The organism is Ruegeria sp. BF12 (assembly GCF_056538705.1).
In genome coordinates this window covers 1-57,671 of the sequence record NZ_JBQFTP010000018.1, presented here as the reverse complement: position 1 = coordinate 57,671, position 57,671 = coordinate 1, and the positions used below count along the sequence as shown (strand labels likewise).

Annotated in this window: 50 protein-coding genes and 3 pseudogenes (1 of these 53 running past the window's edge); 25 read left to right on the top strand and 28 right to left on the bottom strand. The window is 56.9% G+C overall.

The window, feature by feature from the left end; translation table 11 throughout:
* The 5 genes from ACR0J0_RS20935 to ACR0J0_RS20915 all read right to left on the bottom strand — a co-directional run.
* A protein-coding gene (locus tag ACR0J0_RS20935) for a GNAT family N-acetyltransferase (RefSeq protein ID WP_480665944.1) crosses the window boundary here: on the bottom strand, nt 1-312 show its 5' end (the start). 330 nt of this gene lie to the left of the window's left edge; only the first 312 of its 642 coding nucleotides appear in the window; its start codon is at nt 310-312; its stop codon lies off the left edge, out of view.
* A gap of 200 nt (nt 313-512) precedes the next feature.
* A complete protein-coding gene (locus tag ACR0J0_RS20930; protein ID WP_480665943.1) occupies nt 513-1,457 on the bottom strand; it encodes a substrate-binding domain-containing protein in 945 nt (314 codons plus the stop codon).
* Between the two features lie 45 nt (nt 1,458-1,502).
* Nucleotides 1,503-2,510 carry an ABC transporter permease gene (locus ACR0J0_RS20925; protein ID WP_480665942.1) on the bottom strand — a complete coding sequence of 336 codons (1,008 nt, stop codon included), beginning with the start codon at nt 2,508-2,510 and terminating at the stop codon, nt 1,503-1,505.
* Complete coding sequence (locus ACR0J0_RS20920) at nt 2,507-4,033, bottom strand: sugar ABC transporter ATP-binding protein (protein WP_480665940.1); 1,527 nt, start codon at nt 4,031-4,033, stop codon at nt 2,507-2,509. The genes ACR0J0_RS20925 and ACR0J0_RS20920 overlap by 4 nt, the downstream gene beginning before the upstream one ends.
* 42 nt (nt 4,034-4,075) lie before the next feature.
* Nucleotides 4,076-5,629 (bottom strand): UxaA family hydrolase, encoded by a 1,554-nt coding sequence (locus ACR0J0_RS20915; RefSeq protein WP_480665938.1) that lies wholly within the window; start codon nt 5,627-5,629, stop codon nt 4,076-4,078.
* Between the two features lie 84 nt (nt 5,630-5,713).
* Here ACR0J0_RS20915 and ACR0J0_RS20910 point away from each other — a divergent pair, with 84 nt between their 5' ends.
* Genes ACR0J0_RS20910 through ACR0J0_RS20875 form a run of 8 tightly spaced genes read left to right on the top strand, consistent with a single transcriptional unit; the run spans nt 5,714 to nt 12,998 of the window.
* Nucleotides 5,714-6,451 (top strand): GntR family transcriptional regulator, encoded by a 738-nt coding sequence (locus ACR0J0_RS20910; protein WP_480665936.1) that lies wholly within the window; start codon nt 5,714-5,716, stop codon nt 6,449-6,451.
* A complete protein-coding gene (locus ACR0J0_RS20905) occupies nt 6,448-7,500 on the top strand; it encodes an aldo/keto reductase (RefSeq protein ID WP_480665934.1) in 1,053 nt (350 codons plus the stop codon). The genes ACR0J0_RS20910 and ACR0J0_RS20905 overlap by 4 nt, the downstream gene beginning before the upstream one ends.
* On the top strand, nt 7,490-7,918 hold the full coding sequence (locus ACR0J0_RS20900; RefSeq protein ID WP_480665933.1) for an RbsD/FucU family protein: 429 nt from the start codon (nt 7,490-7,492) through the stop codon (nt 7,916-7,918). Before ACR0J0_RS20905 ends, ACR0J0_RS20900 begins: the two co-directional genes overlap by 11 nt.
* Nucleotides 7,915-8,745, top strand: a complete 831-nt coding sequence (locus ACR0J0_RS20895; protein WP_480665931.1) for an amidohydrolase family protein — start codon at nt 7,915-7,917, stop codon at nt 8,743-8,745. The genes ACR0J0_RS20900 and ACR0J0_RS20895 overlap by 4 nt, the downstream gene beginning before the upstream one ends.
* 1 nt (nt 8,746) lies before the next feature.
* Nucleotides 8,747-9,859: a fumarylacetoacetate hydrolase family protein gene (locus ACR0J0_RS20890; RefSeq protein ID WP_480665929.1), complete on the top strand. Its 1,113-nt coding sequence runs from the start codon at nt 8,747-8,749 to the stop codon at nt 9,857-9,859.
* A 12-nt stretch (nt 9,860-9,871) separates the two neighbouring features.
* Nucleotides 9,872-11,374 carry an aldehyde dehydrogenase (NADP(+)) gene (locus ACR0J0_RS20885; protein ID WP_480665927.1) on the top strand — a complete coding sequence of 501 codons (1,503 nt, stop codon included), beginning with the start codon at nt 9,872-9,874 and terminating at the stop codon, nt 11,372-11,374.
* Between the two features lie 8 nt (nt 11,375-11,382).
* On the top strand, nt 11,383-12,138 hold the full coding sequence (locus tag ACR0J0_RS20880; RefSeq protein ID WP_480665926.1) for an SDR family oxidoreductase: 756 nt from the start codon (nt 11,383-11,385) through the stop codon (nt 12,136-12,138).
* 17 nt (nt 12,139-12,155) lie between these two features.
* The gene (locus ACR0J0_RS20875; RefSeq protein WP_480665924.1) at nt 12,156-12,998 is read left to right on the top strand and encodes a fumarylacetoacetate hydrolase family protein; all 843 of its coding nucleotides are present in this window, start codon (nt 12,156-12,158) and stop codon (nt 12,996-12,998) included.
* Between the two features lie 24 nt (nt 12,999-13,022).
* Here ACR0J0_RS20875 and phnY read toward each other — a convergent pair whose 3' ends face one another.
* The 3 genes and pseudogenes from phnY to ACR0J0_RS20860 form a co-directional block, all read right to left on the bottom strand.
* A complete protein-coding gene (gene phnY, locus ACR0J0_RS20870) occupies nt 13,023-14,471 on the bottom strand; it encodes a phosphonoacetaldehyde dehydrogenase (RefSeq protein WP_480665922.1) in 1,449 nt (482 codons plus the stop codon).
* Between the two features lie 14 nt (nt 14,472-14,485).
* Complete coding sequence (phnA, locus tag ACR0J0_RS20865) at nt 14,486-15,730, bottom strand: phosphonoacetate hydrolase (RefSeq protein WP_480665920.1); 1,245 nt, start codon at nt 15,728-15,730, stop codon at nt 14,486-14,488.
* A gap of 129 nt (nt 15,731-15,859) precedes the next feature.
* Nucleotides 15,860-16,114: pseudogene (locus ACR0J0_RS20860) on the bottom strand (IS5/IS1182 family transposase); the annotation flags it as partial.
* A 748-nt stretch (nt 16,115-16,862) separates the two neighbouring features.
* On the opposite strand from ACR0J0_RS20860, the gene ACR0J0_RS20855 reads away from it, so the two are divergent.
* The 6 genes from ACR0J0_RS20855 to ACR0J0_RS20830 are packed head-to-tail and all read left to right on the top strand — an operon-like array spanning nt 16,863 to nt 22,617.
* A complete protein-coding gene (locus tag ACR0J0_RS20855; RefSeq protein WP_480665919.1) occupies nt 16,863-17,747 on the top strand; it encodes a trypsin-like serine peptidase in 885 nt (294 codons plus the stop codon).
* The gene (locus ACR0J0_RS20850) at nt 17,732-19,009 is read left to right on the top strand and encodes a hypothetical protein (protein WP_480665917.1); all 1,278 of its coding nucleotides are present in this window, start codon (nt 17,732-17,734) and stop codon (nt 19,007-19,009) included. Before ACR0J0_RS20855 ends, ACR0J0_RS20850 begins: the two co-directional genes overlap by 16 nt.
* Nucleotides 19,010-19,012: 3 nt before the next feature.
* A complete protein-coding gene (locus ACR0J0_RS20845; protein WP_480665915.1) occupies nt 19,013-20,119 on the top strand; it encodes a hypothetical protein in 1,107 nt (368 codons plus the stop codon).
* Between the two features lie 34 nt (nt 20,120-20,153).
* Nucleotides 20,154-21,257 (top strand): hypothetical protein, encoded by a 1,104-nt coding sequence (locus ACR0J0_RS20840; protein WP_480665913.1) that lies wholly within the window; start codon nt 20,154-20,156, stop codon nt 21,255-21,257.
* Nucleotides 21,257-21,595 (top strand): helix-turn-helix domain-containing protein, encoded by a 339-nt coding sequence (locus tag ACR0J0_RS20835; protein WP_480665912.1) that lies wholly within the window; start codon nt 21,257-21,259, stop codon nt 21,593-21,595. The genes ACR0J0_RS20840 and ACR0J0_RS20835 overlap by 1 nt, the downstream gene beginning before the upstream one ends.
* Before the next feature lie 23 nt (nt 21,596-21,618).
* On the top strand, nt 21,619-22,617 hold the full coding sequence (locus ACR0J0_RS20830) for a hypothetical protein (RefSeq protein WP_480665911.1): 999 nt from the start codon (nt 21,619-21,621) through the stop codon (nt 22,615-22,617).
* A 73-nt stretch (nt 22,618-22,690) separates the two neighbouring features.
* On the opposite strand, the gene ACR0J0_RS20825 is transcribed toward ACR0J0_RS20830, so the two are convergent.
* On the bottom strand, nt 22,691-23,440 hold the full coding sequence (locus tag ACR0J0_RS20825; RefSeq protein WP_480665910.1) for a M35 family metalloendopeptidase: 750 nt from the start codon (nt 23,438-23,440) through the stop codon (nt 22,691-22,693).
* Between the two features lie 27 nt (nt 23,441-23,467).
* Nucleotides 23,468-24,313, bottom strand: a complete 846-nt coding sequence (locus ACR0J0_RS20820) for a trypsin-like serine peptidase (RefSeq protein ID WP_480665909.1) — start codon at nt 24,311-24,313, stop codon at nt 23,468-23,470.
* 563 nt (nt 24,314-24,876) lie between these two features.
* Here ACR0J0_RS20820 and ACR0J0_RS20815 point away from each other — a divergent pair.
* Together ACR0J0_RS20815 and ACR0J0_RS20810 are read left to right on the top strand one after the other, a co-directional pair.
* The gene (locus ACR0J0_RS20815; protein ID WP_480665908.1) at nt 24,877-28,212 is read left to right on the top strand and encodes an adenylate/guanylate cyclase domain-containing protein; all 3,336 of its coding nucleotides are present in this window, start codon (nt 24,877-24,879) and stop codon (nt 28,210-28,212) included.
* A gap of 301 nt (nt 28,213-28,513) precedes the next feature.
* The gene (locus ACR0J0_RS20810) at nt 28,514-29,329 is read left to right on the top strand and encodes a hypothetical protein (protein WP_480665907.1); all 816 of its coding nucleotides are present in this window, start codon (nt 28,514-28,516) and stop codon (nt 29,327-29,329) included.
* A gap of 29 nt (nt 29,330-29,358) precedes the next feature.
* On the opposite strand, the gene ACR0J0_RS20805 is transcribed toward ACR0J0_RS20810, so the two are convergent.
* On the bottom strand, nt 29,359-29,568 hold the full coding sequence (locus tag ACR0J0_RS20805) for a hypothetical protein (protein WP_480665906.1): 210 nt from the start codon (nt 29,566-29,568) through the stop codon (nt 29,359-29,361).
* Between the two features lie 172 nt (nt 29,569-29,740).
* Here ACR0J0_RS20805 and ACR0J0_RS20800 point away from each other — a divergent pair, with 172 nt between their 5' ends.
* Both ACR0J0_RS20800 and ACR0J0_RS20795 read left to right on the top strand, forming a co-directional pair.
* The gene (locus ACR0J0_RS20800; protein WP_480665905.1) at nt 29,741-30,118 is read left to right on the top strand and encodes a YkgJ family cysteine cluster protein; all 378 of its coding nucleotides are present in this window, start codon (nt 29,741-29,743) and stop codon (nt 30,116-30,118) included.
* 63 nt (nt 30,119-30,181) lie between these two features.
* Nucleotides 30,182-31,008, top strand: a pseudogene (locus ACR0J0_RS20795) (IS5 family transposase).
* Between the two features lie 31 nt (nt 31,009-31,039).
* Here the strand turns inward: ACR0J0_RS20795 and ACR0J0_RS20790 are convergent.
* From ACR0J0_RS20790 to ACR0J0_RS20730, 13 genes are all read right to left on the bottom strand, one after another.
* Nucleotides 31,040-31,789 carry a response regulator gene (locus ACR0J0_RS20790; RefSeq protein ID WP_480665904.1) on the bottom strand — a complete coding sequence of 250 codons (750 nt, stop codon included), beginning with the start codon at nt 31,787-31,789 and terminating at the stop codon, nt 31,040-31,042.
* Nucleotides 31,790-31,895: 106 nt separating this feature from the next.
* Nucleotides 31,896-33,140 carry a molybdopterin molybdotransferase MoeA gene (locus tag ACR0J0_RS20785; protein ID WP_480665903.1) on the bottom strand — a complete coding sequence of 415 codons (1,245 nt, stop codon included), beginning with the start codon at nt 33,138-33,140 and terminating at the stop codon, nt 31,896-31,898.
* A complete protein-coding gene (locus tag ACR0J0_RS20780; RefSeq protein WP_480665902.1) occupies nt 33,133-33,621 on the bottom strand; it encodes a plastocyanin/azurin family copper-binding protein in 489 nt (162 codons plus the stop codon). The genes ACR0J0_RS20785 and ACR0J0_RS20780 overlap by 8 nt, the downstream gene beginning before the upstream one ends.
* A gap of 14 nt (nt 33,622-33,635) precedes the next feature.
* Complete coding sequence (locus ACR0J0_RS20775) at nt 33,636-35,843, bottom strand: HEAT repeat domain-containing protein (protein ID WP_480665901.1); 2,208 nt, start codon at nt 35,841-35,843, stop codon at nt 33,636-33,638.
* A 166-nt stretch (nt 35,844-36,009) separates the two neighbouring features.
* The gene (locus tag ACR0J0_RS20770; RefSeq protein WP_480665900.1) at nt 36,010-38,691 is read right to left on the bottom strand and encodes an arsenate reductase (azurin) large subunit; all 2,682 of its coding nucleotides are present in this window, start codon (nt 38,689-38,691) and stop codon (nt 36,010-36,012) included.
* Between the two features lie 18 nt (nt 38,692-38,709).
* Nucleotides 38,710-39,279: an arsenate reductase (azurin) small subunit gene (locus tag ACR0J0_RS20765; RefSeq protein ID WP_480665898.1), complete on the bottom strand. Its 570-nt coding sequence runs from the start codon at nt 39,277-39,279 to the stop codon at nt 38,710-38,712.
* 5 nt (nt 39,280-39,284) lie between these two features.
* The gene (locus tag ACR0J0_RS20760; protein ID WP_480665897.1) at nt 39,285-40,472 is read right to left on the bottom strand and encodes a cytochrome-c peroxidase; all 1,188 of its coding nucleotides are present in this window, start codon (nt 40,470-40,472) and stop codon (nt 39,285-39,287) included.
* 11 nt (nt 40,473-40,483) lie between these two features.
* Complete coding sequence (locus tag ACR0J0_RS20755) at nt 40,484-41,590, bottom strand: cytochrome-c peroxidase (RefSeq protein WP_480665896.1); 1,107 nt, start codon at nt 41,588-41,590, stop codon at nt 40,484-40,486.
* 138 nt (nt 41,591-41,728) lie between these two features.
* Nucleotides 41,729-43,942, bottom strand: coding sequence for a hybrid sensor histidine kinase/response regulator (locus ACR0J0_RS20750; RefSeq protein ID WP_480665895.1), 2,214 nt, complete (start codon nt 43,940-43,942; stop codon nt 41,729-41,731).
* Nucleotides 43,943-44,240: 298 nt separating this feature from the next.
* The gene (gene speB / locus ACR0J0_RS20745) at nt 44,241-45,206 is read right to left on the bottom strand and encodes an agmatinase (RefSeq protein ID WP_480665894.1); all 966 of its coding nucleotides are present in this window, start codon (nt 45,204-45,206) and stop codon (nt 44,241-44,243) included.
* A 22-nt stretch (nt 45,207-45,228) separates the two neighbouring features.
* Complete coding sequence (locus ACR0J0_RS20740) at nt 45,229-46,509, bottom strand: TRAP transporter large permease (protein ID WP_480665893.1); 1,281 nt, start codon at nt 46,507-46,509, stop codon at nt 45,229-45,231.
* Entirely contained in the window at nt 46,506-47,111 is a 606-nt protein-coding gene (locus tag ACR0J0_RS20735; protein WP_480665892.1) for a TRAP transporter small permease, read from the bottom strand. Before ACR0J0_RS20735 ends, ACR0J0_RS20740 begins: the two co-directional genes overlap by 4 nt.
* Nucleotides 47,112-47,183: 72 nt before the next feature.
* Entirely contained in the window at nt 47,184-48,200 is a 1,017-nt protein-coding gene (locus tag ACR0J0_RS20730; protein ID WP_480665891.1) for a TRAP transporter substrate-binding protein, read from the bottom strand.
* A 148-nt stretch (nt 48,201-48,348) separates the two neighbouring features.
* Between ACR0J0_RS20730 and ACR0J0_RS20725 the strand changes: the two genes are divergently transcribed.
* Nucleotides 48,349-49,242: a LysR family transcriptional regulator gene (locus ACR0J0_RS20725; protein ID WP_480665890.1), complete on the top strand. Its 894-nt coding sequence runs from the start codon at nt 48,349-48,351 to the stop codon at nt 49,240-49,242.
* 19 nt (nt 49,243-49,261) lie between these two features.
* Here ACR0J0_RS20725 and ACR0J0_RS20720 read toward each other — a convergent pair whose 3' ends face one another.
* Entirely contained in the window at nt 49,262-50,149 is an 888-nt protein-coding gene (locus tag ACR0J0_RS20720) for a LysR family transcriptional regulator (protein WP_480665889.1), read from the bottom strand.
* Nucleotides 50,150-50,465: 316 nt separating this feature from the next.
* Between ACR0J0_RS20720 and ACR0J0_RS20715 the strand changes: the two genes are divergently transcribed.
* From ACR0J0_RS20715 to ACR0J0_RS20695, 5 genes are all read left to right on the top strand, one after another.
* The gene (locus tag ACR0J0_RS20715) at nt 50,466-51,494 is read left to right on the top strand and encodes a fatty acid desaturase (RefSeq protein ID WP_480665888.1); all 1,029 of its coding nucleotides are present in this window, start codon (nt 50,466-50,468) and stop codon (nt 51,492-51,494) included.
* 1 nt (nt 51,495) lies between these two features.
* A complete protein-coding gene (locus tag ACR0J0_RS20710) occupies nt 51,496-52,344 on the top strand; it encodes a 3-methyl-2-oxobutanoate hydroxymethyltransferase (RefSeq protein ID WP_480665887.1) in 849 nt (282 codons plus the stop codon).
* Nucleotides 52,341-53,642: a M24 family metallopeptidase gene (locus tag ACR0J0_RS20705; RefSeq protein ID WP_480665886.1), complete on the top strand. Its 1,302-nt coding sequence runs from the start codon at nt 52,341-52,343 to the stop codon at nt 53,640-53,642. Before ACR0J0_RS20710 ends, ACR0J0_RS20705 begins: the two co-directional genes overlap by 4 nt.
* Before the next feature lie 4 nt (nt 53,643-53,646).
* On the top strand, nt 53,647-53,958 hold the full coding sequence (locus tag ACR0J0_RS20700; protein WP_480665885.1) for a non-heme iron oxygenase ferredoxin subunit: 312 nt from the start codon (nt 53,647-53,649) through the stop codon (nt 53,956-53,958).
* A 173-nt stretch (nt 53,959-54,131) separates the two neighbouring features.
* Complete coding sequence (locus ACR0J0_RS20695; protein ID WP_480665884.1) at nt 54,132-54,641, top strand: N-acetyltransferase family protein; 510 nt, start codon at nt 54,132-54,134, stop codon at nt 54,639-54,641.
* Between the two features lie 116 nt (nt 54,642-54,757).
* On the opposite strand, the gene ACR0J0_RS20690 is transcribed toward ACR0J0_RS20695, so the two are convergent.
* The 3 genes from ACR0J0_RS20690 to ACR0J0_RS20680 form a co-directional block, all read right to left on the bottom strand.
* Entirely contained in the window at nt 54,758-55,201 is a 444-nt protein-coding gene (locus tag ACR0J0_RS20690) for a YqfO family protein (protein WP_480665883.1), read from the bottom strand.
* Nucleotides 55,202-55,283: 82 nt separating this feature from the next.
* Nucleotides 55,284-55,988 (bottom strand): ArsR/SmtB family transcription factor, encoded by a 705-nt coding sequence (locus tag ACR0J0_RS20685; protein ID WP_480665882.1) that lies wholly within the window; start codon nt 55,986-55,988, stop codon nt 55,284-55,286.
* A gap of 180 nt (nt 55,989-56,168) precedes the next feature.
* Nucleotides 56,169-56,987, bottom strand: coding sequence for a DUF2189 domain-containing protein (locus ACR0J0_RS20680; protein WP_480665880.1), 819 nt, complete (start codon nt 56,985-56,987; stop codon nt 56,169-56,171).
* 518 nt (nt 56,988-57,505) lie between these two features.
* On the opposite strand from ACR0J0_RS20680, the pseudogene ACR0J0_RS20675 reads away from it, so the two are divergent.
* Nucleotides 57,506-57,671: pseudogene (locus ACR0J0_RS20675) on the top strand (transposase); the annotation flags it as partial.

Genomic DNA, 57,671 nt, shown 5'->3' with positions numbered 1-57,671 from the left:
CCTGCGGGCTGATTTGTTGATAAAGATAGCAATTACCGCATCGCGATTGATGCTGGATATTGCCTCCAACCCTGCCAGTCCAACGGCCTCACCGCTGCTGGATTCAATCACAAACCAACATTTTCGACCGGCATCGCACGACGTGAATGTGTCCTTCCACATATCTTCGGCATGGGAAAGATTCAGAGGAACACGTGTGGTTCGGTCAAAGCGTGCAAGGTCTTCGACATCTTGAAACCAGGATATGACTGCCTCCAAATCCGCCCGCTCCATCGGGCGCAATCTGAACGTACTCTTTGCGTTATCAGGCACGAGAAAACTTACCTTTGAACGAAATCAGTAAAATCTAATCAGACAGTAGCACAAAAATTTTATGTTTACGAAATGAGAAAAACCCGCCCCGAGCAAAACCTGTAAATAATTGTAATACCTATATTTTTACTGCTCGCCGATCCCCAACGAAAGCCCGGCCCACCTAACAGGCGGGCCGGGCAGTTACAGATAAACAAGTGTCAGTCGTACAGAACTGCGGCGATCTTGGGATCGTCAATGTTGGACGCATCGTAGTAGTAGAAACCCGTGTCGATCAGAGCCGGGACGTCCTCGCCCTTCATTGCGGCAACGGCTGCTTTGACGGTTTCATATCCAATCCCGACGGGGTTTTGGGTGATGGCACCTGCCATCAAACCGCTTTTGATCGCGTCCTTCTGGGCCTTGCCACTATCGTACCCAATGATGACCAGACCTTGGGTGCCCAGTTCCTGCACACCGTTGACCACGCCGATTGCCGACCCTTCGTTTGTGCCGAAGATACCGTCTAGGTCGGGATTGGCCGTCAGGATAGCTTTCGTCACCTCGGTCGATTTGAGGTGATCGCCCTGCCCGTACTGAACAGTGACAACTTCTATGTCCGGGTACTTCTCGGCCATCCGGTTTACAAACCCGTCACGGCGGTCGATTCCAGTGCGGCTGGTCTGGTCATGGGCAACCACGGCAACCTTACCTTTTCCGCCGATCTTCTCGGCCATTTTGTCGGCAGCCAACCCCGCAGCGGCCAGATTGTTCGTCGTGGCCGTCGAAACCGGGATGTCACTGTCGACACCGCTGTCGAAAGCGATAATCGGAATGCCTTTGTCATTGGCCTGCTTCAACAGGGGAATGGCCGCCTGGCTGTCCAGCGCGGCAAAGCCAATGGCCTTGGGGTTGTTGGCCAGCGCCGCCGCCAACATGTCAATCTGCCGGTCGACCATTGTTTCGTTGTCCGGCCCTTCGAATGTGATGGTCACTCCGTATTCATCCGCTGCCTGTTCGGCTCCGGACTTCACCGCCTGCCAGAACTGGTGCTGGAACCCTTTCGACACTAGCGGGATGTAGACATCCTCGGCCGTGGCCATAGAAGCGGGCATTGCCAGAGAGGCTGCGGTCAGTGCCCCCAGAATGAAACGACGTGTAAACATGATTTTCTCCTCCAGTTGGTCGTTTTTATTCGTTTCCAGAAATGGTCAGCCGCTTTTCTTGCGCCGGACCATGTCGGCGTAGACGGCCAGAATGATGATCGCGCCGGTCACAACGGTCTGCCATTCCTGTGCTACGGACAAAACGCGCAGGCCATTCGTCAGCACCGCCATAATCAACGCGCCGATCAGTGTGCCCAGAATGGTGCCACGCCCGCCGGACAGGGATGTACCCCCGATCACCACAGCGGCGATGGCTTCCAGCTCATAACCCAGTCCCAGCGCAGGTTGCGCCGAGTTGAGGCGGGATGCGATCAGAATGCCTGCAATTCCGCAGATCGCTCCGGCCAACGCATAGATCCGCATTTTCCACATGTCGGTGTTCACACCGGACAGGCGCACGGCCTCTTCATTCGATCCCAACGCAAAGGTGTACCGGCCCAGCACCGTGCGCCCCAGAATGTACGAAGCCGCAATCGCGACAAGGAACAGGATCAAAACGCCATTGGGGATCGGTAATGCCGGGAAGATTTCTCCGATCAGCGACCCGCGCGATATCTGATCAAAGCCGGGTGTATCGTTGAAATAGATTGGCCGGGTGCCAGAGATCACAAGCGAAAGACCCTTGAGGATCAGCATCATGCCAAGGGTGGCGATGAATGGGGGGATCTTCATTTTGGCCACAAACGTTCCGGAACAGAGGCCACAGAATGCCCCCGCTGCTATGGCCGCAGCCACACCCAAAAGCAGCGGCATTCCCAGATAGGTTAGAACGACCCCCGCGATCACGGCGCAAAATGTCATCAGCGTGCCCAACGAAAGGTCAATACCGCCCGTGATGATGATCAAGGTCGCCGCAACTGCGAGGACCCCATTGACCGAAGTCGCCTGCAAAATAGCGATCATGTTCGAGGTCTGCATGAAGTTTGGCGACGCGATCGAGAACCCGATCAGCAAGGCAATCAAACTGGCGAAGGCCAGCAGTTTTTGATACGCGCCGCTTTCCGACAGACCCGCGAGGGGTTTCTTTTTGTCGATATCCGTTGCTGTGGTCATTGCACTGTCCCTGTTACCAGCATCGCCGCCGAGCGTTGGGTGGCCAGATGCATGATGTCTTCCTGAGTGGTGTCCTTGCCCCCGGGCAGAATTCCGGTCAGCCGGCCTTCGCACATCACGGCGATGCGGTGGCTCAGGCGCATGATTTCGGGCAGTTCCGATGAGATCACGATGATCGTTTTGCCCTGTTCAGCCAGCTCTTCGAGCAGTTTGTAGATTTCAGACTTCGCTCCCACATCGATGCCGCGTGTGGGTTCATCAAAAATCAGGATGTCACAATCGCGCAAAAGCCACTTGGCGATGACGACCTTTTGCTGGTTTCCGCCAGATAGCAGACGAACTTCCTGAGCGTCTGACGGCGTGCGGATACCTAGCTGCTTGATATAGCTTTTGGCGGTGGTACTGATTTCGCCATCATTCAGAACACCTCCACTTCCGGTAAACATGTCCATCGAAGCCAGCGCGATGTTGTCCCGCACGTTCATCCCTGTCGCGAGGCCAAAATGCTTGCGATCTTCGGACAGATATCCGATTCCGGCACGCACCGCATCCTTCGGCGAATTGATCGAGACTGATTTGCCGTGTACCCGAATATCGCCACTGTCTTTCGGATCAGCGCCGAATATGGCCCGAGCAACTTCGGTGCGGCCCGCCCCCATCAAACCGGCGAAACCCAAGATCTCACCGCGCTGAACCGAAAAACTGACGTCGCTGATTTCCTTCCCCCGGTTCAGCCCCGTGATTTGAAGCGACACCTCAGCATCGCCCAGATCAGGCACGTCCAACGGTTCCTCGTTGACTTCGCGCCCGACCATCATCGCAATGATCGCGCTGATTGGAGTCTCTGCGGCGTCGACCGTTCCGACATATTCGCCGTCCCGCATCACGGTCACGCGGTCCGCAATCTGCTTTAGCTCATCCATTTTGTGGCTGATGTAGACAATGCCTACACCCTCGGCCTTGAGGCGGCGAATAATCACGAAAAGCTCCGCAATTTCAGCGTCGTTCAAAGCCGCGGTTGGTTCATCCATGATCAAAACTGAGGATTGGTAGGATAGAGCCTTGGCAATCTCGACCATTTGCTGTTTCGCAATCGTCAGGCTGCCGACCAGAGTTTTGGGATCAAGGTTCAGATTCATCGAGGCGAAAATCTCGGCCGTTCTGGCATTCAGCGCGGCCTCATCTAGTCGCCCAAAACTCTTGCGGGGTTCGCGCCCGATGAAGATGTTCTGAGCAACCGTCAGATCGTTCATCAGGCTTAATTCCTGATGGATGATGCCAATACCCAGATCCTGCGCCTCGCGTGGGGTGGTTGGACTCGCCGGTTTGCCTTCGATCTCAAGATCACCACCATCGCGCTGATAAATCCCGGACAGGATTTTCATCAACGTGCTCTTTCCGGCGCCGTTTTCGCCCATCAATGCGTGGACTTCACCGGCATACAGATCGAATTGCACGGATTTCAGCGCGTGCACGCCGGGGAAGTGTTTATCAATCCCCGTCATGTCGACCAGCTTTTTCATTTCTCCTCCCATGTGCCCCTCTCCCCTTGGGCAGCGCGCGGATTACATCACCGCACCGATTTGCCAGGGCACGAATTCCACGCCCCCAAATCCAAGTTCCTCACTTTTTGTTTGCTCGCCCGAGGCGACGCGCATCAGGATTTCGAACAACTCCTCGCCTTTGGCCTCGATGCTGACACCATCGGTGACGATGTCGCCGCAGTTCAGATCCATGTCGTCGGCCATACGGGCATACATTTCGGAATTCGTGGCGAGTTTGACGCAGGGTGTCGGCTGATAGCCCGAGACCGACCCGCGACCGGTGGTAAAGACGATCAGGTTCGCGCCCGAGGCCACCTGCCCCGTGACCGAACACGGGTCAAAACCCGGGCTATCCATGAATACGAACCCGTTTTTGTCGATCGGTTCGGCAAATTTGTACACATCCCGCAAGGGCGCGGTGCCGCCCTTGGCGACAGCGCCCAGTGATTTCTCAAGGATGGTCGTCAACCCGCCGCGTTTGTTCCCCGGGCTTGGGTTGTTGTCCATTTCGCCGCCGTTGCGCGCGGTGTAATCCTCCCACCATTGCACGCGCTCGATCAGCTTCTCTCCGACTTCTGGCGTTTCGGCGCGACGTGTCAGCAGGTGTTCAGCCCCATAAATCTCCGACGTCTCAGAAAGGATTGTTGTGCCGCCATGGCGCACCAGCAAATCCGATGCGTAACCTAGGGCTGGGTTGGCGGTGATCCCGGAATACCCATCCGAGCCGCCACACTGCATACCAACCGTAAGCGCGCTAACGGGCGCGGGTACACGCGCAGCTTGGTTTGCCAGCTCAGCAATGCCGCGAAGCTCCTCCAAACCGCGCTGAATTGTGCGGCGCGTCCCGCCCTCGTTTTGGATGGTCATGTATCGCAGCGTGCCATCCGGGCGGATCGGGCGGCCACCCACCAGATCAGCGACCTGCATGACTTCACATCCCAATCCAATCAACAAGATCCCCGCAAAATTTGGATGCTGCGCATATCCCGCAAGGGTTCGAAACAACGTCGCGTACCCTTCATCCTTTGCGGACATGCCACATCCGGTTCCATGGACGATCGGAACGATACCGTCGACATTTGGAAAGGAGGAAAGAAGACCCGATTTTTCCGCAGCCTCAGCGATAAAGCGCGCGACGGAGCCCGAGCAATTGACCGTCGTAAGGATGCCAATGTAGTTGCGGGTTCCGATCCTGCCGTCTGAACGGTGATAACCTTGGAAACTGCGGGCTTTGTGAATTTCCGGCAGCGGTGCGTTGGCAGAGGCATGGGCATAGTCCTGCTGATGCTCCCCCATGCCCAGATTATGCACGTGGACATGTTCACCTGGAAAAATATCTGACTTGGCCTGCCCGATGATCTGACCATATCGAATGACGTTTTCACCTTTGGCGATCAGCTTCGTTGCAATCTTGTGGCCACGCGACACTGCCCCAAGAAGCGGAACCGAAAGGCAATTCGGATGTTCACCAGACGCCAAGTCGCGCAAAGCGATGACGACATTGTCATCCGGATTCAGCCTGACCGTATCGCGTTGCGCGCCCTGACGGGCCTTGATTTGATCACGTGCTTGCATTGCTATCCCGCTTGCTTGCCCCGACAGCTACGTCGAAAACTACCCTCTTGTCAACTAACATGTTAGAATGATAGACCCGCAGTTATGAACCGACCTCAAGATATTGACGCAACCCGCCTGCCGGACATTTCCACCATCGAAGGGTCGCTGGCTCAACGGGTTTACCAGTCAATCAAGCACGCCATTCTGGCCCTTGATTTCCCGCCCGGCGCCAACCTCAGAAAAGCGCCCATCTGTGAACGTCTGGGCGTGTCGCGTGCGCCCGTTTCCGAAGCTATTGCGCGACTGGCAGCCGATGGTCTGGTTGACGTCGTCCCGCAATCCGGCACGCGTGTTTCCTACTTTTCGATGGCTGAAATCCGCGAGGGCGCGTTCCTTCGCGAAGCATTGGAGCTGGCGACGGTCGCGAAGGTGGCCCGGGACCTTACTGAGGATCAGCGCAAAAAACTCAGCCGCAATATGCGCATGCAGGAATTGTTGATCGAGGATGAAGACATCCCCGGGTTTTATCAGGCCGATGAAGATTTCCACGCCCTGCTTATGGATTTCACTGGATTTCTACGATTGCCAGAGGTCGCTCAGACCGTCTCCCTGCAGGTCAGCCGCGCCCGGATGCTGCTGCTGCCAACCCCAGGGCGAGTTTCTGAAACTCTGGCCGAACACCGGGCCATCTTTGAGGCGGTCAGCCGTCACGACGAACAGGGCGCACAGGAAGCGATGCGCCATCATCTTGGCCAACTGATGCCTCGTATCGAAGTCCTACGGCAGGAAAAGCCGCAACTGTTCAATATCACTCCTAAGGACACGCGAGAGGCAGGATGACCGTTTCACAAACCGAGCTTTTGAACAGCCGCACACACCGACCTGTTCCCTTGACCCGGATGGGTTTTGGCGGTGCACCTTTGGGGAACCTTTATCGCAAGGTGACCGATGAGGATGCGCAGGCCGCTTTGCATGCGGCGTACGATGCCGGCATTCGCTTTTTTGACACGGCACCTCAGTATGGGTTGGGTCGGTCCGAACACCGGCTTGGCCAAGCTATCGCCCGCTTTGGGCGCGACAATATTCAGCTGTCGACCAAAATTGGCCGACTGTTGTTGGACTGCGAGCCGCATGAAGTCACGCCCGAGGCATTCGTGGACGTTCCGCAGAAACGCATTGTATTTGACTACACCTATGACGGTGTCATGCGATCCTACGAAGCCAGCCAGAACCGGCTGGGTGTAACCAACACGGACATTCTTCTTGTGCACGACGTCTGCGTGTTCAGTCAGGGCAGCCAGGAAATGTCGGACGCCAAAGTACGCGAGTTGTTTGACGGCGGCGGCTACAAGGCGCTGGTTGAACTGCGTGACGCGGGTGAGATTGCCGCCATCGGGGCGGGCGTGAACGAATGGCAGGTTTGCGAGCGATTGCTGGGGCTGGGGGATTTCGACGGATTCTTACTGGCTGGACGCTACACGTTGCTGGAACAGGAGGCATTGGACAGCTTTCTACCGCTTTGTGAAAAGCGGGATGTGGGGATCATCCTTGGTGGCCCCTACAACTCGGGCATTCTGGCGACAGGCGCCATTCCGGGTGCCAAGTACAATTATTCCGATGCTCCGGAAGAGATTTTGAACCGCGTCCGCAAGATTGAAGCGGTCTGCAAATCGCACAATACGCCCTTGATTGCTGCGGCACTGCAATTTGTTCTTGGACATCCCTGTGTCAAGACCGTGGTGCCCGGTGCAGTCAACGCGGCTGAGGTAACGGCCAACGTTGCACTTCTGGAACACGATATCCCGGCAGTCCTTTGGTCCGATCTGAGGAGCGAAAGCCTGATCCGTCCGGACGCGCCATTGCCTCAGGAGGCTGCAAATGCTGCATAACATCGACCCGATCCTTTCACCCGAACTGCTATACGCGTTGCGGGCCATGGGGCACGGGGACGAAATAGTGATTGCAGACGCGAACTTTCCGGGCTCCAGCTGCGGACCGGACTGCATCCGGGCCGATGGTTCCACTGCCAGCGAAATCCTGCGGGCGGTAGTATCTGTCATGCCTCTGGACACGTTCGTTTCGGATCCGGCGCTGACTATGCAGATGGTCGAGGACCCGGATGCCATTCCGGAGCCGGTTACTGATTTTCAGAACATCATCAACCAAGTGGCTGACAACCCGGCACAGATACAGGCGGTGGAACGCTTTGCCTTCTACCAGCGCGCAGCCAATGCCTTTGTCATAGTGCAAACCGGTGAGCGCAGGCTCTACGGTAACATTATCCTCAAAAAAGGCGTCATTGGATGAGGATCGACGCCCATCAGCATTTCTGGACCTTGTCCCGTGGCGACTATGGCTGGCTGACGCCAGAGCTGACACCGATTTACCGCGACTTTGCGCCAAATGATCTCGCGCCCCTGCTGGAAGCAGCCGGGATTGAAGGTTCAATTCTGGTTCAGGCCGCTCCGACAGTCGCCGAGACAGAATTCATGTTGTCGCTGGCGGATCACACCCCACTCATAAAAGGTGTCGTTGGATGGGCTGACTTCGAAGCCCCCGATGCCCCTGCGCAGATAACGGCGTTGGCTGCCCATCCGGCGCTAGTTGGGCTGCGGCCCATGATTCAAGACATAGCTGATCCCGAATGGATGATCGGTGATGCCTTGACCCCAGCATTTGACGCATTGCAACAGCGCGATTTGACCTTTGACGCGCTTACATTGCCTCAACATCTTGGCCCCCTCAGACAGCTTCTCGCGCGTCATCCTCGGATGCGCGTTGTCATCGACCACGGGTCCAAACCCCTGATCCGCGATGGTTTGATCGATGGCTGGGCGGAGGACATGGCAGCGCTTGCCCGAGAGACGGACACCTGGTGCAAACTGTCCGGGTTGGTGACCGAAGCTGCCCAGAACTGGGCCGTTGATGATCTGCGCCCCTATGTCGACCACCTGCTGGACACGTTCGGTCCGTCCCGCCTGATTTGGGGCAGTGACTGGCCGGTTTGCACGCTGGCCTGCACATACGAACGCTGGCTTGAAGCCACTGATGCTTTGCTGCACGACTTGACCAAGCCTGAACGACAAGCGGTTCTGGGGGGCAACGCTACCCGAGCCTATAAACTCAGGGATTGAAATGGCTTATCCGAAACTGGACTCTGACGGGCTATGGCTGGGTCGCGTGGAACGCGCGGGGATAGGTCCTTGCGTTGTGACGCTGCGCGCCGGGCAGATTGTTGATATCACATCTACATCGGCTCCGACCGTACGCGATGTTCTCGAGCGAGAAGATGCCGCAGAATATGTCCGCAAGACCGAGGGAACCAGGATCGGACCGCTTGATGCAGCGCACGATTGGCTGGCCCCGTGTGATCTGCAGGCGATCAAAGCGTGCGGAGTCACTTTCGCCGGGTCCATGGTCGAGCGGGTCATCGAAGAAAAGGCCGCCGGAGATCCCGCAAGGGCACAAGCAATCCGTGTCCGTATCGGAGACAAGATTGGTAGCAGCCTCTCAAACATTGTTCCGGGTTCCGACGCCGCCGCACAGGTCAAACAGGCGCTGATCGCGGAAGACCTGTGGAGCCAGTACCTTGAGGTCGGTATCGGGCCGGATGCCGAAGTCTTCACAAAGGCACAAGTCCTGTCTTCGGTCGGCTTCGGCGCGGATGTCGGCCTGCACCCGATCTCAACCTGGAACAACCCCGAGCCCGAGGTTGTTTTGGCCGTGAATTCGACCGGTGCGATCAAGGGCGCAGCGTTGGGTAATGACGTCAACCTGCGCGACGTTGAGGGGCGCTCGGCGCTTTTGCTCGGTAAGGCCAAGGACAACAACGCATCCTGTGCCATCGGGCCTATGATCCGCTTGTTCGATGAGTCCTATACGCTTGAAAATGTCCGAACGGCCGAGTTGTCTCTGACTGTGACCGGATTGGATGGCTTTGTCCTGAACGGCCACTCTTCAATGTCGCAGATCAGCCGCGACCCCGCCGATCTGGTCACGCAAACAATTGGACGACATCACCAATACCCGGACGGGCTCATGCTGTTTCTGGGAACCCTCTTCGCACCGACACAAGACCGGGATACCGCGGGTGGAGGGTTTACTCACAAACTGGGCGACATCGTCACGATAGCAAACGACAAACTGGGCACACTCACAAACTCAGTGCACCTCTCGACAGAGTGCCCCGAATGGCGGTTCGGGGCGTCTCATCTCATGCGAAACCTGGCCCAACGCGGCCTGCTTTAAGAAAGAACGAAGATGTTGATCGGAAAACACCTGATCGCCGGTGAATGGGTCGAAGGTGACACCACTTTTGCCTCGGCACCTGCCCATGGGCCAAGCCACGACTTCGCGACCGGAACTGCAGCGCATGTCGACGCCGCTGTGCGGGCCGCTGAAGAGGCCTTTATCACATTCGGTTGGTCCTCGCGTGACGACAGAGCCGCCTTGCTGCGCAAAATCGCAGAGGAAATTGACGCCCGCGGCGACGCGATCACTGAGATCGGCAGTCAGGAAACCGGCCTGCCCGAGGCTCGCCTGCAAGGCGAACGCGGACGCACGGTCGGCCAATTGCGCCTGTTCGCCGATTACATCGAAAAAGGCGACTACCTCGATCAACGCCATGATCCCGCGATGCCGGACCGTGCGCCCCTACCACGCTCGGATTTGCGGATGATCCAGCGCCCGCTCGGGCCTGTCGCCGTGTTCGGAGCCTCAAACTTCCCGCTGGCCTTTTCGGTTGCGGGTGGGGACACAGCTGCGGCCCTGGCTGCGGGCTGCCCGGTTGTGGTCAAAGGCCATCCGGCCCACCCCGGAACCGGAGAAGTCGTCGCGCAAGCCATTGACGCGGCACTAAAGGCGACTGGCACGCCTGCGGGCGTGTTCTCATTAATTCAAAGTGATGGCATCGAAGTCGGGACCGCCTTGGCCCGCCACCCCTTGATCCGCGCAGTGGGTTTCACTGGGTCTCAGCGGGCCGGCCGCGCTTTGTTTGATCTATGCGCCACCCGTCCCGAGCCAATCCCGTTCTTCGGAGAGCTGGGTTCGATCAACCCCATTTTCCTGCTACCGGCGGCAGTATCCGAACGCGCAACCGAAATCGGGACGGGATGGGCAGGATCCCTCACGATGGGCGCAGGGCAGTTCTGCACCAACCCCGGAATTGCGGTCGTCATAGACGGGCCAAGCGCGGATGCATTTCAGTCCGCTGCGCAAGGCGCATTGGAACAGGTGGACGCGCAAACCATGCTGACCGATGGAATCTCGGATGCCTACCGACGAGGCGTCGCTCAAATCGCGGCGCAGCCCGATGTCGCGCAGATTGTGGCCAAGGAAAGCGCCCCGCGCGGTGCAGCACCAAATCTGTTTGTGGTGTCGGGTGACGACTGGCTGGCCAATGCGGCCTTGCATGAAGAGGTCTTTGGACCGATGGGCATCATCGTCAGGGTCCGCGATGCCGACCAAATGCTGCAGCTTGCCCGCTCTATCGAAGGGCAACTGACCTGCACTATACATCTAACTGACGATGACGCAGAATTCGCCCGTCAACTGGTTCCAGTGCTGGAGCGCAAAGCAGGCAGGTTGCTGGCCAATGGCTTCCCGACCGGGGTGGAGGTCTGCGACAGCATGGTGCATGGCGGCCCCTATCCGGCCTCGACCAATTTTGGAGCAACCTCGGTTGGAACCCTTTCGATCCGGCGGTTTTTGCGCCCCGTTTGTTATCAGGATATCCCAGCAGGCTTGCTGCCGGAACAGGAGTGAGGCTGCCTATGAAACCCCAGGAAGCCACGGGTCGCCTGACCGGCAAAACGGCATTGATCACAGCGGCGGGGCAAGGAATCGGCCGCGCCACGGCCGAGTTGTTTGCAGCCGAGGGCGCCAAGGTCATCGCCAGCGACATAAACTCAGACGCTTTGGCTGAATTTGAGCAAATCGACCGGATAACAACACTCAAGCTGGACGTAACAGACGCGGAAGCGGTCCAGGCCGCGGCGGCGGACCTGCCGCCACTGGATGTGCTGTTCAACTGTGCCGGCTATGTCGCAAACGGTTCCGTTCTGGAATGCGAGGAGCGTGATTGGGATTTCAGTTTCGATCTGAACGTGAAAGCCATGTACCGCCTGATCCGACTGACTCTGCCTGCGATGCTGGCCAATGGTGGCGGGTCGATCATCAACATGTCGTCGGTAGCGTCATCGATAAAGGGTGTGCCGAACCGGTTTGCCTATTGCGCCTCAAAGGCGGCGGTCATCGGACTGACCAAATCGATCGCCTCGGATTTCGTAACTCAGGGTATTCGTTGCAATGCGATTTGCCCAGGCACCGTCGACAGCCCCAGTTTGCATGACCGTCTGCGTGCCACAGGCGACTACGAACAGGCCATGACAGATTTCATCGCGCGCCAACCGATGGGACGGATCGGAACGGCTGAAGAAATCGCAGAATTGGCGCTCTATCTGGCCAGCGATGCCAGCAAATACACATCGGGACAGCCCTTTGCCATTGATGGCGGCTGGACAATCTGAGCAGGAAGGGACACGGAATGAAACTGCTACGTTATGGCCCCAAGGGCGCTGAAAAACCCGGCGTACTGGATGCGGATGACGCAATTCGTGATTTGTCAGGTGTGGTCGATGACATTTCGGGCGATACGCTGAGTAACGAAACGCTTGCACGCTTGAATGCACTGGACGTTGCTGGCCTTCCTTTAGTGGATGGCGATCCGCGTATTGGCCCTTGCGTGGGCAATGTCGGCAAGTTCATCTGCATCGGACTGAACTACGCCGATCACGCGGCCGAAAGCGGGATGGAACTGCCAGCGGAGCCGGTGATCTTTTTCAAAGCGACATCCGCCATTGTTGGTCCGAATGACACGGTCGAAATTCCGCGCGGTTCGGTCAAGACGGATTGGGAAGTTGAGTTGGGCGTGGTTATCGGAAATGAGGCCAAATATGTCTCCGAAGCCGACGCCATGGATCATGTCGCTGGATATTGCGTCATAAACGACGTGTCAGAACGCGATTTCCAACTGCATCGTTCGGGCCAGTGGGTCAAAGGCAAATCTGCAGACACGTTCGGCCCGATCGGTCCGTGGCTGGTCACTCGGGACGAGGTGCCCGATCCGCAAAACCTGCCGATGTACCTTGAAGTGAACGGCCACCGCTATCAGGACGGTTCGACCAAAACGATGCATTTCGACGTGGCGACAGTGATCTCTCACCTGTCGCAATTCATGTCGCTTCAGCCGGGTGACGTGATTTCGACCGGGACGCCGCCAGGGGTTGGCATGGGGCAAGATCCGCAAACCTACCTGAAACCCGGTGATCGGATGGAACTGGGCATCGAAGGTTTGGGCGTTCAGCGGCAGGATGTTGTGCAGGGGTGACCTGCACTCTGCCGCCAAAAGGTTTTAACCCGGCCAGGGCAACGAGTAAGTTTTGACGTTGGTGAAGAACTTCATCGCTTCGATGACACCTTCCTTGACGCCATTGCCGCTGTCCTTGATGCCGCCAAAGGGGGACATTTCGATCCGATAGCCCGGTTGTTCCCAGATATTGCAGGTGCCAACGTTCAGGCCGTTGATGTAAGCAATCGCACGGTTGAGGTCGTTGGTGCACACGCCCGCAGACAAACCAAACGCAGTTCCGTTCGAGATTTCAATGACCTGTGCGTCGTCATCCGGCACGCGGACGATGGGCACGATAGGGCCAAAAGTCTCTTCCATGACCAATTCGCTGTCATGGGGCACTTTATCGATCACAATCGGAGGCAATAAAGCGCTTTGCCGGCCAGGATGGTAGAGGATCTCTGCACCCATTTCAGCGGCCCTGAACACGCGCTTTTCGAAAAGTTCTGCGGCCTGCTCGTGGATAACGCACCCCAGTTGCGTTTCTGGGTCCTGAGGGTCTCCGAACCGGATCGCTTTCGCTTTTTCCAGAACTAGCGGCACAAATTTCTCTGCAACGCTTTCCTGCACCAGAATGCGCTTGATTGCGGTGCAGCGTTGCCCGGAGTTTCCGGTGGCACCAGCCACGGCGATGGTGGCGGCCTTCTCAAGATCAGCATCGCTCAGGTCGTTGAGGACGATCAGAGGATCATTCCCGCCCAATTCCAAAGCCTGCCGTTTGTAGCCTGCTTTGGACGCGATCATCTTGCCCACCGGAACCCCGCCTGTGAAAGTGATGATGTCGATATTGTCATTGGTGATCATCTCGTCACCAATGTACTGCGGCCAACCGGTGACGACCTGAAACATCTCGGGCGGCAGCCCTGCCTCGTAAAGGATGTCGGCGAGCGTCAGCGCCGTCAAAGGGGTCAGTTCCGTAGGCTTGCACACCATGCAATTGTTGGTCGCAATCGACGGCGCAATCTTGTGACTGACCATGTTTAAGGGATGGTTGAACGGTGTGATCGCACTGATGGCTTTGACCGGCTCGCGTTTGGTGAAGATCTTACGCTCTTTCCCGTTATGAGTCAGGTCGCACGAGAATATCTCACCATCATCCTTCAACGCTTCGGCGGCGGCAAACTGGAACACGTCCTGCGCGCGCTTGGTTTCGTAAATCGAATGCTGGTGGCAAATACCCAGTTCCAGCGTCAGCCACTTTGCAAGATATTCTCGTTTTTCGCCGATCAATTCGCCGGTGCGCTGCAGGATTTGACTGCGCTCAAAGCGGGTCAGTTTCGAGGTATAACTGGCCGCGACCTCAAAAGCCTTACGCGCGTGTTCGGCGGTGCCCGCAGGAACGGTCCCTACGACTTCGTTTGTATAGGGGTAATGCACAGGAATCGTGGCTTCGGTGAAGACGATCTCTCCACCAATGCGCATGCCTTCATTGCGGATATCGATTGTGCTCATAGTACCGTCCATTTTCAAAGGGCCGCCGCTGTGGTCGCGTAGTAGAACGCATCGAAATTGCGCAGCTTTGGCTGTGATGGCAAATCGATCACGCGATTGATGATAAAGGGAACTTCCTGCTCGGTCACGCCACCATGACTGCGCAGAGGTTCGTCCAGTGCCGCCAGATCGTGCCGATCTTCGGAAGTGCCGATACAGGTGTTTTTGCCTGAGACCATCACGATATCCCCGATGCGATCGCCGGGCAGTTCAAATTGCTCAATCGCCGCTTCTCTGGTCAGGACATGTGTTATGTCATCTATCCCTCGGAGTTTCGCGACAATATCCGCCCGATCCGCACCGTCAGGCAGGTAAGCCGTGGCGAAGCTGCCCAATGCGCCGTGGTGAACAACATACGGATCAGTGATCGGCAAGATCACACGGGCAGCATCTCGACCCAGCCATTCGTCCAACAGATCCTGTGCATAAACCACGTTGGGCGAGCCGTCGGCGTGATGCTTTGGATTCATTCCGTGATCGGCAGTCACAACAATGGCGGCTCCGGTTGCATTCAGCTCAGTCAGGTATCTGTCGAACATCGCGTAGAATGCCTTCGCTTCGGCCTGATCAGGGCTGTATTTGTGCTGCACGTAGTCCGTGGTCGTCAGATACATCAGGTCCGGCTTCCACTCCTTCAGCAGCTTGACACCAGCGGCGAACACAAATTCTGACAGCTCCGCTGAGTAAACCTCGGGCTGAGGCAGACCGAGCCACGCGCTGGCGCAGTCCTGACCGTGTTCAGCAGCGGTCGAGTTGCTGGCCTTCTCGGCCGAAAAACACTTCGCTCGATCATCGCCGAAAGAAAGTCCTGCCCCCAAAAGGGCACGCAGCTTGTCTTTGGCCGTCACAATGGCGGTTTTGGCGCCAGCATCGTGGAATTTTCTAAGAACAGTCGGCGCGCGCAGGAAACGCACGTCATTCATCATGACTTCTTCGCCGGTCTCGGGATCGATCAGGTAGTTGCCGCAAATTCCGTGCACGATCGGAGGCCGCCCAGTCGCGATCGACAGGTTGTTGGGGTTGGTAAAGGACGGGATCACCGAATGCGCAATTCGACCTGTTCCGGTTTCCCGCATACGCTGAAGCGTAGGCATAAGGCCGTCCGCGATTGCCTTGTCCAGGTATTCCGGCTCGCAGCCATCAAGGCAGATCACAACCGCTGGAACCTTGGGTATCGGGTAGATCCGCTCGTTCGCAGAGATCGGAGTTTGGGACATCATTATTATGGACCTTAGTTCAAGCGCCAACATATTGCCTAACGCAGAATGCACTCTGGCAAATCTGCCGAGCGTGGTCGAAAGCCAGAGTGAATCCGTCTATCAGTCCAATGGAGGAATCTAGGACACCTGTCGCAACGAGTAGCGCCGGTTGTCATACTGCACAAATGCTCCTGATGTTTTGCCGGGGATGCAAGTGCGTATCCCATTATCTTTCGAAGTCACTTTGAACCCATCAACATCTAGCAAGCTGCTGAGCAAGGCGCCTGCAGCTTGGTGTTAATGCCGCCCTTAGTGGGTATGATCAGCCTTCCGCGTCCCTTTTTTGGCACCCAAGCCGGACGCTGTTCGGAGTGGCGTCAGGTTGGTTGCGTCAATCGTCACGGTCTATACACCTACGAATATGCCGCCGGACCTGTCACCACTTGGGCGAGCATCCCGTGTCACGCCGCTGCTTCAAATGGTTGCCTAGCGCCTTATGCAGGCCATATTACTAAGGCGCATCTTGCCACCGCACCCACGGTGTTCGAAGTATTCGAAAAAGTTGTTACCACTTAAGACCCGACATCTGGGCGTCAGATTTCCAGAAACGACCAGACAGGCTTACAGGTCGTTCTGGGAGCCGTGATCCACGAAAACATTCGGAAATCAAAGGGCCCCGAGCCGTATGCAGATTGGGCCAAACCCTTGAAGCTTAGTCCGTTCCGAAAGCATGCAATCAGAAGGTTTTGCGCGCAAAATCTCAGTCTGCTCCCAGTGCCAGTATATAGCTTGGTGAGTTGCTCAACCGTTGTCCAGAAAATCAACCTAAGCCAAGGTGAACTCGGTCGCTTCTGTACGCAGCAAACCCAGACCACCGGTCAAGCGCAATTGGTTTGAGAGGGTTGTCTGATTAATCCGGGCCGAGCCGAAATTCTCCGTTCGCTGCCCTTGCGGCAGAATGTTAGCACACGCCAAGGACACGGCCCATGGGCTGGCAGCTTAAATGCGACATTACCTCCCAAACCGCCCTGCCCGCTGATTGCGCGCTGACTTGCCTGTGTGGGGGTCACACAAACGTGCGACTATAGCGATTCTCCTTATGGCTGTATCCTTGAGTCTCAAGAGTCGTAGGAAAATCGAGAGGGCCGATACAATGGACTTCAAGGACTCCGAAGGACTGAACCTGGAACTCAATGACGATCTGGAGTTTTTCGGCGAGGGCTCGTCTTTTGAAGACGACCTGAGCGCAGAATTCGAACTGGATACCGAAGATCTCTCGGACATCGAGAGTTTCGGCCGCTTCGAAGCAGATCCGGCAGGTGGTTTGGTCGAAGAACTTACCGACGAATTTGACCCGGGCCCTGATTTTCAGGTCATCGGACCAGATACACGAAAGCGTATCGGCAATACCCGGTCGGTGCCCTGGCGCCACATCGTCAAGATCACACCTCCGGGTTGCACCGGCACGCTGATCGCGCCAAATAAAGTGCTGACAGCAGCCCACTGTGTCTACAACCGTTCGAACAAGCGACGGTACTCCGGTATTCGCGTTATTCCCGGCAAGAACGGGTCGCGAGAACCATTCGGATCAGCCCGTGCAGTCCGCATCAATTACCCCAGCGCCTATGCCAGCGCGTCGACATACGGGCAGGCATGGCCGCATGACTATGCTGTCATAACTCTCGACAAGCCCATCGGTCGAAGAATTGGTTACTGGTCCCGCATCGCGGCGCTGTCGCCATCCAGACTGTTGCGGATCAAGCTCAACACTGCGGGTTACCCCGGAGACAAGGGCGGCCAGCATATGTACTGGACCTACAACCGCGTCGTCAGCGTTCGCGGGCCACGGATCGAATATCTGCACGACACGGCCGGCGGACAAAGCGGCAGCCCGGTATGGCTGCGGCATCGCTCGGCCCGGACTATCGTTGCAGTGCACGTGGCGCGGGACGACTCGGCGACCTCTGTCGTTGCCAATCGCGGCGTCGCGATTACCCCCGCAATCCTCAGACAAATCCGCGCATGGGTACGGAGCTGATATCCCTACCCGTCCCGGCCCGTGGGCTGCCGGACGAATGGACGCGCATCCAGCGGGTTAACTTGTCACGGCACGCCTTCGGGCTGGCGCCGTTCCAGCCAGGCGAGTTTGGAACAGGCCTTGCCCAGCCGATGGGAGCACACCTTTCTGCCGTCAATGCACTGCTCAGCCGGTTCGGATCAGAGATCCGCACGAACCTTGCCCGTATCGACGCGTTGGGCTCAAGCGGCGGCGGAACCGCAACCGACCGGCTGACGCTGTTGAAAGATCGCGGCCAGCAGATCGTGGAAGCCGCCGAGCTTGTCTGGGACTTTTATCACCGCCTGTTCAGCCAACGTCAGACTCGTGTTGGCCTCAGGCTTCATGCTGCGGACCAGATCGCTCTGGATTGCTACAGAAACGTTTATACAGGGTTGGGAACTGCGCGGTCGATCCCAACCCCGCCGCCGTTCTCGTTCATGGCTTCGGGGCTTGGTCCCGCAACCTGGCGCAGAGGCATACAGGTTGCTCATCTGGGCCGACTGCCCAACCCTTTCCCACTTGTGCAATTGCCGCATCACCGGCTGCTAAACCCATGGACACTTGGCGCGGTCGCGCATGAAATCGGACATAACTTGCAAGCCGACCTGGGCCTTTGGCAAGCCTTTCCGCGAGAAATCGAGCGGCGTGTCCTTTCGACCGGTGCACCCCGGCCCGTTGCAAATATCTGGGCGCGCTGGCATTCCGAGCTGTTCTCGGACCTTGCCGGTATTCTCCTTATCGGCCCGGCTATGGTGGCCTCTCTTATTGACGTAATGGCCCGTGAGCCACGACGTGTATCGCGGTTTCATCCAAAAAACGTCCACCCGCCGATCATCATGCGTATCCCGATCTCGCTTGCGCTTTTGGCCAGGATGGGGTTCCGCCCCGAGGCACGTGCGCTGGGGTCGATCTGGCGCAGGCTCTACCCAGCCGCGGTGGCTCGGCGTCTTCCATCCGAATTGCGCGCCACCGCCCGCTCGGCGACCAGCGCGGCAATCGAGGCTTTGATCTATACGCCTTACCCCCAATTTGGCGGACGCGCGCTTTCACAGGTCGTCAGCTTTGGCCCACGCGAGGCCGCAATGACCCAGGAAGCGGCCGCACGCCTTGCCGCCGGGACCGATCCCGGCATCCTTCCCGAGCGGTTCCTGATTGGCGCTTCGCGTATCGCGTTGGAACGCCGACTGGCGCCTCCCGGCCGCATTGTTGCAAATTTTTATCAGGCATTTGAACGGAGGTGACCCATGCAGCGTGCCGACACGTCCTTACGAGCCGAAGACCCCAAAGCCAAAGTTGACCAAATTCTGGCTGAGCTGATCGGCCGGAACTACGACTTGCTCAGCGAAACCGGCAGAAACGCGGCGATCGAAGCGATCGGCAGTCGCGCGCCTGGCACAGATCAGAAACCCACACCCGAAGTGCCGGATGGCGACACGCGCAGCGCCTGGGAAGCTGCCCGTGGCCTATGCGCAGAGGTCCAAATCAAAGCGGCATTGGCCCATCTGGACAAGCTTGAACCCCTGCCCGACAACGAAAGTGACCTGATGGAGGGCGAAACGCCCACCGAGTATTCGACGGCTCGAAGGCAAGTCGGCGAACAGCTTGGTGCCCTGCGGGATGAATATGCCGGCGACAATAACCGCGAAGTGTTGGAAAACATCCATCGTACGCTTTTTGGAGGCGAACGCCCCTTGTTCGACCAGCTCCGCGAGGCGGGCAATTTCGTCCCAGCCCATGTGAACGACCGCAAGGATGAGCGGCAGGTAATCCACTACACCGCGATCCGCGCCTTTACGGCGCAGCTTTGTCGGTTTGGGTTGAGCTGCGACACGCCAACCACGGAACCGGAAGGTCAAAGCAACGTCGGTCAGTCTCTCGACGGCACCGAACGCGCCTTGCGTTGCGCGCGCGAAACCGAACGGCGTCTGTCCGACGAACTGGCAGAGCTCGGAATGGCCGAAAACTGCACACTTGGCACCATTCCGGGCGTCGAGTTTAGCGGCGGTGGTGAGCCGGAGAAGCCGACCAAAGCCGAGGATGGCAAAAAGGACGACGTCTATTCCGAACCGCCCACGGAACCCGATGCGCCTTGCGCCCGCGAGTTTTTCAAGCTTTTGCGCCGCGTCCGGTCAGAGTCCGGAGACTGGCTCGAAAATCTTGACCGCGACGGCAAGCAAGGGGCGCGCCTGATCCGCAGCGAAATCGACCGGATTGCCGCCAAAGCCCAGAGCTATCGACCGAAACCGCCCGCCAAAGGCAAGGACGAGCCCCTGATCGCGCGCCTTGTTGCGCTCTTCGTCGGTGAACTGGAGCGGGCATCAACAGAGATCGGTCGTCTACTCGACGGCTGAGCATTTTTGAGAACCCAAGCATTTGGAGATTCCCATGTCCACATTCGAAGAATTCGACAAACGCCGCAGGAACCTTGAGGAACTCAAGACCGAAGCCTGGCGAAAGCTGGCTGAGGAACATCCCAACGACCCGCAGGCACAAGCCCTTCTGATGTCACGGTTAAACGCGCTGGACGAAGCCGTTTTTGGGACTGACCGCAATTCGCTGAGCCCTGTGAGGATCGGGACACTTGGCATTGCGGCAGAATCCGACGCGGATCGGTTGGAGCAACTGCCCTCGGGGGACCGGCCGCCCGGATACGACGACAATGTCAGCTATCAGCGCCTGATTGCAGTTGCGCAGTTGTATTTTCTGGCAAACATCGAAAAAGCCGGCTTGTTCCGCTCGGTCGCAAAGCTAGTTGAGTTGTTCAACTCAGGCGAGGTTCGGCTTTCTGGTGGTCGCGGCGCGCAACTTTTGTACCAGATAGACCGCACGCGCCTCACCCGGTATTCAGCGCGCGATCGGATGCAGGCCTATTCCCGAGTCTTTGGCTATACGCGGGTGACGCCCCCTACCGGAGCCAAACCAAACCCCGCCTTTCACAAGCTGTTCGTGACCTTCATCCGCTCGGTGGTGAAGTTCAACCGAGACCGGCGTGTTTCGGATGTTATCCGGCCCGACAACCAGCGCGGCAATTTCGGCAGTATAGCTACCGTTCGTCGGGCCGGAATCGAACTTCGCAACAACCTCAAATCAGCATCATATGGCTATGTGAATGTCTTGCGACAGGAAGTCTTCCAGCTGCAAGCCGTTTGCGTCGACATTCTCAGCGCGCCGGATGTGCAGAACCTGTTCGGCACCGAAGACGTCTGGGAAACCATGGAGCAGGTGCTGCGTCAGCACCTGAGAACGGAGGTTCGCGTATCAGAACGACTGCGGCTTGCGGAAGCAGGTGAGAACATGCTGCTCTGGCTTGCCGCACCCCATGTAACCATGCGCGACCGCGCTGTCTTTCAGGCCAGCCTCGACGACATTTCCGAAGATGCCGAAGAATGGCTTACAGTCGCCGCATCGTTGGGGGAACTGAATGCACCCTCCGCGCCCCGCGCAAAACCCGGCGGCAACGTGGTTCCCATGCGCCGGAGGACCGTCTGATGCAGATCGCCCGTATCCCGGATCGCGCCTCGCTTCTGACCTCAAGCGCCCATTGGTCCGCTGACCTGCCGCTGTCACCGCGCGAATGCGAAGTTACGCGTCTGGTGGCGTCCGGATTAACGAACAAAGAGATCGCGGCCGTGCTGGAAATCAGCGAGTGGACCGTCTCGACTCACATGCGCCGAATATTCGGCAAGCTCGACGTGCATTCCAAAGTCGCAATGGTCGGCCGCGTTCTGGACATAGTTGCCGCCGCCGAGCGCCGTAGGGTGCTTGCCCTCGCCCGGAGGATGCAGGTGCCCAGGCAAATTGAATCGCGTCGTGTCGACGCGCGCTGACATTTCCCGAAAGGAGAATTGCAATGGACCGCACTTATCAAACCGATGATTTCGAACTGGAAGAGGAACTTTTCGAGCTGGAAGGTAGCGATGATGGCTTCGAATATGAACCCGGTCTCGAGGGTGATGACGTCGCCGGAGAGCTGGAGTTTCCCGAGGTTGAAGACGAGTTGGATGAACCCGAGGAATTTGAGGATGACGATGTTTTTGAAGACGGCGGTTATGCCATCTCAGAGGACGAGTATGAGTACGAGTTCGATCTGACCGAAGATGATGATGACGAGTATTTTGAGGACGACGATGAAGAGATCTTCGGTTTCATAAAGAAGATTGGCCGGGGTATCGGCAGCCTTGTCAAAAAAGGTGCGCGTGCCCTTCGCAAGGTCGTGGGGCCATTGCTGAAGACGCTTGGCCCGATCGCCGCGCGTATTGTCGGCGGCGCTATTGGCGGCCCCGCCGGCGCCAAGATCGGCGGCACGATCGCAAGCGCCATTTTGCGCGAGGGTGAGATCGAAAGCGCCGGAGAAACAGAGGCCGAATTCGAACGCAGCGAGATTGAATTCGAAGCCGGCGGTGGCAATACCGAAGTGTTCGAGGCGATGATGGATGAAGCCGAAGTGATGGCCGAAACCGAAAGCGAACGGCGCGTCAACCGCCGCTTTGGTCGCCTGGCACGTATGGTGAGCCGGCTATTCGGCCACAATCGCCGCCTGCGCCCTGTGATCCCGCATGTCGTCCGCGCGGCGCTTGCGCTGGTCAAAACGTTCCGCGCCAATCGTAAAACCCGCTGGGCGATCCGTGCGATCCCACTGATCATTCGCCGCACGCTGACGCGGCTTGCACGCGCCCGCAAAATCGACCGGAGAGCTATCGTTGTGGCAATGTCACGCGAAACCGCCTGGGTCCTCGCCAACCGCCGCCGTGCTATGATGTCACTGCGCCGCGGAAGAGGCGGTCGCCGTCGCATGCGGTCACGCAATCGCCGTCGCCGCGGTCGCAACCGCGAGGAACTCGTATACTAATCCCAACAAGACTAGGAAAAGGGGCCGGCAGATGTATCGGCCCCAATTTTTTTGACCTGCAGCCGGGTTCGGATCAGATGAAAGACGGCTCCCGCGTGGTAAATTCCACGGGGGTGTTTGCGTTCAGATAAACCGTCCTCAAACACGTGCGCCAACGCAGCGGCTTGGCAGCAAACGCCGCGTCGACATACACTTCCATTGCGAACCCTGCGTGGTTCGCGGCATTGCGGATCGCCTTATGCGCGGGCAGTCGCAACGCGTCGCGACCGTAACGTTCGTTCGGCGTCCCAAGTGTTTTACCAACCGTGTGAATCAGTTCATGCACAATCGTATCCGCATTGCGCAGCGTCGACGTGTAGCTGACATTTGACGGCGGTGCGGTGTCGCAATCCCAAAGCTCCCCAGGTCTGAAAAAAGAGTTCTTCAGCCTGATCGCTCGCGCGCCCCGTGATGCCGAGCCAGCGTCTGGCAGGTCCAGGCGGAAGAAAATAACCCAACCCCGCAGCATTTTCCGATGCGCACGTCTGGCATAGCGCCGCGCGATATCCAGATGCGCCCGACGGTAAGTACCGAACCATTTGCGCGCGGGACTTGCGTTCCACGCAGCTTCGCGGCGCTTCCTAGGAACGGCGCGGATCGCATTCAATGACCGGACGCTTTCAGAGAGCATCCTAAAGGCAACAGGCCAGGCATCAATGACATAATCCTTGTCATCCTCGGACCATGGAATTGCGAAAGCGTGCCGACGCAATTGTCCGAATTTTGGCAAAGGTGGCGTGGTCTGTGGCCGTTCGGCCTGCAGCACCACCCTGTGTCGCGGCACGATACTGTCACAGCATTTGCAAACCATCTATGAGGTCCTTCTTCTGTGTGCATCGATAAAGCTAAGGAAATCGCTGCCCGGAGCCGCGATCAGCGCTTCAACCTCGTGCGCTCGTCCACCGGGAGCAAGATTGTCAGGGGCAGAAATAACCATTGCCCAAAGATGACGCCCCCCAAGCGAACGGTGCCGACTGACCCAAACGGGGCTGCCGGATTCACCTCGGCGTGAGCGGCTGTCGATGAACAACAGATCACTGGCCACACCACCGGTGTCGAAAGTGTCAGCGAACCAATGATCCTGAAACCCGCGCCCGCGTGACGCGTATCCGGAATGGTTGACTTTGAAGCGGCCCGGTCGCCAACCACGAAGTGCCCCGAAACGCGACCCGCGCGCATCGCCGGTCGCCCGGGTCATACCCCAATGGCCGGGCGCTGGTGAGAAATCGCCATCCGCTATGACCATCGCAAAATCTGCGGGCGATCCCGGCACTGGGTCGGCGATCCAGGCAGCAGGTAATATCACGCGCGTAGCCTGGCGTGTCCCGAATGGTCGGCTACGCCCAGCCCTGCCCGGCGTGATCCGCAAATCAGCTGCAGGCCTCCCACCACCCGCTGCAAAAGCCTCGACGACATGTGCGGCAGTCAGGATCGCGCGTGACCCAACGAGGGTACCAGTGCCAAGAATCCCCTTGCTGCGCCTCCGCTTGCGTTTTTGGATCGGCGTGAATTCAAGCGCGCAAATCCAACGGAAAGGGAATGTTCCGGCCTCTACCCGGCCAATTCGCGCGACTTTATGGGCTTCGGTAGGGCCAAAGCCTTCTTTGGCGATGTCATTGAATGGCAGCGCTTCGAACGAAAGATCGCGAAAATCCATGAGACTCAACCTCCTTAGAGACGTGTCATTGGTTGGATTTTCTCATCGCCCAGCGGTTGCGGACAAGTCGCACATCCAAGCTACACAGCCGGGATTCGCATTGATTTTCGAGGTGTGCAAAATCTGAAATTCTGATCACACCCCAACCATTGAGCGGGCATGCTTCTACCTTTGAACAGCGGCAGTCACGAAACTTTGAAACGGACCAGAAATGGCGTTTTTCGGATCGTGACCACAGCCTCTTGTCAGTGCATCAATCAAACTGGCCGTTAAGACCAAACATCGCGACAGAACTCGCCAGAACCGATGCCAAGCGGACACGATGAGCCGGCTCGGCGGACTGTTTGCAGGGCAATCTCAAAGATCAGTACTCGCGTATTAAAAACTTCATTATAGTCACTTACGATTGTTTAGGCCATGATCTGGCACTGGAAACACTTCAACGGTCAGGAGTGCAACCACGAAAGGAAAGTGCTATACCAGCGTGGAATTTCCAATGCATGGCGCGAGCAACGCAGCGACAAATACACTGACCTATTAAGAATTCCAGGATCGATCCTTACATGGCACAGAGTATTTCTTCTCTCTCTAGTTGGCTGGAAGAAGCTGGATTGGGGAAATACGCTGACGTTCTGCAAAGGGCTGCGATTGATATTGATATGATCGGCGAACTCACCGAGGCCGATTTTATTGAGCTAGAAATTCCCATCGGTGATCGCCTGCGCCTGCGCCGACATTTTCAGGCCTCGCTGGCACGCGACACATTAGACTCCAGAGCGTCTTCAATCTCGGAAACGACGACTGAGCATCGGCAGATAACAGTTCTTTTCAGCGACATCGTCGGCTGGACGGCTCTTTCCACCGAGTTTGACTCGGAAGACCTTAGTGAGATTATTTCCGATTGCCGCGCACGGTGGACGAAAGCCATCGAACGCTATGACGGGTTCGTCGCATTCCGGCTTGGGGATGGGATGATGGCCTTCTTTGGTCACCCGCAGGCCTACGAAGACAGTGCTGAACGCGCAATTCTTGCTGGCCTCGATATAGTGAAGTCGGTCAGGGAAGTTCGCGATGAATCCGCGTCCGAAATTGCGCGCAGGCTCGCGGTTCGGGTTGGCATTGCAACCGGAAAGGTTCTTCTGAACAAGAAATCGACGGCGGAATCGGAAGAAATCGATGTTCTCGGCTTCACACCGAACTTTGCCGCTCGGCTGCAGGGGGCAGCAAGCCCCAATTCGGTCGTCGTTAGTTCGACCACCGCTTCTATGGCATGGCAAAGGTTTCATTTTCTGGCACATGACGGCGTGAATCTGAGGGGGATAGAAGGTCCGCTGTGCATCTACGAAGTGCTGCGCAAAGTTGGAAGCAGCGAAAGCCCAAAGCACCAGATTGGCCAGGTTCGCAGCGAAATAATCGGCCGCAGTCATGAAATTGGAATACTGAATGACCGGTGGAAAGCCGCAACACAAGGTGACGGGCAGGTAATTGTTTTATCCGGCGAAGCTGGGATCGGAAAATCTGCGATTGCTGACGAGTTGCTGAATCAGGTCAAGCCGATGGAGGCCGAGACTCTGAAGCTTGAATGTCGATCCTACTACTCCAACAGCTATCTGCACCCCATTATTGATTACGTGAACACTAAAGCCCAGATAGCCGATGGTGACACACCGGAACAAAAGCTGGAAAAGCTGCACGCTTTCCTGAATCTCAAAGGCATTCACAACACGAGCGATCACGCCACGATCGCAAACATGCTGTTCTTCGAGACCGGCTCTGACGAATATCGCTCAATGTCGTCTGAGAGGCAGAAGGCAGAGACGATAAAATGCATCGTCAAACTGCTTCTGCACTCGGCGGATTCGCGACGAAAAATCATTCTCTTCGAAGACACACATTGGGCTGACCCTACGTCGTTGGAGCTATTGCAAGCACTGGTCAGTGAAATCCGCACTCGGAACGTTCTTTTGATCATCACAACCAGAGAAGACGAGACGAGGCTGGTGAAAAGCCAACCTAACGTTTCCAGCCTTCGACTGAGCCGATTGTCTCGATCGCAAGCGGCGCGGGTGATCCGCAACTGGTCGCCAGGCGTCGTGTTGTCAGAAGGTCTTGAGAAACAGATTTTGAACAAAGCGGACGGCATTCCGTTCTTCCTGGAAGAATTGACCAAGACCGTGCGTGCCAACATGGCCTCTGACACGCGCACAAAACAGGATAATGTGCCGCCGGAAACTTACGTGACGATCCCGGCGACACTCTATGACTCGCTGCTGTCCCGTTTGGACAGGTCTCCCGAAGCTCGTAAGCTGGTTGGCTGCGCCGCAGTGATCGGTCGGGAATTTTCCGAAATCCTTCTGTCCCGGATTTCAAGGGTCAAACGGGACGAGACGCGGCGAATACTGTCCGTACTCATTGATGCGGGCCTGCTGATTGATGATCCGGGAAAGAAAGACGGCGTTTTTCAATTCAAACACGCCTTGGTGCAAGATACCATTTATGACGGATTGACACGCAAAGCCCGGCGCGAGCTTCATTCACGTATTGCTTTCGTTCTTGAAAACTCCAGCTCGGACACCGTCAAGAAGTCACCAGAGATCCTGGCACAACACTTCGCTCGGGCGAATAACAAAGCCAAGGCCCTCCAATATTGGGAAGCCGCAGGCCGCCTTGCGATGGAGCATTCGGCGACAATGGAGGCGCTTACCCATATTGAGAAAGCGCTATCCGTCATTGACGAAAAACCGGTCGAACAAGAAACGATACGACGAAAGATCACGCTCCAGACGACTTATGGCGCCGCGTTGACAAGCGTCAAAGGTTACACCGCACCAGAGACCGTGCGCGCTTATGAAGACGCGTGGCGGTTGTCCAATTCCGGAGCCGACAAGACCTGCTTTCATGAGATCCTCTACGGGATGTGGAACTCTGCGCAGGTCGGCTCGGATTATGTTCGCGCGCAGGAACTCGCGGATGTCTGTCTCGATTTTGCCGAAGAGCAAGACGACGAGGTTACCAAGCTTGTTGCTCATAACCTTGGCGGAGTGACATCTACGCTGAGAGGGCATCACAAACGGGCTGAATTGCACCTTTCGAAATCTGTGGAAATCTATGACCCTTCCCGCTTCCAGTCGCTTGCAATCAGAACCGGCGAAGATCCCGGCGTCGAAAGCCTGTCTTATAGTTCGCTCAACAAATGGTTCATGGGACAACCGAAGGCCGCGCTTGAGTTTGCCGACAGTTCGCTAAGACTGGCAAAGGAAATCGCCTACAAGCAATCCTTGGTTTATTCATTGGCGATGCGCGGCGTTCTACTGCATTTCAGCTCGGAATATGACGAACTTATTGAAGTGTCCGAGGAAATTATCAGCCAATCCAAAATCCACAATTATCCCTTCTTTGTTGAATGGGGCCGCAACCTGAAAGGCTGGGCTCTGACCAAAAAAGGTGAGCACGACGAAGGCGCAGACCTGTTATCGAATGCCTGGCGGCAGGGGTTTACAACCATGCTGCAAGCGAAGGTCTACTTGGAAACCGGCCAAAAAGACCTGGGGCTCGGCTTGATCGACGACGTCATTTCCAAGCAACCTTGGCTTGCCCCCGAAGCACAACGGGTCAAAGGTGAACTATTGTTGCTTGGGTCAGGTAGCAATAGCGACGCCGCCCACCGCTGCTTTCTGGATGCCTTTTCTCTGGCCGAGCAGCAGGGCGCGGCAAGCTTTATGCTAAAAATTGCGCTCAGCATTGCGGAAAACGCACCGGCACTCGGTCCGAACGGGCCAGCCGTTGAGTATTTGAAAAAGGCAATTGCAGGCGTTGATCATACTAGCGGTTCTTTCGACCTTATAAAAGCTGGCAAATATCTTGAGCAGTTCAAAGGGCATTCACCAGATGTTGCATAGAAAATTCGAGGCAAACACACCCGACTCTGACGAGGCGGTTCTGTTATTTTTCCGAAGTCTCCGTCGCCTGGACCGTAACCTGCAATTCCCCGAAGGCTCGGGACAAAGGCTTCGGGAATTAGAACTGAAACCACTTCCTTTCGACAAAAGCCATATTTTCGAAAGCATCGCCAGACAGCAGCCAGTTCTTTATAGTGACTTTCCGCAACCTTTGGCTCGTGGTCCCGACGGGAGCTTTGTTTGCCCCCCCGACCAATTGGCGGCCCATCTGGCACGGTGCACAGCGCCCGACACGTATCGAGTGCGACTGGGAACCGGTGATGAAAAACGACAGCTTACAATTGCTGAAATACTGCAGCGCTGGCGGCAATCTGGTGTGGTCTTGGGTGTCACCGACCTACCGGTTCGAAACGGCCCATTGGCCGAATATTTTGATGTAGACTTCCTTAAGCCCTGGAACCTGATGCCCGACGCATCCGACGAAATCCGCGAGCTGGAAATGCTGACAGCCGTTTTCAGCACCGCGGGCAAATTGACTGACTCTCATTCCGATGACATGGCGGTCTGCAATCATTGCTGCGTGGGTAGCAAGCTCTGGCTGGCTTGGGAAACCTACGAAGGACTTGATGCAGGACTGGATGATGTCGAACGTGTTGATTTGAATGGAAAAGCCCGCTTCGATCCAGAAGCCTTCCTTTCATTGAAAAGCGCATGTTGGTTTGTCGTCAAACCGGGCGAAACCATTTTTCTTCCCGGCAAATTCACGCACCGGGTCTATACGCTGGAAAACTACATTGGCGTTGGCAGTTTCTATGTCGGGTTTAGCAACCTTCTGCATACCGCACTGCGCTGGATGACACACGGATCACTTTGGGACCCTGTGGCCAGCGGCCAGAAAGGGCAACATGCGGACAAATTGCTTGAATTTGGATCTGCTGAGTTGAAGAAAGCGCTACAGGCCGACCGCGAAAGGCAGCGCGACTTTGGAACCGATGCCGTTTCCGTCGCGCTGGATCATATCAACTGGTCTGATCCTGACATTATGGAAATGGTCAATACTAGACCCAGCTTTGCGCGCGCGGCAGAAGCCCTGCGCAAAGCCAGAGAAAAAAAGTGATTCCACTGGCTGAAAAGCCAGTTAAAAACTCAATCCTTTTTCGGGCTTTTCTTTACGCGGCCGTCACCGTCGCGTCTTTGGCGTACTTCGTTCAGCATTTTCACTGCTGTCGTTATGCTTTCAAGTTCCTGCACAGCGCTATCCTGCGAGCGCAAAAGGATTTCCTCAATCTTGTTGAGTTGCTGAACGGACAAATCATTCAAATTGGCTTCTTGTACAAATACTGTCAGATCGCTCATAATATTCCCCTCGTTTTTTGGGAGAATGGCCCTGAACGTCCAATCGGTCAAGTCTTTCGAATACCCTGCGGGACATCAGACCGAACCAGCGCAGATGAACTCGACAAATAGTGGCGGCTGGACATCGTGAATTTTTACCAGAGCACAACGATTTTCAGAAAAGGACAAAATGGTGGCTGACAACCAATTCGATTGCACAACCTGTCCTGGGTTCTGCTGCACATACGACCAGATCGATTTGACACCCCAAGACGTTGACCGACTGTGTTCTCACCTTGGCATTTCCGAAGAGAAGCTGATCACAAAATACACAAAACTCGGCATGTTTCAGGGCCGCAGCCGCTATCCATTAATGTTGAAGCATAAATCGGATCGCCATTTTAGCAAAATCTGCACGTTCTTTGACGGCGAGCAGCGGCACTGTACTGTTTATGACGCGAGACCCGAAGCCTGCCGCGCCTACCCGCATGGCGAAAAGTGCGGATATTTTGAGTTCCTGTCTTTCGAAAGAGCGCTTCATGACGATAAAGACCACGTGCCATCCCTCTAGGGTCAGGACCCATAGATTTTCGCCAGGCGGCATGTTTCATGGCTCGCTAAAAGTGCGGTGAATATATCTGATTTCTTCTGGTTGAGCGACGAGCAATTGTCGCGACTTAAGCCTTTCTTTCCAAAGTCCCACGGCAAACCTCGCGTAGATGACAGGCGTGTCTTGAGTGGTATTATCTTCATCAAGCGCAATGGCTTAAGATGGCGCGACGCGCCCGCCGCTTATGGACGGCACAAGACGCTGTACAACCGTTGGAAACGGTCGAGGTGAGTGGCAAACGCCACTGGTTCGGGTGCCGCCACGAACAAGGTATCTTCGCCCGCATGATGGCCGGTCTGGCCGCCGAACACGGTGAAGAGAAGACTGTGATGATCGACGCTACTTACCATAAGGCACATCGCACGCGACCAGTTTGGGCATCAAAAAGGAGGACGTGGACGCCTGATAGGTCGTACAAAGGGCGGTATGAACACAAAGCTGCGCGCGATCTGTGACAGATGAGGCATGGTGCGCCATTGGTTCAAGCACAATGGCGAATGACGCCCATTGAACCTGTTCATCATGGCTGGTCAGGTCAGCGAGTATATCGGCGCACCGGAATTGGTGGGCAACTTGCCAAAGGTGGAATGGCTTCTCGGTGATCGCGGCTACGACGCAGTTTGGTTCAGAGAAGCGCTAAAAGACAATGGGATATGCGCCTGCATCCCAGGCAGAAAGCAACGGAAGACCACCATACGATACGACAAACGCCGCTATGAACGGCACAACCGCATTGAGATCATGTTCGGGAGACTGAAGGACTGGCGGCGCGTAGCCACCCGATACGACAGGTGCCCAAGGTCTTCCTGTCAGAAATCGCTCTCGCCTCAATCGTCATTTGTTGGCTATGAGTCCTGAACCTAGCGGCATCGGTTGACAGGCTCAGGTACCCGGAGCCGAGTTAAAGCCGATTTTGCTGACATTGGACGCAAAACAATAGCCGATACCATGTATCGTCTTGATGTAGGTCGGTGCGGAAGGATCGGGTTCGATTTTCTTGCGTAACCGCATGACGTGAACGTCGATCGTTCGGTCCCCGACAATCGTTTCCCGACCCCGGGCTTTGTCCAGAAGCTGATCGCGTGAAAACACCATATGCGGGTTACTCACAAAGACTTGCAAAACGTCGAATTCAGTCGTCGTCAATGGAGTCGATTGGTGCGCGCCTGTTGCAGTCAGAGTGCGTTCGTTCAGATTCAGAACCCAGTCCCCAAACTTGATCAGCGGAGTATCTGAGTCTTTCTGGTTCGAACGATTGTGCTCGGATCTTGTTCGTCTCAGCACGGTTCGGATGCGCGCCAAAACTTCGCGCGCCTCAAAGGGCTTGGTAATGTAGTCATCGGCTCCAAATTCCAGTCCGACGACCCGGTCGAAAATCTCGTCCCGGCCTGACAGAACGATGATCGGGATGTCCGAGTTGACCCGCAATTCTCTGGTGATGTCGAACCCGTTTCGCCCCGGCAAACCGATATCCAACAAAATCAAATCCACGTCGGTTTGTGCAAGGATCGCATCCATGCCTGATCCATCGCCTGCGCAACTTACATCGCACCCTTGCTTTTCGAGGTAGCGTTTTAGAAACGAAGTGATTTGCGGGTCGTCGTCGACAACAAGGATGTGATCATTGGCCATAAAGCGTTCCCGGCAGGCGTTAAAGCTGGCTCGTAATACCTCTATCCGCTGCGCCTTGGCGCACGCAAGGATGACGCTGAGCGTTACGTGGAGTTAGCGCGAGTGGTCAAAACCGCAGGAACTCCAGCGCTTGGCCCCCTGGCAAATTTTCCAACTCAGCCGGTAGAACCGCCAATCCATCAGCCTGCGCCAACATCGCAACTCGTCCACTGTAGGACGCCGCCATCGGCCTCAATCTTGGTCGACCGTCTGGCGATACTCCCTCAATCCGCACCGGGCGGTACTCCTGACGTCCCTTATGCCGTTGTAGAGGTTCCGCCAAAACTGCTTGCTCTGAAACCAGCCTTTTTCGTGCCAGGCCCACGCGCGATGCCATAAGCTCCGATCCGATAACCTGCCAGGTAACGTAAGCGGACACAGGATTCCCGGGCAGGCCGACATACAGCGCGTTGCCGCGACGACCGAACAGGATCGGCTTGCCGGGTTTCATCGCCACTTTCATCACATCGATCTCGCCACCGATTTCCTCAAACAGGCGCGGCATGTGGTCTTCGTCGCCGACCGAAACTCCACCGGTTGTGATTATCAGATCGGATGTATCGCAAGCATTGCGCAGGACTTGCTCAAGTATCTCGGGATCATCCTTCACAGGTCCCGCATCCACAAGTTCGACCCAAGGCTTGTCCAGCATCGCCCGCAGCATATAGCGGTTGGAGTTGTAGATCTGGCCCGGGCCAAGCTCTTCTCCGGCTTCACGAAGTTCGCTGCCGGTCGAGAATATCGTGACCTTTAACTTGCGCCGGACAGTGACCGCTCCGTACCCAGCCGCAGCCAACGCGGCGACTTCGCGAGAACCGATTTCACATCCCTGAGTCAGCAGTGGCGCGCCAGAACTGAGGTCTTCGCCCGCACGGCGAATATGCTGCCCGGGTTTTGGCGTGCGGGAAAAACGAATTGCGCCATCGCTGATCTGGCAATCTTCTTGCATCACAACGGCATCAAATCCTTTTGGCACCGGTGCGCCTGTCAGAATACGCAAGGCACTGCCCGCTGGCGCCTCATGCGCACCGCTGTCGCCAGCCGCAACGCGACCAGCGATGGTCAGATGATGCACGTCGCCGTCTATCAGTTCACCAGATCGAACCGCATATCCATCCATTGCCGAGTTATCAAAGGCAGGCAAGTCGACCTTGCTGAGGCAATCTTCCGCCAGAACCCGACCAATGGCATCGAACAAAGGCAGAGCTTCAGTCTCCGCAATGCAGGGGGCCGCTTCCAACCCACGCTGCAAGGCATGTTCTACCGAGACATACATGTGAGCATGCCTGTCGCAGGCACATCCATCAGCCATTTTGCCCCTCCAGTTCTGCAAATAATTCTTCAAAACCTTTGCGTTCAGCTTCGCCGAGTTTCGGCAAATAAGCTTTCGCCTCTTCCAGATTCACACTTGGATCACCGACCACCAGCAACATGACCATTCCGTGCCGACCGTGAACGCGGCAGCGAATACCATAGACGCCCTCTTTCTCAAAAGTCAGGTCCATAGTGGGTTGGCCCCGGATTTCGAAACTGCGCGCACCAACGGGAATCATGCGAAGGATTGCCGAAACGGTGTGGCGTCCCGTCGAACCTTTGAACCGGACGGTCGATCCGGCAGGAACGTGCAAAAGTTTGGGTTCGAACCGAAAAGCATGCGCCGGAGTGTCGGCGTTCAGGTCAATGATCTGGTGGACAACGGCCACCTCCGGCACATCGTCAGCCTGCGCCATCGAAGCCAGTCCGACTGTTGCCGCGACCAAAATGATCGCGATTGTCTTGCACGACGGGAGCATCCATTCCTCCGGGTTCAGACCGAGCGCGGAGGCTCCCGCAACAAATCGGCCAATGCAGTGATCATTACCGGCCATTGCCCGCGGCGGTTCTGGTCGCGCAGCTCGGCCAATAATTTGCGGCCAATGGATACCACTGCCGGAGAGTTGTCATTGACATAGGTCAGAATGCGCTGCTCGGGATTGGCAAGAAGGAAGGGCACAATCTCGGCGCATGCCCGCTCCGGAGCGATCTCGGAAATCAGGCGCATCGCAGCCTGCCGAACCGGAGCGGACGGATCGTCGAGCAGGCCGCCTGCGACGTCTGCCGTGCCATTCCATTTGGTCAGGATATGCATGGCGTCGATACGAAACGCAGTGTCACCCGTTTTCAGCATTGCCCGCAACTTGCCGCGCAACGCGTCCTGCGGCGGCAGATCAGCCAATTGCAGGAGTTTCAGCGCCTGCAAGGACAGGTTCGAATCCGTGTGTGACAGGCCCTGTGTAATCAGCTCGACAACCTGCCGGTCGTCCAGTTCCGCCCCATGACGGGCAACAGATACACCCAGCGCCGACAATGCCTGCTGTGCAATTTCGGTGTCGGCATCCTGTACAATCTGCGCCAGCATAACCTGCATGCCTCTTACCTCGCCCAGCAGCCGAATGGCAGACATGCGGGTTTCACGCGCCAAAGCCTCGGAATCATCGTCCAGCGCGACCCGACGGCGTTTCGGATGTCGTGTGGCCTTGGCCAGCAAAGCCTGCTCGCGTGGGGTCAGCGGCTGCACGACGTCCTCTTCTGCTTCTTGCTGCATCTCGGCAGCAATTGCGTCGTGGCCGAGGATCGCGCCGAGGCTTGAAGTCGGGCCATTGTCACCACCTTCCGACACATCCAGTCCAGCCCCTTCCAGCGCAGCAATGTCGGTCCGAGGGGCTTCCTCTTCGGGGTCTTGTTCCACAGCAAGCGGCATTGGGGCCAGGGCAAAAGACAATAGCATCTCGCGCCCCTGCTGCTGGTTCACATGCGGGCGGGCGTCGTCGACAACGATCGTCGCCAGCGACGCCAAAGCCTTTAGCCGCACGGACCGGAACGGAGAACGGCACGCGCGCTGCAACCACTCCGCCGCTTCGCGTGAAGGAGAAGTCGCCAGCGCGTCAACGATGGCCCATTGCATACGCTCAGCCTTGAGGTCGCTTGCGTCTACCGAGAACAGCGCGTTCAGTCGATCCGCCACTAGTTCCGGGGCCAGAGCCGCCAACAAACCCAGCGCCTGTGCTGACACTTCGGGTTGCTGTCCAGTCGCCAGAAAGTCCAGAACCTGCCATCGCAGGTCCTCTCGATCGGCAATCGGAGCACCGCGGTCCAGCCTGTCAATCAGAGCCAACTGCACTTTGGCACCCGGGTCGCGCATCATGCGGTCAAGCAGTTCCGCTTCGGAAAATCCCGACATATTCAGCGCGGCGATGCGGATGTCTTCGACCGCATCGGTCAGGGCTTGCTCGACCAAGGACGTGTTATTGGGCATCAACGCCTCATAGGCGATCAGGCGAACTGCGCCGTCTTTGTCCTTTAGCACCTTGCGCAGAATGCCTTCGGCTTCGGTGCCACCAACAGCTGCCAACGCTTTCAGGGCACGGTGGCGCAGGCGGCGGTTCGAGGATTGAGCGAACACACCCAAGGTCGGAACGGCAGGCTGGCCGATCCGGCCCAACGCTTCGCAGGCGACATCGCCCAATTCCTGCCCGTCTTCGTCCATCAGAGCCATGACAATCGGTTCGATCGCGGCAACGTCACCCAACTGACCCAATGCCTTGATTGCAGCGATTTGGGTGTCCAGCCAGTCGTCCCACTCGTCCTGATGGAGTTCGTCTTCGTCCCACGTGACCTCATCCCCACGCCCGGTCACGAAGGTGCGAAGGTAAGGCGCGGCATCCTCGAATTGCAATTCCGCCAAGGCGTTCACGCATGCCAGCTTCACCTCACCACAAGGATCGTGGATCAGGTTCTCCAGAAGTTGCGAAGCGGCTTCCTGTACTCCCAAAGCGCCCAGCGCCTGAGCGGCGTCCTGACGGACGTCTTCGTCATCATCCAGCAACGCCTCGACCAAGGTCGGGCTGTTGCTGGCTCCAATGGCGGTCAGGGCCTGAATGGCGCGCAGGCGGATCACGTCATAATCGGATTTTGCGTATTCGGAAAACAGGCTGGTGGCCTCGTCGCGCAGGGCGGTATCGGAATGCATGTTCATATCAAGCTGCCATGTCTGCGGTTGGGCGGGTTGGGTGAAAGTGGAAGGCAGGTTTACCAACCGATACCTGCCTTCCAGTTAGGCCGGGGACGCCGGCCTATGGTCCCTTCTGCAGTGGGACCGAACCCGAAGGGCGGCATGGCATCCGCCCCCCGGAAAGCTGTCATCAGGCGATGTCGCGCGGCGCAAAGGACATCGTACGGAACGAGGTCTTGTAGGGGCTCGGCCCCAGTTTGCGGACCTTGGCAACACCCATCTTGTAGTTGTAGTTGCCGCTGATCCAGTCGACGATCCGGCCCTCAAGCGCGTTTGCAGGCTGCTGCATGTGCAGGAAGTCCATGTAAACAACGCTTTTCTTGATGGCGGGCGTGACCATGGCCACGGCGGTGATCGCCGCTTTGGTCAGTTCGATATGCCCGTTCTCCATCAGTTTCGAGAACTGGAAGTCATCACCTTCCACACCCAGCAGCGTAGTCTTGTTACCCGGAACGCGTTCCGAATAGACCATCACATAATCGCCGCTTTCGATGCCGCGCTCGGCCGCATCGTCGGGGTGGATTTCGACCCAGTTTTCCGGCCAGCGCTGCACGATGTACGGGCGACGGCGGTCGTCGAAACCGGATTGCCAGCGTTCGTTGATCCGACCGGAGGTCGCCCACAACTCGCCTTCGTCCTTGTTTGGTTTAAGCCATTCCCAATAGTCCGAGAACAGACCCCAAGGCGATTTCTGGATGTTGCACTTACCGGTTTGGCTGTTGAAGTGCGTCAGCTTCTTGTTGAACACATCTTTCCCAGCTGCACCGGTCTCCGGCAGCGTGCGTGTCGTGTCGTGCAGGCGCTTGGTCTCAATCAGTGTAACACCATCGGCATCCAGCATGACCGGGCATTGCACCCCATCGGTGCCGAATTCACGGACCTTCTGGTGCAGGCCTTTGCCTTCCTTCTTGGCCAGACGATAGACCGCGTGGAAATCTTTGCGCGACCCGCGGGTAAAGCGCACGGCCTCTTCGGCGACCTCGTTCGAACTCTGCCAGTCGAACCCGTCAAAGCCCATCCGCTGTGCCAGTTGCGCGATGATCCACCAGTCGGGTTTCGCCGCACCGGGGGCATCATAGAACTTCTGATACAGACGCAGACGGCGTTCACCGTTGGCGCGCAGGAAATCCTCTTCGCCCCAAGTCGCTGCCGGGAATACGATGTCGGCGTATCGGTTGCCGATCGGGTCCTGCAGATAGATGTCCTGATTGATCACCACCATGCCGCCACTGTCGGCGCGGGCCTTCAGCGTATCGATCATCTCTTGCTTGTCGAAGCTGGCGATCTGGTGCGGATTGCGGACGGTCAGTTCCTCGAACTTGTCGGCCAGTTGCTGCGATCCGCACATGGACTGAATCCAGGTGGTGCCGATCACGTGGGCAATACGGGTATGACCTGCGATCAGATACCGGTCGGTATCCATGGCGCGGCGACGGCGGCCCGGCAGTTTCTCGGGCGATTTGTTGCGCGGGTACTTCCCGCCCTTGACGCCGCCCCGCTGGTGACCACCGGCTCGGCCGATGACCTGACCTGGACGACCGCCACAGCCACAGATGATGCCCAGCGCGGAGATCGCCTGTGTGTTGCCGGTGTTGTTCGACCAGTAGAACCCTTTCTCGATCATGATCGAGGTTTTCGGGCGCGAGCCATCCTCTTTGGGTTTGGCAAGCCATTCGGCAGCCGTATAGATCTTTTGCACGTCGATCTGGGCCATGGCCGCGGCGGTCTCGGGCGCGAATTCGTCCTGCGACAACAGCCACTCTTTCCAGTCCTCGAAGCCTTTGGTCTGGAACTTGCCCCAGGTCGTGCGCCACTGCCAGGGCGTGTTCCGGGTGCCCTGACCGAAGCCAGAGGAGCTCTCCCACTTGTTGTTGACCCATTTCTTGATCCAATCGCTGTCTTCCCAGCCATTTTCCACGATGACGCGGGCAATGGCGTTGACAACCAGCAGGTCAGTGCCGGGCAGAACGTCGATATGCAGACCGCCCATCTTCTCAGCATGGGCCACACCGGCGGACCGGCGCGGGATCAGATAGATTTCCTTCTGACCGTTCTGCATCCCCTTCATCATCCACTGGGTATAGAGGATGGTCTTGGTCTCATACGGGTCGGTGCCGCAGACCAGCAAGGTTTCCGCGTCGCGCCAGTCTTCATAGGACGGTCCGAAGTTATCGAAACCCGCATCCCGGAAACCGGGTGTCGATGTCACGTCGGACGGCGTGTCGTGGAAGGTGAAGTTCGCAGTGTTGATATGGCGCAGCGCGTATTTCGAGATTGCATAGGTGTTCTCGATATACTGGTAGCTGAAGGTTTTCACACCATAGGCATTGGTGCCGTGTTTGGCGATGACGTGGTTGCCCACCTCGGCCGCCACATCCAGCGCCAGATCCCACGGGACCGGCATCAGTGTGCCATAGATCCGCATCAGCGGCGTCTTCAGGCGGTCGCGTGTCGGCGTCTGCGGGTTATAGCATTTCTGTGCAATACACCCGCCCCGCAAAGAACTGTCGCCGTCTGTATTGACGGTCTGGTTGTCCTTGTCCGGGATGATCACCACGTGATGCGGCTGGCCCTTGTGCAGCACGATATTATGCTGGTTCGGAGCCACCCATGCACCCAAGGGGGCAACGGGGAAATCCTCGCCAAATGCGTTTTCATCCGCGCCGGGACCGCCCGACTTGGCTGTCACAGGCCAGCGATAGACTTTGTAACCGCAGGCCACGATGCAATAGTCGCAGGCGGTCGAGATGACCTCGGCGCCCTTGGGCGGCAGCGGGACGTTGGTTTCGGGTACGTAATACGGGGTTGCCATTGTCAGTCTCCCCTCCCCTTATGCAATGAGATTGTCGTAACGGCCGTAGATCAGGCCGAACATGCCAACGGCGTAGATGTCATCGCCGTCCAGTTCCAACAGGACCTGCGGCAGTGACTGGTAGGCCTGCCCCGAGACGAGGATGCCATGCCGTGTCACGTCATACGTGGACAGATGCAGCGGGCATGGACCCAGCACCTTGTGATCCGGCTTGTAGCTGTCAAACATCGACCCCCCCTGATGGGTGCAGGTGAGGTTGAAGGCCACAACGTCCCGCTGCGGACCGATGCCGCCGCCGCTTTCCACGCCGGTCTTGACCAGGATCGAGTCCGAATAGTCGCCCTCATCCGGGTAATAGAACTCGAACGGCACATCCTGTTCCAGCTCGGACAATTTGCCGATCAGCTTGCGCGGATAGGTGGACACCAGGGCGGGTACTTGCTCGGCCTGACCGTGACGGGTGGGCATGGCCACCATCACGGCAAAGGTCGTTGCACCCGAAGCGAACAAGAACTGTCGGCGGTTCACGGTGCAGGCCTTTTTGGCCTCGCCCGAACAGCTGCATCCGGTTGCGTTATGATCTGTCATAGCGCTTACTCCTCTGTGGCAGCCGCTGGAAGCGGCTGGTAATCCGGCAGTTCGGGTTCCTCGATCAGGATCTCCTCGCCGGACAGGGATTTCAGGAAGGCCACCAGATCCGCCTTTTCCTGATCATTCAGGCCAAGGGGTTGGATCAGCGGGGATTTGTTATCCGAGAACTCATTCTCGCCGCCGCCCTGGTTGTAGAATTCAACCACATCCTCGAGCGTCGCCAACATGCCGTTATGCATGTAGGGTTCGGTATAGAGGGTGTAACGCAGGGACGGTGTGCGGAACTTGCCCTTGTCGGCCTTTTCCTTGGTGCGGAAATAGAAGCCAGGGTCGTCCTTGGTGTGGCGATACATCTCTTCGGTCGAGCCTTTGGCATAAAGCTCGTACCGGAAGGTGACTTGTGCCAGACCGTCATCCTGCCAACCGCCATAGGCGGGCACGCCGGTGTTGTAGTATTTCTCATCCGACAGCAGCGCGCCATTGTGGCATTCGGAACATTGCGCCTTGCCGGTGAACAGCTCCAGCCCGCGTTTTTGTTCTTCGGTTAGCGCCGCATCATCCCCGCGCAGGTAGTTGTCGAAGGGGGTGTCTGTTTGGACGATGGTGCGTTCAAACGCAGCGATGGCCCGCCATGCGTTGCCGACGCGCGGCCACTGGTCACCAAAGACATCGTTGAAGCGTTCGACATATTCGGGGACGAAGGCCAGACGGGCCTCCATCATGTCGGCCTCGCCGTTCCCGGCAACCGCGCCGCCTGCGGCGGATTTGGCCTGGCTTTCCAGGCTTTTGCTTGAGCCCGCCCAGAACAGCTTGCCGTAATAGGCCGAGTTCACGATGGTCTGGCTGTTGCGCCAGTGGGTCGTGCCGGGATATCCGAACGAGATTGGTGCTTCGACGTCCCACCCGACGTCCGGCATGTGACAGGCCGAACAGGGCGTCGATGGATTGCCGCCCAGACGCGGATCGAAGAACAGCATCTTGCCCAGTTCGATCTTGGCATCGGTTTGGGGGTTGTCCAGCGGAATTGGAGGCTCGCCCAGCGCCACCAATGGCGCATCCGGATCGGGGTCTGCCCCGCCGATACCGGCCTCAATCTCCATGCTGGTTTCTGCAAAGGCGTGCGAACCAAGGGCGGCAACCAGAGCAGCGGTGGCGATTGTACCTGAAAGGTAAGACTTAAGGTCTTTCATGGGTCCACTCCTCAGTTTGTCGCGTCTTGCCAGTTCTCGATCGGCGCATAGTCCGTATCGATGTCCTCGGCGATGAATTCAGGACCGGTCAGCGGCTCGCCAGACAGCGCCTTGAGGAAGGCCACCAGCTGCGCTTGCTCGGTCTCGCTCAGGTTCAGCGGCTTGATGCGCGGGTCCTTGTTTTCATCGTCACCGCCACCGGCGTTGTAGAAGGACACCACATCTTCGAGCGTCGCCATCGTGCCGTTATGCATATACGGCGCGGTGTAGGTCAGTTCGCGCAGCGTCGGGGTCATGAAGGTGCCGAACGTGTCGGCGTTGTGGGTACGGATGTAAGCGCCCGGATCGGCGCGCAGGTTCATGTAGTTCGCAACACCGAGGAACTTCATCATGGCCACGAAAGTGATGTGGCGTTCGGGCGTCGCCCAAATGTCCGGGTTGTCCGGAACACCAATATTATGCGGCAGGTCATCGGTGAACCGCTCGCCCGAGTGGCACGAATTGCAGCCGCTGGCGTTGAACAGTTCATAGCCCGCCATGGCCTCTTCCGACATCTCGCCGGTGTCGAAGGGTGCGCCACGCGAGATCAGCGTTTTCAGATATTCGGGGATCGCGTTTCGGACACCACCGTTTGAAGGCTCGCCAAATCCGGCAGCTTCGAACATTTCGACATAAACCGGATCCTGCTTGATGCGTTCCTGCATCAGACGCATGTCCATGTTCATGGAATAGGTCTCGGTGATGCTTTCGCGGGTCACGTCGTTGAGGTTGGTGCCGATGCGTCCATCATGGAACCACGCCGCGCGCTTGGCGCTGTTAATCAACGTCGGAACGTTGCGGAAATGCAGGTTCCCTGCATAGGCGTCCGACAGAGCCTGCCCGTCAGTGAAACCCAATTCCGGCTGGTGGCAGCTGGCACAGGACAGCTCGGTGTCGCCGGACAGGCGTGGATCAAAGAACAATCGCTTCCCAAGAGCCGCCTTGGCTGGATCAAATTCAATTGCTTCCACCGGGCCCGGTTCTTCCGCCTGGGCCTGGTGAACCGGTAACGCGGCACAGATCGTCAGCAGCGAAACTGTCGATAGCGCCGAGAACCATGTTCTGGCTTTGGTCATCATCTAAATGCCCCTTTGTCGCTGGACCGGTCTCTCCGGGTGGCCGAGGACCGGTTGTCCAAATTGTAGAGGGCAGTTGTTTCGTGGTGATTTGATCCAGATTAAGGTCTGTGAAGAGATGTTAAATTTTGTAACGAAGACTCAGCCAAGCAGGGATCGAATGATCCGTGCAAGGTTTCGCACTTCAACCGGCTTTTGCACCATGACCGGAGCGTCATCGGCATTCAAAACCTGTGCGTTTTCGAAATAGCTGCTGATCAGCACGGCTGGAATATCGGCTCTGACCGTACGGGCGGCCTCGATCAGTTCCGTGCCGACAAGTGCTGGCATCATGAGGTCCGTCACGATCGCGTCAAAGGCATCCGGATTGGAATTGAAAGCCTCAATGGCGCGTACAGGATCAGAATATGCCTCTACACGATAGCCAAAGCGCGTCAGCAGACGGCGCGTGACGTACAACACGTTCTCATCATCGTCGACCAGCAGGATATGTTCGTCGCCCGCGACTGCCTCGACGTCCGCCTGCTCTTCCGGGCTAAGCGCAGGCATCAATGGGTAATACAGGCTGAAACGGGTCCCTTTTCCGGGTTCAGAGTGCAACTCTACACGTCCCCTGCACTCTTCAACACTGTTGTGAACGATGGTCAGCCCCAGCCCCGTACCCTTTCCAACCGGCTTTGTAGAAAAGAAGGGCTGGAACACCTTGTCCTGCAGTTCTTTGGACATGCCCGGCCCGGTATCACTGATGTCCAGCCGGATAACGCCGATTGCGTCATCCGGCAGATCATCCAGAACGCTCTTGTCCGCAAGGCCGATGCGCAAAACAACCTCACCTGATTTATCGCCCATCGCTTCGAACGCGTTGTGACAGAGGTTCAGCAGTGTCTGGAAGAACAGTGTGCCGTCAAAATCCACGAAGGCAGTATCGACATTGATCTCGAAACGGGTTTCCACGTTGGGCGGTGCAGAGACTCGGATAAGTTCCAACGCCTCTTTGGCCGCTTTCACCATGTCCCCGCGCTGAGGGTTCCGCGGGCGCTGTCGGGCGAAGGTCAGCATTTTACGCACCAGCGCCTGAGCACGGCGGGCTGCGATGCGTATATGGTCAACCGATGTTTGAATGTCTTCGTTTCCGGCGGCATCCAATTCGATCAGATCGGCATTGCCGGTCACGCTCATCAGGACATTGTTGAAATCGTGCGCGACTGAACCGGCCAGAATGCCGACGGCCTCCATCTTCTGGACCTGAGCGAATTGTTCATTGGTGCGGCGGCTTTCAGTCAGGTCTTCGCCAATTCCGATGTAGTGCGTAATAGCGCCATTCTGATCAACCAGTGGAAAAATCGCATTGGACACCCAATAGTGGCTGCCGTCTTTGCGCAAATTCCGAAACACACCGTACCAGCTTTGACCTTTTTGAAGGCTGCTTTGCAGTTCGCTGTAAACACCCCGCCCCGATTGCCCGGACTGCAATATCTTCGGCGTATGCCCGTAGATCTCATCCGGCTCATAACCGCTGAGTTCAAAGAACTTGCGGTTTGCGTATTCGATCTTGAGGTCCGTATCGGTGATGATGATTGACGCCGGGCTTTGCTCGACCGCACGGGCCAGTTTGCGTTCGGCCAATTCGACCTGTTCTCGCAGGGCGAGCTCGGATTTCAGTCGTTGGTTCGTGCGCAGGATGGAGGAAATCAAAAGGGTCGTCAGAATGGCAATTACACCGATCACGATAATCAGGCCGACCAGCAGAACCGAGAAGTGTCGGACAAAACGTTCGCCCTCCGAGAAGGCTTGCACCATGCCCAACAGACTCTGGTCCCGCTCGGCGATCCACAGGGATTCAAGCTCGGCCAGCGCGGTCAAGGCGTCACTGTCATCGACGCGAACAATGGCGTCGATTTCTTCCGCGCTCAATCCGGCGGCGATACCGGCCTCGATGCGAGGGATGTTGTCTGTATATTCGCGCGCAACCTCTTCGATCTGCAGCAGCGCTTGCAGTTCGGCTATGGAAGGCGTGGTGCCACGGTAGGCTTCAATCGTGGTCAACAGGTTGCGCGATTGTCGCCGGAGTGTCGGCCCATATTCCGGGCTGTGGCGCAGCACGTAGTTTTTGAAGTTATGGATCAGGCCGCCGTAGCCAAAGTACGCGCGTATATCCGAAATCAAGTAGCCCCGTGGCGTGGTATCAGCCGAATAGTCCCGCCACGCCTCATGCATGTCACCGATACGGTTTCCCGTCTCACGCGAAATGTATAGAAACACCGACAGAATTACGGCAAGGGCCACGCCAATGCCAAAAGCGACAGAATAAGCGCGTTTGGTGTAGCTGGGCGAGGAAGCCTGAGATTTCGTCATTTCGGTACTAAACGCATCCGATGATCGAATCTCAACCCGGATCGATTCAAATCTGCTGCGACAGTTTGGGCTGTTTGAACCGTGTTGCTTTGGTATCAGAGAAGCTCTGAAACCAGTACTCGCGTTCAAAGCCACAAGATTCAGTGACGTTGATGGATTGCGCGTCGCCACCAGAGGTGCACCGCAATAACGAACACCGCAATTATTTGCAAAACCAGGCAAAAGAGCCAGCTCGCAGATGGACCGCAAGCTGGCAGGGATTGGCAATCTCTCCTGAAGAATGCCACGGGGAGGGAGCTTATTTCTTGTTGTGGAAGATAAACCCGACGAAGTTCAACAGCAGTTGCGCCGCAAGGATCTGAGTGCTTTCCGACGGGTCGTAGGCCGGGGCTACTTCGACCAGATCTATGCCCACGACGTCGCCGCGTTTGCTCAGACCCTGGAGAATTTCAAGCACGTCGTAATACTGGAATCCACCATGGCTGGGCGTCCCCGTGCCGGGTGCGATCGAGGGGCAGAACGCGTCGATGTCGATGGTGACATAGTAGCGAGCGCCGTCGGGAATACGATCCAGAACCGCTTCGGTTCCCAACTTCCGTACCTGTCGCACCGACAGAATGTCCGAGCCACGGGCGCGGGCGTCTTCATAGCCCTCTTTCGCGGTCGAAGACACGTTGCGGATACCCAGCTGGGTCATGCCTGAAACATAGTCTTTCTCGATCGCGCGGCGCATCGGGTTCCCATGACCGTCGGTGACGCCTTTGCGTTCATCGACGAAATCCAGATGCGCGTCGATCTGGATCACATGGATGGGTCCGTTCTTGGCGCAGTCTTCTTCAAAAGCCCGAATGCAAGGGATGTTGATCGAGTGATCACCACCGATCGTGACCGGCAGCGCGCCAGCATCGAGGATCTTTTTTACTCCGTATTCGATGTTCGCGTGGCTCTCTTCGGTCTTGGTGTGGATGATATCTGCGTCCCCCAGATCGACGATACGTACATCGCTGCCCAGATAGGTGGCGTCGTCCTCGTGGTCATATGCCCCGGCATGACCAAAGCTGAACAGGGTCGAGGCCTCGCGCACCGAACGGGGGCCAAACCGGGCGCCAGAGCGGAACTGACAGCCAAAGTCAAACGGCGCGCCCAGGATCGCCACATCGGCGTCGATGGCGTCCCAGTTTTCGACGTAAGGTTTCTTGCCAAAGGTCGCGATGCCGACAAAAGGCAGGTTCAGACGACCAGATTCATACCCATGTCCCGACATGATTTTCTCCGTTTCTTATGGTTTAGCGATAGGCCAGTTCCGGCAGGAACAGGGCAATTTGAGGGAAGGCTATCAGTAAGCCCGTCACGATCAACAAAATGATCAGGAATGGAGGCACTCCGCGCACAACTTCCACGAAGGGTCGGCGGAACACAGCAATAGCTGTGAACAAGTTACAGCCGAATGGAGGCGTGGCGGCACCGATGGCGACTTGCAACGTGATGAGGACACCGACCAGAACCGGGTCAAGACCGCTGGCCTTGATCATGGGTGCAAAGATCGGAACCAGGATCAGGATCACAACGATCGAGTCCACGAACATGCAGCCGACAAAGAAGGCGACGTTGATGGCAAGCAGCACCATCAGCGGTCCGGCCTGTTCAAGACCCAGCGCGGCGATGATGGTCTGTGGCACCTGCGCAAAGCTGAGCGTCCAGCTGAACGCGGCACCTGCGGCAATCAGGATGAACACCACCGACGTTATGGCACCCGTGGACAGCGCGATATCAAACAGGTCACCTAACTTGATCGAACGGAAGATCACCACTTCGAGCACGACTGCATAGAGCACACAGATCGCGGCCGCCTCGGTTGGTGAAAAGATGCCACCATAGATGCCGCCCACAATGATAGCTGGGAAGCCCATCGGCCACAGCGCTTTGCGCAATGCAGTAAAGCGCTGCCCCCAGCCTTCGCGTGGCAGGACGGGGATGTCATGGCGATAGGCGTAGACCATGCAATAGCCCGAAAACAGCACCACGATCAGCAGGCCCGGCAGGATTCCGGCAATGAATAACTGCGAGATCGAGGTTCCGGAAACCACGCCATAGATGATCATCCCAATGGAAGGCGGGATCAGATAGGCAAGGTCAGCGGCATTCACGATCAGCCCGATCGAGAAACTGTCGCTATAGCCCGATTTTAGCATCCGGGGCCGCATCGCTCCGCCGATGGCCACAACGGTTGCCTGGGTCGAACCACAAACCGCGCCGAACAGCGCGCAGGCAGACGTGACCGAGATCGCCAGCCCGCCTTTGATGTGACCCATGAAACTCATCACCAAATCGATCAGGCGGTTGGCAGAATGTCCGCGTGTGATGATATCGGCGGCCAAAATGAACATGGGCACCGCGATCAGCGCGGCAGGTTTCACACCCCCGATCATCTGCTGGATCAGGATCCGCATGTTCATGTCGGGGAAATAGACAAGGAAGCCCAGTACCGCCGCCGAGATCAGCGGCATTTTCATCGGGAAGCCTGCAAGCAGCAGGACGATCATCACGACCAGCATCAACTCGGTCATTTGTCTGCCTCCGTGGAATCTTCGTAGCGTTGGATTGCGGCTGCGGTTTCGGGATCTTCGTAGCTGTCGACTTCGAGGTACGAGACGTAGACGTCTTCCTCGGCGAAATTCAGATTGCGGATCGCAGTCAGCAGATACTGGAACGAGGCGAGCGTCAGCCCAACCACCACCCAGACGTATGTCAGGTACAGTGGCAGTTGCAGCGCCGGGGTGATCCGCCCGCGAGAGGCGACTTTCTGCACATATTCCAGCGCGTACCAGGCCAGAACCGCCATCACGACCGCCGTGGTGGCCGCGATCACGACCATAAGACCTTTGCGTATCTTGATCGGCAGCGCGTCATAGATCGCCGACATGCGGATGTGAATACCCTTGCGCGTGGCATAGCCCAGCCCCATGAAGGTAACGATGACAATCAAGAACTCATTCAGTTCTTCCGAGAAATAGATGGACTGGTTGAACACATACCGGCCAAAGACGTTGGCGATTGTGTTCGTGGCCATCAGGATGATCCCCCAGCCCAGGATCCAGACTTCGATCCGTCCGATGACGGCGTCGATCTTTCCCAAAAAGCCGAAGGGAGTGGCGGTGCCGCTTTGCATGGTGTCCTCCCTTTGAAAGCCCTCACGCGCAGGGCGCGTGAGGTCGTTTTGAGTGAGTGGTTTGGGTAGGGATCAGTTGCCCGCCAGTTCCGCTTGCAGCGCGTCCAGCAATTCCTGACCGCGCCCGCCAACGGTGTCGACATAAGCCGCCGAGGTGCCGGTGCTGCGCTCGCGGAACGCGTCCCGCTCTTCTTCGGTCAGAACGACCAGACCGATGTCAGGCTTGGCTTCTTTGATGATGTCCAGACGTTTCTGGTTGAAATCCGTGACCACACCGTCAATGAACCCAGTCATGTCGGCCATTGTGTCACGCACCAACTGTTGGCGGTCCGGGCTGAGGGTTTCGAACCAGTCCGAACCAGCAACAACGGTGGTGACAAGTTCCTGCTCGCCGGCCCAGATCAGGTGGCTGGTGACTTCGTAGAACTTCATTTCTTCGATGGTAGGGATCGGGTTGACCTGACCATCGACCGCACCCAGCTGCAGCGCGCCAAATACTTCGCCGAACGGTAGCGGCGTCGGGCTGGCACCCATGTTCTTGTAGGTTTCCAGCAGGATCGGCGACACCATCACCCGCATCTTGAAGTTCTCGAAGTCATCAGGCGTACGGATTTCACGATTGGTGGTCCAGACCTGAGGACCCTCGGAATACATGGTCATCACTTCCAGACCACGCTGGCGGAAATCGTCGTTCAGCGGGCCGTAGATAGTTTCCGAGCTGCTGAGGATCTCCGAAATCGCGACCGGATCAGACGGCAGCAGATAAGGTAGCAGGAAGACCTGGCTTTCGGGAACAATGGTTCCGAGGTTCCCGATCGAAACATTGGTGAACTGGATGATACCGTCGGCAGCTTGCTCAACGGTTTCGGTCGGCGTACCCAAAGTGCCCATTGGGTAAACAGTGACGGTGACGTCGCCGTTGGTGGCGGCTTCGATGCGCGATTTAAACTCTTGCGCATAGGCGTCCATGATCGAGCCAGGAATCTCTTCGATGGCGAATTTCCAGTCTTCGGCCAAAGCGGTGAGTGGCGTCAGGCTAAGCAGTGCAACTGCAGCTGTGTTCCTGAGGTGCCTAAGGGTAAATGTCATGTTGGTTTCCTCCCATTGATCTTTTGTGGTTTGGAGATCGAGAGGCAGGACAACACAGAAATTTACACGAAAAAATATCATATTGATTATGTTCACATAAAGATTTTTCATGTAAACTGCGTGGAAATTCCTGTGGGGCGGATACTCGTTGAAACTGCTCAGAAATACTCTGTTAGAGACTTTCGTGACCGTGGTCGAATGCGGCGGGTTTACCGATGCGCAATACGCTTTGGGCATAACCCAGTCGGCAATCAGCATCCGAATCCGCGATCTTGAGGCCGCGCTTGGATACCGGATCTGCGAACGTGGCCGCGGAGGATTTCACCTGACCGAGCGGGGTGAGATCGCCTATCGTAAAGCTGGCGACATCCTGCGCAGCGCTCGTGATTTTGATGCGGAACTGCTGGAACTGCGCGACACCATAACCGGTGATCTGCGCATTGGACTTGTCGATGCGGTCAACACACTTGCGGACCTTAAGCTGGCAAAGTCGCTAAAGCGGTTCCTAGACCGGCCCAACGAAGTCCGGCTGGAAATCGTGGTGGCATCACCAACCGAACTAACGCAACGCCTGATCACCGGCGACCTGCACGTCGCAATTGCGCCGTTTCGAAATAAGGTAGCTGATCTGGTCTACACCGAACTGTGCCACGAAGAGCACCACTTGTACTGTGGCCGCGATCACCCTCTTTACAAATTGCCCAATGATCAGATCGATCTCGACGTTATCTCGGGCTTTGAAATGTGCCAAAGAAACTACGATATGCTGGTTTCGCCAGAACTTCAGGCCAGACATCCAAAGGCTGTTGTCGCCAACATGGAAGCAATGGCGACCATGATCGAAACCGGGCACTATCTGGGCATGTTGCCGGTTCACTTCGTCGAAAACTGGGGGCGCCGCGACAGACTGCGAGAACTTGCACCAAACATGTTGAACTGGACGTCGACATTCTATCTCGCAACCCGGGCGCCCCGGGCACATCGCCGCGCGGTCGAGTTGTTTGTGCAGGATATCTGTGGTTCCGAACCGAAAACGGCGTAATTGAAACCCAGTTTCTCGGCTAAAGCGCGGTCAGTTCAGCTTCCTCTCGCAGCCAACTGAGAAATGCTTCGCGGGCGGGAGTCAGTGAATGGGGCGAAGGTGGGAGGAGGTAATACCCTTCGACCAGTTCCGCTGAATCCGCAAATGGGCGCGTGAGTTGCCCTTTTGCCAACAGGTCAGACACCAGAGTGTCATGCGCCATGGTAATTCCGGCATTATTCAGCGCCGCATTGATCGCAATGACATAAGTCGACGTCAGATTGACCTGTCCTGACCTCTCAAAGGCAACCCCGCTGGCCTGGCACCAGGATTCCCACGTACCCGTGGTGCCGGCACAGTCAAATAGAACCGCTGTTTCCAGATCGATTTCTCCGCCTTGATATTCGGGCGCACAGACCGGGTAAAACCGATCTGTGGTCAACCTTTCAGCTGGTTCGGTCATCTCATCGGGGCGGCCGAACCGAATTTCCAACGCAGCTTGCGATGCATGCCGTTCCGGGTCCCAAATCGGCGTTATGATATCAAGCACCAGCCAGGGGTGTTGGGCATACAGCCGATGCAGGCGCGGGGTAAGCCAAAACACCGAGAAAGCCATGTTGCATTGCACACGGACGATTTCACCCGCATGCGATCCGGTGAACGCGCGCGTGCTGTTGGCTATCAGTGCAAAGGCTTCACGTATGCCGGGCAGATAATTTGCCCCATCCTCGGTCAACTCCAACATCCGGGTTTTGCGGACAAACAAGTCCCGACCAAGAAACGCCTCTAGGCTGCGCACATGCTGACTGACTGCCGATTGCGTCAGGTTCAACTCGGTCGCAGCACGTGTGAAACTCAGATGGCGCGCGCTTTCATCAAATGCGCGCAACCAGGTCAGAGGGGGTAAACCTGAGGCCGGATTGATCATGCACGATACCTCCATTAATTTTCTTAATGACATAACCTAAGATTCATCATTTGTCATCGAAGCAGATCGTGAGGCATCTCTTTTTCAACTCGGGAGGAGATGCAAATTGCCGCAAACTGCGCGTTCCAAAAGCCAGACTTACTGGTCGGAAAGAAGTGATTTGGCCGCCGCGTTGGACCGAACACAGCGGCTGATTGGCACGGCGTCCTAGAAAAAACCGCGCAAGAACTGCGAGACCCGGATCGAATAGACGACTACCTAGCCGAGCTAAGGGCCGTTCCGGAATACGAAACCGACGATTACGCGAGCTGAGATCATGCCAGACTATGTCCCAACGAATGCTGCCTCTTCCGGTGTGAAGCTGGACAAGAAGACCCTGAAATCCATCGCCGCCCGATCCGACCGTCCAGGGCTGGTCTACTTGGCCAAGTGGGTGGGTGCCCTGTGTCTGACCGGCACGCTGGTTTGGCTAAGCCTTGGCACTTTGTGGATGTGGCCTGCGATGTTTGTGCATGGCGTGGTGCTGACCGTGCCAGCCTATTCTTTCAGTCATGAAACCGCCCATGGCACCGCCTTTCGCACGCGCTGGCTGAATGAAGCTGTGCTGTGGGTCACCTCACTTCTGTACATGGAAGAACCACTGCATCGGCGCTACACCCACACCAACCATCACACGCATACATGGCATGTAGGCAAGGACAGCCAGATGCCCTTTGATACGCCCATGGGTTTCGGCGGTTGGCTGACCGAGATCACAGGTTTTGGTCTGTTGCGCTTTCACATGCAGGTGTTCTGGCATCTGGCGATCGGTCACTACACCGACACCATGAAAATGGTGACACCCGAAAACGAGTTCGCGAGGATGACCCGCAACGCGCGGATCATGCTTGCGATCTATACGCTGATCGCCATTGCGCCCTTTGTCGGCGTTTGGTGGCCTGTCTGGTTCATCGTGATGCCGCGCATCATGGGTGCGCCGGTCATGTTGCTGTTTACCCTGATCCAACATGTCGAGTTGCAAGAGAACTCGCCTTCAATCCTGGACAGCACCCGTTCGTTCCGTGGGCATTGGTTGGCGAACTTCCTGTACATGAACATGAACAACCATGTCGAACACCACCTGTATCCGCAGGTGCCATTCCACGCCCTGCCCGATCTGGCCGAGGCCGTTCACGATCAGGTGCCAGAACCTGACCCTGGTTTCCTGCGCACCAATTGGGAAGTCTTTGTCATCACGTTGCGTCGCACGTTGAGTCTGTCGACCAAGGCCCAATCGATCCGGCAGGCTCCCCACATGATAACCAGCGGCGGGCCAGTGGAACGTATTGCAGAAAGGACGATGTAACATGAAGCGCATCTATGACTTCAGCCGCAACCCGGCGATCCGCAACTATACGGTAGCCGATTTGAAGGCGCTCAAGGGATCGGGCAAAAAGCTGTCCATGGCCAATCCGGCCGACAACGACCAGATCCGCGCCTGTGTCGAAGCGGGGATCGACCTGTTCGTCGTCGGCTCTAATCAGATTGAAGACATCCGCAGGCTGGCACCGGCGCATTTCACCGGGGTGGGCTCGACCTGGGCGCGGTTTGGTTCGGATGATGAAATCGTCGCAGACGCCTTTGACGCGATGCGACGTGGGTCCGACATGTACTATACATTGCGATCCTTTGACGTGATGGAGCGCATGGCCCGCGAAGGTATTCCGGTTCAAAGCCATATCGGGCTGATCCCCACGTTCAGCCACCATTGCGGTGGGTTGCGCGCTTTTGGCCGCAAGGCTGAAGAGGCGATGGAAATCTGGACCACACTGAAGCGCATGGAAGACGTCGGCGTCTTCGCGGTTGAAGCCGAGTGCATCGCCGAAGAGGTTCTTGAGGCCGTGAACGACAAGACCTCGGTCGTCACATTCTCGCTGGGGTCGGGGATGGCAGGAGATGCCATTTTCTCGTTTCTGGCCGATATCTGTGGCGAAGCCAGCGAAGAGAAAAAACCGCCGAAACACGCCCACGCCTTTGGACAGGTCGGCCGGTTGCACAAACAGATCCACGACGAACGTGTCGCCGCCCTGAGTGAATTTCACCGCGAAGGCGCTGCAGGCAACTTCCCTTATCCGCAGACCAATATTTCGATGCACGCGGGCGAGAAGGAAAAGTTCCTCGAGGCCCTCGATAAATGGACGCCGACGCACAAATGAACGACGCAACCGACTATAGCCGGGCCTTTGCCGCTAAGCCCCAGCCGTTAACGCTTGAACAAGCCGCATGGATCACCCCGCCAATGCAGGCCGTCGATACCGAAGGGATGATCGACGTACCGCGAATGCGCCGGTATCGCCAAAACCGGCTGCGTGAACAAATCCGGGCGCAGGGCCTGGACGCGATCATTCTGGTCGAGCCGCTGTCGATCCGCTATGCAACCGGCGTGCGCAACTGCACCTTGTTCCAGATGCATATTCAGGCCGGGTATCTGTTCATACCCGCCGACGGGCCGGTGGTCTATTTCGACTCGGAACCCGGGCGGAACACCGGTAGCACCTTGGAGACCATCGACGAAATCCGCGACGACCTGCTGCCGCTGTCCTACATGTTCGCGGGGCCGCGGCATGACGAATGGACACTAAAGTGGGCCAATCAGATGGATGACCTGATCCAACAGCATTGCGGGCAAGGAGCGAAGAAGATCGCCATCGAACGCGCCGGGTTCCATGCCGAGCAGGCTTTGGTGAACAAGGGCCATATGGTGTCGGACGTCGCCCCGGTTCTGGCACATGCACGCAAGATAAAGTCTCCCGAAGAAATCCTTGCCATGAACCTGACGATCGCGGTGGCCGAGGATGGCATGACCCGGATGCGGGACAATTTGCGCAATGGGGTGATGGAACAAGAGCTATGGGCGCATATGTGGTCCGCCCTGATTGAGGGCGGCGGCGAATGGCTGGACTATCGCTTGCTGGCGTCAGGCGAAAGGACAAACCCGTGGCAGCAAGAGGCGTCCTCGCGCATGATCCGCGCCGGTGATCTTGTCGTGTTCGACTGCGGCATGGTCGGGCCGTTCAGTTATGGTGCCGACATCTCGCGCGCGTTCCGCTGCGGGCCTGGGCGGCCTTCGGACTATCAGAAAAGCCTGTATACCATGGCCCATACCGAGGTGATGGAGAACACGAAGCTGGTTCAAAGCGGGGCTGCGTTTTCCGAGATTGCGCTCAGCCGCCATCTGCCGCCTGCGGGCTTTAGCGACCAGCCTTACCCTTGTATGATGCACGGTTTGGGCATGGCGGACGAATGGCCGGTGATCCTGCATTCTCCGGATCACCCGGAATTCTACGACGGCCAGCTAGAGCCCGGAATGGTGATTTGCGTCGAAAGCTATATCGGCGAGATCGGTGGGGTCGAGGGTGTGAAACTCGAAGACATGGTGCTGGTCACCGAAAGCGGCCCGATCACCCTGTCGCGATATCCCTTTGAAGAAGAACTGATGACAAAAGAGGTCTAGGCACATGAGCAACTGGGTACAGGCGTGCAGCACGGATGACATCGACGAAGAAGATCTGATCCGCTGGGACCACGGCGATCAGACCTATGCGATCTACAACACGGAAAAAGGGTTCTTTGCCACCGACGGCCACTGCACCCATGAGGAGCAACACTTGGAGGACGGACTGGTCATCGACTGCGTCATCGAATGCCCTTTGCACGGGGGCCGGTTTGACATTTGCACGGGTAAGGCACTTTCCGCTCCATGCACCGAAGATCTCAAGACCTATCCGGTCAAGATTGAAGGCGGCCAGGTTTTTGTTCAACTGGGCTAGACATTCAATCAAGTCGGGTCAATCGGTTCAGTTTCGGAACGCGTCTGCGCGTTCCGAAAGCAAAAAATACTGACCCCTCATAGACTTAAAACCCAGGCTTATGCGAGAGGGTCGCATTACCGACTGAGCCCTTTTTGCATTGACCTTTGCCAGCATGCTGGCATCTATCGGCCATGACAATTCGCAAGCCGACAGTTTCTGATGCATCCAGCATTGCCGCGATCTCGATTGAGGTGTGGATCGGCACGTATCTTAAACGCGGTGTGAATGCCACATTTGCCGACTACGCGTTAAAGGAATTTACACCGTCCAAAATAGATAATCTCATCCTTGATCCGGACCAAATCATCCTTGTTTCCGAAAACGACGAAGGGATTGACGGTTTCATTCGGGTGTCTTCCGCGAGCAAGGCGCCAGTGCCCGGTTGTTCAGAACTGGAAATCTCAACCTTCTACGTCCAACCGCGTCATCATGGTAAAGGGATCGGCAAACGCTTGTTGGCTGCTGCGCTCCAACACTGCCGTCAAAAAGACGCCAAGTCGGTTTGGCTTGCCACCAATGCAGAGAACGATCCCGCCATTGCTTTCTACCTCGCGCAGGGGTTCGAGCACGTTGGAGAAACTCAGTTCCTAATCGGCGGCCAGGGATACCTGAACAACGTGTATGCATTGCAGTTGGCATAGCTTTCCGTATCACGGCAATGGCAACTTCGTCCCGTTGATCGCACGATCGACGCGAAAAGCCACTCTTAGTGCGAGCGGTTCAGTAGGGATGCAGCGAATGTCCCATTCGGCATTTTCTACCGGTGTTCTTCAGGCACCCAATCCTCGGCGTCATTGTTCCAGAACCTGTTGGGATTGTCCTCATCTACACCCCGGATATGCAGGGTTCGTACGCAAGGCTGGACAAAGATCACCGGCTCTTCATAGGGGTGCGATGAATAGATGCTTCTGAGGATCTGGCTAACTTTCCCCTCGTCGCTGGCCAGAAAGAATGACAGCTCACTGCAGGGCACCTCGACCGCCTTTGGGGTTGCTGCGTTGCGTCCACTCCCCAACGATCTGAATTGCTGGATACCCGGCGCGGTTCGATAGGTGACACTGTCATAGTCGCCGTACTTCAATGCGTCATCCACCAGAACCGCGTCCACGATCCCTTGCACGTGTGTAACAGGAACCTGAACAGTAATCCGCAGGCCATTTTCAGGAACGAACCTGTCTTTGTCGAGTTTGGGCAATGTCATGACAATCTCCAACAGTTTGCCTGAAGGGATAGCTCGTATCGGTGGCGCTGTGGAAAAGGACGGTTCGCTGACGGTCGAACCGTCAGGTGCGATCGGTGCCGTCCACTGTATTACTGTTCAGGCCAAACCAGCGTTCGAGCGCATCATACCCGTCAGATGTGACAGTCAGGGCTCGGCTTCCAGTCCTGCGCTCCAACCACTTCACAGCCAGGGCCTTTTGCATGAACGCCGTAGCCAGCGGCCCAGAAATATGGTGCCGCCGCTCTGTCCAATCCAGGCAGAGCTTTGCCGGAGGTTTTCCAGAAGAAACAGGCAGGACTTCGATCCCGATGTCGTCAACAAAGGCCTGATAGCGTGAGCCAAATGTGATGGCATCGTCACGGAGGGTCAGCACGTCAATGGCAACAAGACGCTCTGTCATCAATACACCAAGCCTGCCTGCAATATGATTGTAGCAACTGCGCGCCCGTTGTGTGTCCGTTGCGATCTGTCCCGGGCGGGCCAGGTGGTCGGTTGGCGATAGCGTTGCCAGCCTTTCCAACACCTCGGCTATGTCGGCACTCGCAACACGATGATAGACATGCCGCCCGCTGCGCAGCGAGGAAGTCAGGCCAGCCAGTTCGAGTTGCTTGAGATGCACACTCGCCGTTTGAGGGCTGACGTTTGCCGCGCAGGCCAACTCTTTGTTCGTGAATGCGCGCCCATCCATCAATTCACAAAGGATGCGGGATCGGCTGGGATCGGCGAGCGCCGCCCCGATGATGTCCAGTCTGGGTTCGATTGCCATGTGAAACAGGGTAATGGTAGATCAGGCGTGCGGCCAGTAAGAACCATTCGATGGCGAACGAAGCAAGCTGCAAGTTGGGCTTTGATCAATCGTCCGCAATGCCCCTCTCCTGCTTCATTGGCGGATCAAGACGCATCATTCAAGCGAATTACGCAGTGCTGCAGGTGATGGTTGGACAGATCACTCTTCGGCTGGCGGCACAGCCCGCTGATAAAGATGCCATGTGGTATGGCCTAGGATCGGTAGGGTGAAGATCAAGCCCAGAAACGCCGGAACAAGCGACAAGAGCATCGTGACAGAGATGATCGCCGCCCAGCCGAGCATGACCACCGGGTTTTCCGTGACGACACGAATGGACGTCAACATGGCGGAAACGAAGTTAGTCTCCCGGTCGAGCAGCATGGGCATGGCAACGACGGTCACCGTGAACAGGACAGCCGACAGAAATGCGCCAACACAGGTGCCAACAGCAAGGAAGGTCCAACCCTGCGGTGTGAACAAAACGGTGTTCAGAAAACCGTCAAAATCCGAGAAGGATGCATTCTGCAGGATGATCGCCAGCCACAGCCGAATCTGGTAAATCCACACCCAGAAAATGAACAGTGTGACAAAGGCCATCCAGCCCATTTCGCGTTTGCTCTGGTTGGCCATGACGGCAAGGATTTCAGACCAGCCGAAACTCTCTCCCTTCTGCATCCGGCGGGACATTTCATAGAGCCCCGCGGCGGCAAATGGCGCGACCAACGGAAAGCCAACAACGGCGGGAATGATCATCCAGATCTTGCCAAGCCAGACCAGGCTCCAAACAAACAGAAGGCCGAATACCGCATAGAACAGGCCAAAAAAGCCGCTCATGATGGGACGAGCCAGAAAGTCGGAAAACCCAGCCTTCAGCGAGGCGGTGATATCATCCGCAGTCACTTTATTGACCCTGAGCATGGCCCCGGGCTGCGGTGTCAGGTTGTCTGGTGGTGTGGAACCTGTGGTCTTGGATGTCATAACATACTCCTCCAAAAGCATGACCCCACACTGGTCCGTTTGTTAACAGACCCAGCGGTGAAACAGACATCCCTCCTCCGCGTACAAGTTTGCATCAGGTAAAGCTTAAGGGCAAGAAGTGAGTATGGCAGCCAAATCCTCCTCTCCCTTCGAAACCAGCCCAACGTGCCTTCGCAGGCACATCGCAGCTAATGCCGGCAAAGAGCCGTAGCCAACCCGGCGTATGCCTTGAGATTATGGCGGAGCTGGCTTGTAGCACGCAATTGATACTCGATGCGATCGGACAAACACATATGAGCGTCAATTGTCCGCACCAGTTTTTTCGCGATTCCACCAACGGTTGGGATTAGAGTTGTGCGGGTCATAGCTTGCGCGACTAGCCCAACAGTCTTTGATGAAGATCAGTGGATCTTCGTAATGGTGAACGTCATGTATCGCATCCAGAACACGCCCTAGCGTCGGGACCCATTGATTTCCGTTTTGCGGCGTGATTCACGGTTCAAAAACGAGCGGTGAACGTGTCTGATCTCTTCTGGCTTGCGGATGCGCAAATGGCGCGTCTGTAGCCCTTCTTCCCGAAGCCCCACGGCAAACCGCGCGTCGATGACAGGCGTGTGGTGAGCGGGATTATCTTCATCAATCGCAATGGTTTGCGGTGGCGGGATGCCCCTGCTGCCCATGGAC

Bases quoted from the DNA above. Each gene is read 5' to 3' on its own strand.
- ACR0J0_RS20930 (WP_480665943.1), bottom strand. From the start codon at position 1,457: ATGTTTACACGTCGTTTCATTCTGGGGGCACTGACCGCAGCCTCTCTG.
- ACR0J0_RS20925 (WP_480665942.1), bottom strand. From the start codon at position 2,510: ATGACCACAGCAACGGATATCGACAAAAAGAAACCCCTCGCGGGTCTG.
- ACR0J0_RS20920 (WP_480665940.1), bottom strand. From the start codon at position 4,033: ATGAAAAAGCTGGTCGACATGACGGGGATTGATAAACACTTCCCCGGC.
- ACR0J0_RS20915 (WP_480665938.1), bottom strand. From the start codon at position 5,629: ATGCAAGCACGTGATCAAATCAAGGCCCGTCAGGGCGCGCAACGCGAT.
- ACR0J0_RS20910 (WP_480665936.1), top strand. From the start codon at position 5,714: ATGAACCGACCTCAAGATATTGACGCAACCCGCCTGCCGGACATTTCC.
- ACR0J0_RS20905 (WP_480665934.1), top strand. From the start codon at position 6,448: ATGACCGTTTCACAAACCGAGCTTTTGAACAGCCGCACACACCGACCT.
- ACR0J0_RS20900 (WP_480665933.1), top strand. From the start codon at position 7,490: ATGCTGCATAACATCGACCCGATCCTTTCACCCGAACTGCTATACGCG.
- ACR0J0_RS20895 (WP_480665931.1), top strand. From the start codon at position 7,915: ATGAGGATCGACGCCCATCAGCATTTCTGGACCTTGTCCCGTGGCGAC.
- ACR0J0_RS20890 (WP_480665929.1), top strand. From the start codon at position 8,747: ATGGCTTATCCGAAACTGGACTCTGACGGGCTATGGCTGGGTCGCGTG.
- ACR0J0_RS20885 (WP_480665927.1), top strand. From the start codon at position 9,872: ATGTTGATCGGAAAACACCTGATCGCCGGTGAATGGGTCGAAGGTGAC.
- ACR0J0_RS20880 (WP_480665926.1), top strand. From the start codon at position 11,383: ATGAAACCCCAGGAAGCCACGGGTCGCCTGACCGGCAAAACGGCATTG.
- ACR0J0_RS20875 (WP_480665924.1), top strand. From the start codon at position 12,156: ATGAAACTGCTACGTTATGGCCCCAAGGGCGCTGAAAAACCCGGCGTA.
- phnY (WP_480665922.1), bottom strand. From the start codon at position 14,471: ATGAGCACAATCGATATCCGCAATGAAGGCATGCGCATTGGTGGAGAG.
- phnA (WP_480665920.1), bottom strand. From the start codon at position 15,730: ATGATGTCCCAAACTCCGATCTCTGCGAACGAGCGGATCTACCCGATA.
- ACR0J0_RS20855 (WP_480665919.1), top strand. From the start codon at position 16,863: ATGGACTTCAAGGACTCCGAAGGACTGAACCTGGAACTCAATGACGAT.
- ACR0J0_RS20850 (WP_480665917.1), top strand. From the start codon at position 17,732: ATGGGTACGGAGCTGATATCCCTACCCGTCCCGGCCCGTGGGCTGCCG.
- ACR0J0_RS20845 (WP_480665915.1), top strand. From the start codon at position 19,013: ATGCAGCGTGCCGACACGTCCTTACGAGCCGAAGACCCCAAAGCCAAA.
- ACR0J0_RS20840 (WP_480665913.1), top strand. From the start codon at position 20,154: ATGTCCACATTCGAAGAATTCGACAAACGCCGCAGGAACCTTGAGGAA.
- ACR0J0_RS20835 (WP_480665912.1), top strand. From the start codon at position 21,257: ATGCAGATCGCCCGTATCCCGGATCGCGCCTCGCTTCTGACCTCAAGC.
- ACR0J0_RS20830 (WP_480665911.1), top strand. From the start codon at position 21,619: ATGGACCGCACTTATCAAACCGATGATTTCGAACTGGAAGAGGAACTT.
- ACR0J0_RS20820 (WP_480665909.1), bottom strand. From the start codon at position 24,313: ATGGATTTTCGCGATCTTTCGTTCGAAGCGCTGCCATTCAATGACATC.
- ACR0J0_RS20815 (WP_480665908.1), top strand. From the start codon at position 24,877: ATGGCACAGAGTATTTCTTCTCTCTCTAGTTGGCTGGAAGAAGCTGGA.
- ACR0J0_RS20805 (WP_480665906.1), bottom strand. From the start codon at position 29,568: ATGAGCGATCTGACAGTATTTGTACAAGAAGCCAATTTGAATGATTTG.
- ACR0J0_RS20790 (WP_480665904.1), bottom strand. From the start codon at position 31,789: ATGGCCAATGATCACATCCTTGTTGTCGACGACGACCCGCAAATCACT.
- ACR0J0_RS20785 (WP_480665903.1), bottom strand. From the start codon at position 33,140: ATGGCTGATGGATGTGCCTGCGACAGGCATGCTCACATGTATGTCTCG.
- ACR0J0_RS20780 (WP_480665902.1), bottom strand. From the start codon at position 33,621: ATGCTCCCGTCGTGCAAGACAATCGCGATCATTTTGGTCGCGGCAACA.
- ACR0J0_RS20775 (WP_480665901.1), bottom strand. From the start codon at position 35,843: ATGAACATGCATTCCGATACCGCCCTGCGCGACGAGGCCACCAGCCTG.
- ACR0J0_RS20770 (WP_480665900.1), bottom strand. From the start codon at position 38,691: ATGGCAACCCCGTATTACGTACCCGAAACCAACGTCCCGCTGCCGCCC.
- ACR0J0_RS20765 (WP_480665898.1), bottom strand. From the start codon at position 39,279: ATGACAGATCATAACGCAACCGGATGCAGCTGTTCGGGCGAGGCCAAA.
- ACR0J0_RS20760 (WP_480665897.1), bottom strand. From the start codon at position 40,472: ATGAAAGACCTTAAGTCTTACCTTTCAGGTACAATCGCCACCGCTGCT.
- ACR0J0_RS20755 (WP_480665896.1), bottom strand. From the start codon at position 41,590: ATGATGACCAAAGCCAGAACATGGTTCTCGGCGCTATCGACAGTTTCG.
- ACR0J0_RS20750 (WP_480665895.1), bottom strand. From the start codon at position 43,942: ATGACGAAATCTCAGGCTTCCTCGCCCAGCTACACCAAACGCGCTTAT.
- speB (WP_480665894.1), bottom strand. From the start codon at position 45,206: ATGTCGGGACATGGGTATGAATCTGGTCGTCTGAACCTGCCTTTTGTC.
- ACR0J0_RS20740 (WP_480665893.1), bottom strand. From the start codon at position 46,509: ATGACCGAGTTGATGCTGGTCGTGATGATCGTCCTGCTGCTTGCAGGC.
- ACR0J0_RS20735 (WP_480665892.1), bottom strand. From the start codon at position 47,111: ATGCAAAGCGGCACCGCCACTCCCTTCGGCTTTTTGGGAAAGATCGAC.
- ACR0J0_RS20730 (WP_480665891.1), bottom strand. From the start codon at position 48,200: ATGACATTTACCCTTAGGCACCTCAGGAACACAGCTGCAGTTGCACTG.
- ACR0J0_RS20720 (WP_480665889.1), bottom strand. From the start codon at position 50,149: ATGATCAATCCGGCCTCAGGTTTACCCCCTCTGACCTGGTTGCGCGCA.
- ACR0J0_RS20715 (WP_480665888.1), top strand. From the start codon at position 50,466: ATGCCAGACTATGTCCCAACGAATGCTGCCTCTTCCGGTGTGAAGCTG.
- ACR0J0_RS20710 (WP_480665887.1), top strand. From the start codon at position 51,496: ATGAAGCGCATCTATGACTTCAGCCGCAACCCGGCGATCCGCAACTAT.
- ACR0J0_RS20705 (WP_480665886.1), top strand. From the start codon at position 52,341: ATGAACGACGCAACCGACTATAGCCGGGCCTTTGCCGCTAAGCCCCAG.
- ACR0J0_RS20700 (WP_480665885.1), top strand. From the start codon at position 53,647: ATGAGCAACTGGGTACAGGCGTGCAGCACGGATGACATCGACGAAGAA.
- ACR0J0_RS20695 (WP_480665884.1), top strand. From the start codon at position 54,132: ATGACAATTCGCAAGCCGACAGTTTCTGATGCATCCAGCATTGCCGCG.
- ACR0J0_RS20690 (WP_480665883.1), bottom strand. From the start codon at position 55,201: ATGACATTGCCCAAACTCGACAAAGACAGGTTCGTTCCTGAAAATGGC.
- ACR0J0_RS20685 (WP_480665882.1), bottom strand. From the start codon at position 55,988: ATGGCAATCGAACCCAGACTGGACATCATCGGGGCGGCGCTCGCCGAT.
- ACR0J0_RS20680 (WP_480665880.1), bottom strand. From the start codon at position 56,987: ATGACATCCAAGACCACAGGTTCCACACCACCAGACAACCTGACACCG.